This is a genomic window from Mycobacterium sp. JS623 (genome assembly GCF_000328565.1).
In the GTDB taxonomy this organism is placed as follows: Bacteria; Actinomycetota; Actinomycetes; order Mycobacteriales; family Mycobacteriaceae; genus Mycobacterium.
In genome coordinates this window covers 286,992-344,662 of the sequence record NC_019966.1, presented here as the reverse complement: position 1 = coordinate 344,662, position 57,671 = coordinate 286,992, and the positions used below count along the sequence as shown (strand labels likewise).

51 protein-coding genes, 1 tRNA gene and 2 pseudogenes (2 of these 54 cut by a window edge) are annotated in these 57,671 nt (G+C 65.1%); 30 read left to right on the top strand and 24 right to left on the bottom strand.

Annotated elements, in window-relative coordinates; all coding sequences use genetic code 11:
* The 3 genes from MYCSM_RS01585 to dcd form a co-directional block, all read right to left on the bottom strand.
* Window positions 1-1,583: the 5' portion of a DUF7159 family protein gene (locus tag MYCSM_RS01585; protein ID WP_015304368.1), read on the bottom strand. 4 nt of this gene lie to the left of the window's left edge; the window shows 1,583 of its 1,587 coding nt (coding positions 1-1,583); its start codon is at window positions 1,581-1,583; the stop codon falls past the left edge of the window.
* Window positions 1,584-1,798: 215 nt separating this feature from the next.
* The gene (locus MYCSM_RS01580; protein WP_015304367.1) at window positions 1,799-3,112 is read right to left on the bottom strand and encodes an ammonium transporter; all 1,314 of its coding nucleotides are present in this window, start codon (window positions 3,110-3,112) and stop codon (window positions 1,799-1,801) included.
* 112 nt (window positions 3,113-3,224) lie between these two features.
* On the bottom strand, window positions 3,225-3,797 hold the full coding sequence (dcd, locus tag MYCSM_RS01575) for a dCTP deaminase (protein ID WP_015304366.1): 573 nt from the start codon (window positions 3,795-3,797) through the stop codon (window positions 3,225-3,227).
* A gap of 58 nt (window positions 3,798-3,855) precedes the next feature.
* On the opposite strand from dcd, the gene MYCSM_RS01570 reads away from it, so the two are divergent.
* The 4 genes and pseudogenes from MYCSM_RS01570 to MYCSM_RS36945 all read left to right on the top strand — a co-directional run bounded on the left by MYCSM_RS01570 (window position 3,856) and on the right by MYCSM_RS36945 (window position 6,019).
* A tRNA-Gly gene (locus MYCSM_RS01570) sits at window positions 3,856-3,929 on the top strand.
* Window positions 3,930-4,145: 216 nt separating this feature from the next.
* Window positions 4,146-4,357, top strand: a pseudogene (locus tag MYCSM_RS37995) (NAD-dependent epimerase/dehydratase family protein); the annotation flags it as partial.
* Between the two features lie 100 nt (window positions 4,358-4,457).
* Complete coding sequence (locus MYCSM_RS01560) at window positions 4,458-5,804, top strand: PE-PPE domain-containing protein (RefSeq protein ID WP_015304365.1); 1,347 nt, start codon at window positions 4,458-4,460, stop codon at window positions 5,802-5,804.
* A 71-nt stretch (window positions 5,805-5,875) separates the two neighbouring features.
* Window positions 5,876-6,019, top strand: coding sequence for a hypothetical protein (locus MYCSM_RS36945; protein WP_015304364.1), 144 nt, complete (start codon window positions 5,876-5,878; stop codon window positions 6,017-6,019).
* 32 nt (window positions 6,020-6,051) lie between these two features.
* On the opposite strand, the gene MYCSM_RS01555 is transcribed toward MYCSM_RS36945, so the two are convergent.
* The 3 genes from MYCSM_RS01555 to MYCSM_RS01545 all read right to left on the bottom strand — a co-directional run bounded on the left by MYCSM_RS01555 (window position 6,052) and on the right by MYCSM_RS01545 (window position 8,523).
* Window positions 6,052-6,891 (bottom strand): class I SAM-dependent methyltransferase, encoded by an 840-nt coding sequence (locus MYCSM_RS01555; RefSeq protein ID WP_015304363.1) that lies wholly within the window; start codon window positions 6,889-6,891, stop codon window positions 6,052-6,054.
* A 73-nt stretch (window positions 6,892-6,964) separates the two neighbouring features.
* Entirely contained in the window at window positions 6,965-8,269 is a 1,305-nt protein-coding gene (locus MYCSM_RS01550) for an AurF N-oxygenase family protein (RefSeq protein ID WP_015304362.1), read from the bottom strand.
* 53 nt (window positions 8,270-8,322) lie between these two features.
* The gene (locus MYCSM_RS01545; RefSeq protein WP_041311177.1) at window positions 8,323-8,523 is read right to left on the bottom strand and encodes a hypothetical protein; all 201 of its coding nucleotides are present in this window, start codon (window positions 8,521-8,523) and stop codon (window positions 8,323-8,325) included.
* A gap of 32 nt (window positions 8,524-8,555) precedes the next feature.
* Between MYCSM_RS01545 and MYCSM_RS01540 the strand changes: the two genes are divergently transcribed.
* Window positions 8,556-8,921: an RNA-binding S4 domain-containing protein gene (locus tag MYCSM_RS01540; RefSeq protein WP_041312979.1), complete on the top strand. Its 366-nt coding sequence runs from the start codon at window positions 8,556-8,558 to the stop codon at window positions 8,919-8,921.
* A gap of 15 nt (window positions 8,922-8,936) precedes the next feature.
* Here MYCSM_RS01540 and MYCSM_RS01535 read toward each other — a convergent pair whose 3' ends face one another.
* The gene (locus MYCSM_RS01535; RefSeq protein WP_198344987.1) at window positions 8,937-9,620 is read right to left on the bottom strand and encodes a hypothetical protein; all 684 of its coding nucleotides are present in this window, start codon (window positions 9,618-9,620) and stop codon (window positions 8,937-8,939) included.
* 718 nt (window positions 9,621-10,338) lie between these two features.
* Between MYCSM_RS01535 and MYCSM_RS01530 the strand changes: the two are divergent.
* Both MYCSM_RS01530 and MYCSM_RS01525 read left to right on the top strand, forming a co-directional pair.
* Window positions 10,339-10,752, top strand: a pseudogene (locus MYCSM_RS01530) (ABC transporter ATP-binding protein); the annotation flags it as partial.
* Window positions 10,749-13,247 carry an ABC transporter permease gene (locus MYCSM_RS01525; protein ID WP_015304357.1) on the top strand — a complete coding sequence of 833 codons (2,499 nt, stop codon included), beginning with the start codon at window positions 10,749-10,751 and terminating at the stop codon, window positions 13,245-13,247. The pseudogene MYCSM_RS01530 and the gene MYCSM_RS01525, both read left to right, overlap by 4 nt.
* 3 nt (window positions 13,248-13,250) lie before the next feature.
* Here the strand turns inward: MYCSM_RS01525 and MYCSM_RS01520 are convergent, their stop codons facing one another.
* The 4 genes from MYCSM_RS01520 to MYCSM_RS01505 form a co-directional block, all read right to left on the bottom strand.
* Window positions 13,251-14,003 carry a hypothetical protein gene (locus MYCSM_RS01520; protein ID WP_041311176.1) on the bottom strand — a complete coding sequence of 251 codons (753 nt, stop codon included), beginning with the start codon at window positions 14,001-14,003 and terminating at the stop codon, window positions 13,251-13,253.
* A gap of 133 nt (window positions 14,004-14,136) precedes the next feature.
* A complete protein-coding gene (locus tag MYCSM_RS01515) occupies window positions 14,137-14,763 on the bottom strand; it encodes a class I SAM-dependent methyltransferase (protein WP_041312975.1) in 627 nt (208 codons plus the stop codon).
* The gene (locus MYCSM_RS01510) at window positions 14,760-15,329 is read right to left on the bottom strand and encodes a DUF4389 domain-containing protein (RefSeq protein WP_041312972.1); all 570 of its coding nucleotides are present in this window, start codon (window positions 15,327-15,329) and stop codon (window positions 14,760-14,762) included. Before MYCSM_RS01510 ends, MYCSM_RS01515 begins: the two co-directional genes overlap by 4 nt.
* A 26-nt stretch (window positions 15,330-15,355) precedes the next feature.
* Window positions 15,356-16,531, bottom strand: coding sequence for an FAD-dependent oxidoreductase (locus MYCSM_RS01505; protein ID WP_015304353.1), 1,176 nt, complete (start codon window positions 16,529-16,531; stop codon window positions 15,356-15,358).
* A 42-nt stretch (window positions 16,532-16,573) separates the two neighbouring features.
* Here MYCSM_RS01505 and MYCSM_RS01500 point away from each other — a divergent pair, with 42 nt between their 5' ends.
* Entirely contained in the window at window positions 16,574-18,079 is a 1,506-nt protein-coding gene (locus MYCSM_RS01500) for a glycosyltransferase family 39 protein (protein WP_041311175.1), read from the top strand.
* A gap of 3 nt (window positions 18,080-18,082) precedes the next feature.
* Here the strand turns inward: MYCSM_RS01500 and MYCSM_RS01495 are convergent, their stop codons facing one another.
* The gene (locus MYCSM_RS01495) at window positions 18,083-18,898 is read right to left on the bottom strand and encodes a glycoside hydrolase family 16 protein (RefSeq protein WP_041311173.1); all 816 of its coding nucleotides are present in this window, start codon (window positions 18,896-18,898) and stop codon (window positions 18,083-18,085) included.
* Window positions 18,899-19,022: 124 nt separating this feature from the next.
* On the opposite strand from MYCSM_RS01495, the gene MYCSM_RS01490 reads away from it, so the two are divergent.
* A complete protein-coding gene (locus MYCSM_RS01490) occupies window positions 19,023-20,126 on the top strand; it encodes a DUF7159 family protein (protein ID WP_015304350.1) in 1,104 nt (367 codons plus the stop codon).
* Here MYCSM_RS01490 and MYCSM_RS01485 read toward each other — a convergent pair.
* The 4 genes from MYCSM_RS01485 to MYCSM_RS01470 all read right to left on the bottom strand — a co-directional run bounded on the left by MYCSM_RS01485 (window position 20,123) and on the right by MYCSM_RS01470 (window position 24,163).
* A complete protein-coding gene (locus MYCSM_RS01485; protein ID WP_232425705.1) occupies window positions 20,123-21,898 on the bottom strand; it encodes a zinc ribbon domain-containing protein in 1,776 nt (591 codons plus the stop codon). The genes MYCSM_RS01490 and MYCSM_RS01485 overlap by 4 nt on opposite strands.
* Window positions 21,899-21,981: 83 nt before the next feature.
* Window positions 21,982-23,628 (bottom strand): S53 family peptidase, encoded by a 1,647-nt coding sequence (locus MYCSM_RS01480; RefSeq protein WP_015304348.1) that lies wholly within the window; start codon window positions 23,626-23,628, stop codon window positions 21,982-21,984.
* Window positions 23,585-23,857: a hypothetical protein gene (locus MYCSM_RS01475; protein ID WP_015304347.1), complete on the bottom strand. Its 273-nt coding sequence runs from the start codon at window positions 23,855-23,857 to the stop codon at window positions 23,585-23,587. The genes MYCSM_RS01480 and MYCSM_RS01475 overlap by 44 nt, the downstream gene beginning before the upstream one ends.
* A gap of 9 nt (window positions 23,858-23,866) precedes the next feature.
* Window positions 23,867-24,163: a hypothetical protein gene (locus MYCSM_RS01470; protein WP_015304346.1), complete on the bottom strand. Its 297-nt coding sequence runs from the start codon at window positions 24,161-24,163 to the stop codon at window positions 23,867-23,869.
* 287 nt (window positions 24,164-24,450) lie between these two features.
* On the opposite strand from MYCSM_RS01470, the gene MYCSM_RS01465 reads away from it, so the two are divergent.
* The 5 genes from MYCSM_RS01465 (at window position 24,451) to MYCSM_RS01445 (ending at window position 30,246) form a co-directional block, all read left to right on the top strand.
* The gene (locus MYCSM_RS01465; protein WP_015304345.1) at window positions 24,451-26,100 is read left to right on the top strand and encodes an ABC transporter substrate-binding protein; all 1,650 of its coding nucleotides are present in this window, start codon (window positions 24,451-24,453) and stop codon (window positions 26,098-26,100) included.
* A 7-nt stretch (window positions 26,101-26,107) separates the two neighbouring features.
* Complete coding sequence (locus tag MYCSM_RS01460) at window positions 26,108-27,145, top strand: ABC transporter permease (RefSeq protein WP_015304344.1); 1,038 nt, start codon at window positions 26,108-26,110, stop codon at window positions 27,143-27,145.
* The gene (locus MYCSM_RS01455; RefSeq protein WP_015304343.1) at window positions 27,145-28,107 is read left to right on the top strand and encodes an ABC transporter permease; all 963 of its coding nucleotides are present in this window, start codon (window positions 27,145-27,147) and stop codon (window positions 28,105-28,107) included. Before MYCSM_RS01460 ends, MYCSM_RS01455 begins: the two co-directional genes overlap by 1 nt.
* A 139-nt stretch (window positions 28,108-28,246) precedes the next feature.
* Complete coding sequence (locus tag MYCSM_RS01450) at window positions 28,247-29,248, top strand: ABC transporter ATP-binding protein (RefSeq protein WP_015304342.1); 1,002 nt, start codon at window positions 28,247-28,249, stop codon at window positions 29,246-29,248.
* Window positions 29,245-30,246, top strand: coding sequence for an ABC transporter ATP-binding protein (locus MYCSM_RS01445; RefSeq protein WP_015304341.1), 1,002 nt, complete (start codon window positions 29,245-29,247; stop codon window positions 30,244-30,246). The genes MYCSM_RS01450 and MYCSM_RS01445 overlap by 4 nt, the downstream gene beginning before the upstream one ends.
* Here the strand turns inward: MYCSM_RS01445 and MYCSM_RS01440 are convergent.
* Window positions 30,243-32,021 (bottom strand): Hsp70 family protein, encoded by a 1,779-nt coding sequence (locus MYCSM_RS01440; RefSeq protein ID WP_015304340.1) that lies wholly within the window; start codon window positions 32,019-32,021, stop codon window positions 30,243-30,245. The genes MYCSM_RS01445 and MYCSM_RS01440 overlap by 4 nt on opposite strands.
* A gap of 339 nt (window positions 32,022-32,360) precedes the next feature.
* Between MYCSM_RS01440 and MYCSM_RS01435 the strand changes: the two genes are divergently transcribed.
* Together MYCSM_RS01435 and MYCSM_RS01430 are read left to right on the top strand one after the other, a co-directional pair.
* A complete protein-coding gene (locus MYCSM_RS01435) occupies window positions 32,361-33,866 on the top strand; it encodes an FAD-dependent oxidoreductase (RefSeq protein WP_041311168.1) in 1,506 nt (501 codons plus the stop codon).
* A gap of 10 nt (window positions 33,867-33,876) precedes the next feature.
* A complete protein-coding gene (locus MYCSM_RS01430) occupies window positions 33,877-34,335 on the top strand; it encodes a nuclear transport factor 2 family protein (protein WP_015304338.1) in 459 nt (152 codons plus the stop codon).
* Between the two features lie 3 nt (window positions 34,336-34,338).
* On the opposite strand, the gene MYCSM_RS01425 is transcribed toward MYCSM_RS01430, so the two are convergent.
* Entirely contained in the window at window positions 34,339-34,992 is a 654-nt protein-coding gene (locus tag MYCSM_RS01425; protein WP_015304337.1) for a L,D-transpeptidase family protein, read from the bottom strand.
* 86 nt (window positions 34,993-35,078) lie between these two features.
* Here MYCSM_RS01425 and MYCSM_RS01420 point away from each other — a divergent pair, with 86 nt between their 5' ends.
* Window positions 35,079-36,572, top strand: coding sequence for a bifunctional phosphatase PAP2/diacylglycerol kinase family protein (locus MYCSM_RS01420; RefSeq protein ID WP_015304336.1), 1,494 nt, complete (start codon window positions 35,079-35,081; stop codon window positions 36,570-36,572).
* Here MYCSM_RS01420 and MYCSM_RS01415 read toward each other — a convergent pair.
* Window positions 36,526-37,197 (bottom strand): phosphatase PAP2 family protein, encoded by a 672-nt coding sequence (locus MYCSM_RS01415; protein ID WP_015304335.1) that lies wholly within the window; start codon window positions 37,195-37,197, stop codon window positions 36,526-36,528. The genes MYCSM_RS01420 and MYCSM_RS01415 overlap by 47 nt on opposite strands.
* Window positions 37,198-37,283: 86 nt before the next feature.
* Here MYCSM_RS01415 and MYCSM_RS01410 point away from each other — a divergent pair, with 86 nt between their 5' ends.
* Window positions 37,284-37,766 carry a hypothetical protein gene (locus tag MYCSM_RS01410; RefSeq protein ID WP_015304334.1) on the top strand — a complete coding sequence of 161 codons (483 nt, stop codon included), beginning with the start codon at window positions 37,284-37,286 and terminating at the stop codon, window positions 37,764-37,766.
* Window positions 37,767-37,780: 14 nt separating this feature from the next.
* Here the strand turns inward: MYCSM_RS01410 and MYCSM_RS01405 are convergent, their stop codons facing one another.
* A complete protein-coding gene (locus MYCSM_RS01405; RefSeq protein WP_041311166.1) occupies window positions 37,781-39,451 on the bottom strand; it encodes an HNH endonuclease signature motif containing protein in 1,671 nt (556 codons plus the stop codon).
* Window positions 39,452-39,620: 169 nt separating this feature from the next.
* Between MYCSM_RS01405 and MYCSM_RS01400 the strand changes: the two genes are divergently transcribed.
* Window positions 39,621-40,991, top strand: coding sequence for a sulfatase family protein (locus tag MYCSM_RS01400; protein ID WP_015304332.1), 1,371 nt, complete (start codon window positions 39,621-39,623; stop codon window positions 40,989-40,991).
* 66 nt (window positions 40,992-41,057) lie between these two features.
* Window positions 41,058-41,858, top strand: coding sequence for a trehalose 2-sulfotransferase (gene stf0 / locus MYCSM_RS01395; RefSeq protein ID WP_041312965.1), 801 nt, complete (start codon window positions 41,058-41,060; stop codon window positions 41,856-41,858).
* Here stf0 and MYCSM_RS01390 read toward each other — a convergent pair.
* Window positions 41,847-42,617 carry a trans-aconitate 2-methyltransferase gene (locus tag MYCSM_RS01390; RefSeq protein ID WP_015304330.1) on the bottom strand — a complete coding sequence of 257 codons (771 nt, stop codon included), beginning with the start codon at window positions 42,615-42,617 and terminating at the stop codon, window positions 41,847-41,849. The genes stf0 and MYCSM_RS01390 overlap by 12 nt on opposite strands.
* Window positions 42,618-42,698: 81 nt before the next feature.
* Here MYCSM_RS01390 and MYCSM_RS01385 point away from each other — a divergent pair, with 81 nt between their 5' ends.
* From MYCSM_RS01385 to MYCSM_RS01370, 3 genes are all read left to right on the top strand, one after another.
* Window positions 42,699-44,564 carry an ArnT family glycosyltransferase gene (locus MYCSM_RS01385; RefSeq protein WP_015304329.1) on the top strand — a complete coding sequence of 622 codons (1,866 nt, stop codon included), beginning with the start codon at window positions 42,699-42,701 and terminating at the stop codon, window positions 44,562-44,564.
* 16 nt (window positions 44,565-44,580) lie between these two features.
* Window positions 44,581-45,789 carry an alpha/beta hydrolase family protein gene (locus MYCSM_RS01380; RefSeq protein WP_015304328.1) on the top strand — a complete coding sequence of 403 codons (1,209 nt, stop codon included), beginning with the start codon at window positions 44,581-44,583 and terminating at the stop codon, window positions 45,787-45,789.
* 535 nt (window positions 45,790-46,324) lie between these two features.
* Window positions 46,325-47,662, top strand: coding sequence for an adenylate/guanylate cyclase domain-containing protein (locus tag MYCSM_RS01370; protein ID WP_041311163.1), 1,338 nt, complete (start codon window positions 46,325-46,327; stop codon window positions 47,660-47,662).
* Here the strand turns inward: MYCSM_RS01370 and MYCSM_RS01365 are convergent.
* Window positions 47,659-48,537 carry an oxygenase MpaB family protein gene (locus tag MYCSM_RS01365; protein WP_015304325.1) on the bottom strand — a complete coding sequence of 293 codons (879 nt, stop codon included), beginning with the start codon at window positions 48,535-48,537 and terminating at the stop codon, window positions 47,659-47,661. The two genes, MYCSM_RS01370 and MYCSM_RS01365, sit on opposite strands and share 4 nt — an antisense overlap.
* A gap of 82 nt (window positions 48,538-48,619) precedes the next feature.
* Between MYCSM_RS01365 and MYCSM_RS01360 the strand changes: the two genes are divergently transcribed.
* Entirely contained in the window at window positions 48,620-49,237 is a 618-nt protein-coding gene (locus MYCSM_RS01360; RefSeq protein ID WP_157681264.1) for a TetR/AcrR family transcriptional regulator, read from the top strand.
* Here the strand turns inward: MYCSM_RS01360 and MYCSM_RS01355 are convergent.
* Together MYCSM_RS01355 and MYCSM_RS01350 are read right to left on the bottom strand one after the other, a co-directional pair.
* Window positions 49,234-49,782 carry a hypothetical protein gene (locus MYCSM_RS01355; protein WP_015304323.1) on the bottom strand — a complete coding sequence of 183 codons (549 nt, stop codon included), beginning with the start codon at window positions 49,780-49,782 and terminating at the stop codon, window positions 49,234-49,236. The genes MYCSM_RS01360 and MYCSM_RS01355 overlap by 4 nt on opposite strands.
* Before the next feature lie 7 nt (window positions 49,783-49,789).
* Window positions 49,790-50,371: a VOC family protein gene (locus MYCSM_RS01350; protein ID WP_015304322.1), complete on the bottom strand. Its 582-nt coding sequence runs from the start codon at window positions 50,369-50,371 to the stop codon at window positions 49,790-49,792.
* A gap of 76 nt (window positions 50,372-50,447) precedes the next feature.
* Here MYCSM_RS01350 and MYCSM_RS01345 point away from each other — a divergent pair, with 76 nt between their 5' ends.
* The 6 genes from MYCSM_RS01345 to MYCSM_RS01320 form a co-directional block, all read left to right on the top strand.
* Window positions 50,448-51,080: a TetR/AcrR family transcriptional regulator gene (locus tag MYCSM_RS01345; protein WP_015304321.1), complete on the top strand. Its 633-nt coding sequence runs from the start codon at window positions 50,448-50,450 to the stop codon at window positions 51,078-51,080.
* A complete protein-coding gene (locus MYCSM_RS01340) occupies window positions 51,077-52,219 on the top strand; it encodes an alpha/beta hydrolase (RefSeq protein WP_015304320.1) in 1,143 nt (380 codons plus the stop codon). Before MYCSM_RS01345 ends, MYCSM_RS01340 begins: the two co-directional genes overlap by 4 nt.
* Before the next feature lie 29 nt (window positions 52,220-52,248).
* Window positions 52,249-53,187, top strand: coding sequence for a 2-hydroxyacid dehydrogenase (locus MYCSM_RS01335; RefSeq protein ID WP_041312962.1), 939 nt, complete (start codon window positions 52,249-52,251; stop codon window positions 53,185-53,187).
* Window positions 53,188-53,229: 42 nt separating this feature from the next.
* Complete coding sequence (locus MYCSM_RS01330; protein WP_015304318.1) at window positions 53,230-55,422, top strand: acyl-CoA dehydrogenase; 2,193 nt, start codon at window positions 53,230-53,232, stop codon at window positions 55,420-55,422.
* 33 nt (window positions 55,423-55,455) lie between these two features.
* Window positions 55,456-56,364, top strand: a complete 909-nt coding sequence (locus MYCSM_RS01325; RefSeq protein ID WP_015304317.1) for a LysR family transcriptional regulator — start codon at window positions 55,456-55,458, stop codon at window positions 56,362-56,364.
* 70 nt (window positions 56,365-56,434) lie between these two features.
* Window positions 56,435-57,671 carry the 5' portion of an APC family permease gene (locus MYCSM_RS01320; RefSeq protein WP_015304316.1) on the top strand. It continues 260 nt past the right edge of the window, so only the first 1,237 of its 1,497 coding nucleotides appear in the window; the start codon lies at window positions 56,435-56,437; the stop codon falls past the right edge of the window.

Here is a 57,671-nt window from a genome sequence, read left to right as displayed (position 1 = left end):
CCGCTACAGAAGATCAGGAAACAGTTTGGGCCGCGGCCGCCGCCCGAGTGTCCGGACCCGTAGTCACCGCGACCACCGGACCCACCTGGATAGCTTCCGGAGCCCGACCCCGGATAGCCACCGCCCGAGCCGCCCTGGCTCGGATACTGCGGATACTGCGGTGCGTCCGGCGGGTCCTGCTGCGGCGGCTCCTGCTGCGGCGGCTGCCACGGCGGTGTCCACTGCCTGGGCCGCGGCGGGTAGTACGCCGGCGGTGGCAGGTACGGGTTGTAGACCGGAGGGTTGTAGACCGGAGGGTTGTACACCGGCGGGTTGTACACCGGCGCCGGGATATAAGGAACGGGCGCAGGCGCGATCGGAGCCGGGGCCACCGGGGGTGCCTCGGGTGCGGGCGGCGGCGCGGCGGGTGGTGGCGGGGCCGCCTGCGGCGCGGGCGCCTGCTCGACGAACACCTGACGCGGCGCCTGCTGCGGCGCGGGGGCCTCCTGAACGGCCACGGGCATCGGCGGCTTGATGGTCTCCGCGGGCGGAGGCGGGGCGACGGGCTGCTGCGCCTGTTGCACGGGAGCCGGTTCGGGCGCCACCGTGCTGGGCACGATCGCGTTCGGGCGGGGGCTCGGCCGCTGGTCGACCGTCGGTCGAATGCTCACCGCTAGCGAAATGACCAGTGCCACAACACCAACCACGAAAATCGAAGTCAGCGCGCTACCAACGAGCAGGAACGGCTTGCGGCCTTCGTCGGTGGCGATCGGCTCCATGTCGGTCTGCGCCGAATACTCGTCGAGAGGTTCGGCGCCGACAGGAGCCAGCTGCGTCGCGGCCGCGGCAAGCCCGATATAAGCGTTGCCCGCCGTGGTCCCGTCGGGGTCCTGCGAGTAGGCCAGGCCGACGGTGGTGGCCTCGAAGGCCGGGGCGTTCGCGGATGCCAGCGCTGCGCCACGGGCCAGTGCCAGCTCCGCTTCGTCGGGCGCGCTGACCGGCAGGCTGACGAGGGTCTCGAGGTGTGCCTTCACGGCGGTGACGTCGACGCCGGAGCCGACCACGAACATGCCCTGCGGCGGTGAGTCCTGAGCGTCGACGGCCGCGGCCATGTCGGCGAGGACGGCCATCGCGTCGCCGCTGTGCAGCGAGCGGCTCAACACCTTGACGACGGAGCCGTCGTCGGTCTGCACCACAGACAAAGTGGCGGTGTCGCGGTCGATGAACAGCAGCGCGGTCGTGGCGTATCCCACCGCCCGGCCGACGGCCTGGGCGAGCGCGCCAGCGGCGTGGCCGTCCGACACGAGCATCACGTCATTGATGCCGCGCGCAGCCAGCGTGTCGCGCAGGGTGGACGCCTCGGCGTGGTCACTCCACGTGACGCCGATCGACTTCAAATGATGCCCGCCCGCCGCGGCGCTTTCCTTGGTGCCAAGGACTGCCTCCACGACCTGGTCCGCCGCGCTCGAAGAGGTTGCTGAGCCTTCGGCGGCGGTGACGTCGAAGACATCGTGGTCGACGATCGGGCCGTCGGCGTTCTCGCCTTCGACCAGCACCATGCGGACCGTCGTAGGTGTCATCGACACACCTAATACGATGTCCACTGACCCTCCAAAAGTGTTTGCTACGCTATCAAGATTTCCATTCAGGTCCTGCGTCACACGAGTCAACGACCCGATATTTCATCGTCGCGAGCAGCCTGGCCGTTACATTCCACGGCGTTAGCTGAAAGCAGTCGCCGGCACCGGTACTAAAACCCTACTCGGCTCAACGACAACGAGCGCCGCAGCGTTCAAATTCCCTTACCGCGGGTAAGGATTCAGGCTTCTTCGGCGGTCTCGGGACGCGGCGCCGACGCGTCCGGGTCGCCGAACGTCATGGGACGGCGCGAGGGCTGATACCCGTGCACGGCCTCCGCGTACGCAGTCTCGGCGTGCTGCGTGAAGTCGACGCCGGTGGTCTCGTCCTCGGCGCTGATGCGGAAGCCCATGATGCGGTCGATGATCGTGCCGAGCACGTACGAAACGACGAACGCGTACGCGCCGACAACGACGACGCCCAACGCCTGCTTGCCGAGTTGAGTGAAACCGCCGCCATAGAAGAGGCCTTGCGCGCCGCCGGTCATCACCGCGGTGGCCAGGAATCCGATCAGCAGCACACCGACGACACCGCCGACAAAGTGCACGCCGACGACATCCAGCGAATCGTCGTAGCCGAAGCGGAACTTCGCGCCGACGGCGAACGAGCAGACGAGGCCCGCCGCCAGCCCAACCACGGTCGCGCCCAGCGTGTTCACAGTTCCGCAGGACGGGGTGATCGCGACGAGGCCGGCGATCACGCCGGAGGCGGCGCCGAAGGTGGTCGGCTTGCCGTCGCGGATCTGCTCGACGGTGATCCATCCGAGCATGCCGAGGCATCCGGCCACCAAGGTGTTGAGGAAGACCGCGGATGCCAGCCCGTTGGCGGCCAGCGCCGAACCGGCGTTGAACCCGAACCACCCGAACCACAGCAAGCCGCAGCCGAGCAGAACGAACGGCAGGTTGTGCGGACGCATGGCGTCCTTCTTGAAGCCGATGCGAGGGCCCAGCACAAGAGCGAGCGCCAGGGCCGACATGCCGGACACGATTTCGACCACCATGCCACCGGCGTAGTCCAGCGCGCCGAGGCTGAACAGCCAGCCGCCCGGCGCCCACACCCAGTGCGCGACGACGGCGTACACCGCAACGGTCCATATCGGGACGAACACCATCCAGGCGGCGAACTTGGCACGGTCGGCGATCGCACCGCTGACCAATGCTGCGGTGACGATCGCAAAGCCCAATTGGAATGTGGCGAACAACAATTCAGGCACGGGACCGCGGGCGGTGTCCGGATTGATGCCGAGCATGCCGATGTGCTTGAGGCTGCCGACCACCCCGCCCGCGCTGTCGTCCGAGAACGCGAGGGTGTAGCCGACGAGCAGCCACGCCACGGTCACCAACGGGATCGAGATGAAGCTCATCATGATCATGTTGAGCACGCCGGTGGTGCGGACCATGCCGCCGTAGAAGATGGCGAGGCCCGGGGTCATCAGCAGGACGAGGGCGGTGCTGGCGAGCAGCCATGCGGTGGCGGCAGGATCGATCGCGTCCAATTCGGGCTCCTTTGCACGGTTCGCCCGAGAATGTCGGTCCCGCGTTTCAAGCAGGCGGCAAGAGTGTTACCGGCATGTTTCGTGTTTCGGCGGAGTTACCGAAACCTCACGCTCAGCTGGACTTGATGAAGTTCTGATACGACCGCGACGGCGTCGGTCCGCGCTGGCCCTGGTACTTGGAGCCGGCCTGCGCGCTGCCGTAGGGATGTTCGGCGGGGCTGGTCAGTCGCAGCAGGCAGAGCTGGCCGATCTTCATCCCTGGCCACAGCGTGATCGGCAGGTTCGCGACATTCGACAGCTCGAGGGTGATGTGGCCGGAGAAGCCGGGGTCGATGAAGCCCGCGGTCGAGTGGGTGAGCAGGCCGAGCCGGCCCAGCGACGACTTGCCCTCGAGGCGGCCGGCCAGGTCGGTGGGCAGCGTGCACAGCTCCAGCGTCGACCCGAGCACGAACTCGCCGGGATGCAACACGAACGGTTCGCCAGGATCCGGTGTCACGAGGCTGGTGAGTTCGTCCTGCTGTTTGGCCGGGTCGATGTGGGTGTAGCGGGTGTTGTTGAAGACGCGGAACATGTTGTCCAGGCGCACATCAACGCTCGACGGCTGCACGAGGTCCGGATCGTAGGGATCGATACCCAGCCGCTCGGCTGCGATTTCGGCACGGATGTCGCGATCGGAGAGCAGCACGCGACGAGCGTAGCCGTTGAAGTGTTAGCCTTCGTGGTCAAACCGGCCAGTCCGGAATGCCGATGTAGTTCAATGGCAGAACATCAGCTTCCCAAGCTGAATACGCGGGTTCGATTCCCGTCATCGGCTCCACGAAGAGCAGCGGCGATACGTCGATCAGCAAGCCCGAGGCGGTCGTAGGTCCGCAGTAGGTCCGCACCCTTACCGAGCGTCGCCGTACGGGCCGGGAGGCGGCGTTAGCTGCGCCCGCTTCGCCGGTCACGGCGCGGATGCGCAACTGATGTGAGTGGGTGGCGAGGGTAATCCGTGGAAGGTGGGCGTTTACTACCGCAGCCAAAAACAGCAGCTTCGAAGCAGCCAAGCTCGATCCTGGAGATGGCTACTGCGCTGTGCGAGGCGCGCGGGGAGGCATCCCCGGAGATGACGGGCCAGTACCGGAGCGGCGATGTTCGGCACATCGTGGCCGATCCAGCGGCCGCTGCGGAGTTGCTGGCTTCCGGGCTGATATCGATCCGCGCGACGGTCAACGGGAATTCGCGTATGCGACTTTGCGCGGCTGACCAGCGCGCTTGGTGAGCTTTGCGTTCGGCGGTTGGGTTACCCGCCTTCCTCCGTGTTAGCGTTTGCTCCACTGCGTTGGCATGAGTAGGGGAGGCTCCGATGAGCGGTAAGCACCGCAAGAAAATTTCGCGACCGGCGGCCGCGGTCGCAGCCGTAGTGACGCCCGCCGGCGTCCTCGCCGCTGCGCTGGCGGTGTCCGGATTCTCGCCCGGTGCTGCCCCGAGCACGACGGAAACGTCGGCCCCGTCGGCGGTGGACTTGCTGGCTTTGATTACCCCCGCAAACTCGACGGCGCAGTTCTTCGCGGGGACGACGTACTACGGCACAAATTACGCGAATACGTCGTACGCGCCGCAACAGGTAGTTCCGTTCCTGGCGGGACCCCAAGGCATTGCAAATGCGATCAGCGGTGCCAACGACGGCCCGGGGGGTGACAGAACCGTGGTTCTGGCATCTGGATGGGGCGCCGGGCAGACCGGCACTGCGCTGGGAGAACTAGCCCAGAACAATCCGGGCGCTCTGAGTGACATCGACCTCGCCATTCTCGACAACAACACCAACCGCGCCGCCGGTGGCTTCTGGACGACCTATGCGCCGTTCGCACCGCTGCTGGGGACCTCGGCCGCCCCGACGTCGAGCAACTTGGACTCCCACGTTCTGGACGTCGCATACGCCTACAACATCAACAGCGACGCCCCAACGGATCCGCTGAATCCGTTCGCCGTCGGCAACAGCCTCGCCGCCTATGCCTACGGCTACGGAGGCGAGCAAACCGCCGATGTCCCGCAAGCGGCGATCGACGAGGCAAAAGGTCCCAGCAACGTCCCGCACCATCACTACATCGTGCATCCGGACGGCACCTACACCGCGGTGGACCTGCCGGGAAGCAGCACGACATATGTGACCTTCGAATCCGAGCACTTGCCCCTGCTGCGTCCACTGCGTCTGGTTCCCGGCGGCGACATCGTGGCGAATACCTTGGAACCGACGACGACCGAACTCGTGGACGCGGGATATCAAAATGGCAAGCCGATACCATCCGATCCTCGTGTGCCACAACCGATGACGCCGGGGTCATCGCTCGGCAACCTGGGCGGAGTGCCAGGTTCGATTCCGGCCGGGCTGGCGGCCGGCGCTAGCACCGCGACGCAAGACGTGACCAGCCCGACCAACCTCATCACGAAGCCGATCGATGAGGCGGGCAAGCTCCCATCGCTGCCGGGCGTCTCGTCGCTGCCGGGGCTTTCACCGTCGACGCTGACCAATTCGTCGGTGTCGTCCAACACCCTGAAGGCCAGCTCTCCGAACAAGTTCCTTCCAGGGCTGCCTGGGACGGGTAACAACTCACCGAGCGGTTCGTCCGGCGGGGGCAACGGGCTGAAGAACGTCGCCGACACGGTCAACAACGCTGTCAAGAACGTGACTGACGGCCTGACCGGCAAGTAGGGGTAACTGACGAGCAGCTTGTCTGGCACATGCAACATAGGGGGCACCGAGAGATCGGCATCCCAGTTTAGATGTCGCGTCGTGTGATCGGGTCGACCCGCCCACCCAGCGGGACCGCATTCGCCGGCCCGGTAGCCATGAGCAACGAAGAGAAACTGATCGCCGCTGCGGACGCCGCGGCACCAGCCGTGTACTTCAAGCTCACCATCTTCTAGCCGTTCCGTGAGCATCAACAAGGCGTCAAAGCTCAAGTCACAGCAGGCTTATGGAACGTGTAGACCCGGTATTGCAGAAGGCCGGACTTGGACAGCCACTTCATCCATCGCGTTCCCACGACCATCGTCTTCTCTGCATCCGCTGAGCCTTGTTCGCGGAAGAACCTGATCAGGAACGGGTACGTCGGCATCGTGTGCTTCCGGATGTTGCGACTCGCGTCGAGTCGAAGGCCGGCACGCTTGCCCATGGTCTTGTAACGCCGAAGCGGTACGGCCCCGAGCGTCCCGTAGGACTTCGCGATCCGAGAGCGAATCGCTGTCCAAATCGGGGTCTTGCCAAAGAAAGCCATGACGGGAACGAAGTCGGACACCGCCAGGTAACCGCCCGGCCTGAGCACTCGCGCGACCTCCGCCAGGAAACGCTCGCGGGACGGGAAGTGGAAGATGCATTCGACGGCCAAAACCCGGTCAAAGGAGTTGTCGTCGAACGGAAGCTGACACGCGTCGCCTTCCACCCAGACAATCTGATTGCCGTTCGTTGACTTGGTCTGAGCCTCGGCGGCCGCAAGCTGGCGCGGATCGATGTTCAGGCCAGTGAGATGCATGTCGGCGTGCCCGCCATTGATCCGTTGGATGGTTCCGCCGAATCCGCATCCGACGTCCAGCAGGCGCTGCCCATCTGCGACCTTGCCGGCTTCCAACAGCACGCCGTCCATCGTCTCCATGGCTGCGTGGTAATCGGCTCGGGTTCCCGTCGCGGCCTTGGGGTCATCCCAATAACCCCAGTGCACTTGACGTTCCCACAGCTGCCCGGTCTCACCGCCGTCCTGCCGTTCGTCGATCAGCAAATCGAAATACGGAAGGTCAGGCATGCGCGGAACGTATCACGGTCGAGACTCCATTCGAGGTTGCCGAGCCGGTCGATTGCAGTACCGAAATCAATGGTCAGAGCGTGGGCATGAACTCGGCGAGCGCCCAGATCATGAACACCACCAGAGCAAGTCCGATCAGGCCGCCGGCGGGAATCATGGCTACGCACACCGCCACCCAGACGAAAAGCCTGGGCCATTCGAATTCTTGATTGCCCACCACGCCGCCACGACGTTCGCGGAGCAGGTGGTAGGTCGCCCATACGCCGACGCCGACCGCGGCAACAGCAATGATTCGCAATCCGTCCGGCGTCGCCCCCAGCGCCACGCCAGCCATGATCGCCACGGCCGCAAGACGTCCCCACACGGCCAGTCGATGCCCGACGACGCCGGCCACGGAGTTGTCTCGGTCCGGCTCGCCGCGATACCGCGGTACCGGCCCCTCGACTCCGAACATTCGCCATAGCCAACGCGTCCACACCGTTCGCAGGCCTAGGTCGTCGGCGATGCGGCGAACGTCGGCGGCTGAGTCCGCCATCATCCGGCATGACTGAGCGCTCCTCCAGTAAGCGGACTTGAAAACCCTTCGCGGCACGCCGAATTGGCGGGCGAAAGTGCGCGGCGGTCCCATCGACTCCCCGATCAACCACCGTAGATAGAACGGAAAGGCGATGGCATATGTCGCCCGCCTGAAGCGGCTGGACCACCGCATCCGTTGCGCCAGATAGTCGTCGGCGAATGTGATGTGACGGGCTTCTTCGGCCAGGTGGATGTAGGTGATCTTGTTGAGCAGCGGCGGTACTTTCGCCGCGCCACGATGCTGCAGGGTCTGCTGATAGTGCAGCGGCTGTTCACCGCATAGCACCCCGATGAAATGGAAGATGCTGGCGTAGCCGCCGATGAAGCCAATGATCGGACCGACGAACCGGGAGCCTCGCCGCATCCCGGGAACGTCTTCGCCGCTGCGGTTGATGAACTCTTGGAACATCAGGATGTGATTGGCTTCGTCGATCAACTCCTCCATGAGATAGCGAAAGACTGGCGAACCATTCCGCAGATTGCCGGCGTAGTGCACCACCCCGCGGATCAACATCTGTTCGAACTGAATCGTCGCCTTGAGCGTGTTCGCGGTAATCCAGCGGCCCATGTCGATTCGTCGCTGCAACGGCTGTCGGGCATACCAGTCCGTCGCCGCAAGGGGATCTGTCTTCGAGTCCAGCTGCCATCGCGGATCGTCTTTGTCCAGAGCGTTATCTGGTGCGTCCCAGTCGATGTCGACGTACGGATCGAAGCGCAGACGAGTCGTCGCCTGCGACAGAGCCTCCACCCTCTCGAAGTGGGAACCCTCAAGCGCGCGGTCCGCGTCGTTGATCGCCGTCATGTTCCCATCCGTTAGGCCAGGTTGTCGGCTGACGGTATCAACCAGTGGGTTTGCTAACCGCGCCGAACTTGTATGGACTCGGTGTCGATTTCGTCTGCAATCGGTAACGATTCGCCGGCGGCGATGTCGGCATGGAGGTCGCGATCGCCGTACGGGATCACCAGGCCGCCACGGACATGGCGGCAGCGTTCGTCGCGGATTCGTCTGCGCGCGAACACGAAATCGATGCCAGGAACCCGGTACGCGAACGCCACCGGTGAAGAGTCGGCAGGCCATGATGGATGCCATGGAGTCGACCCGCGTGGATAGGTGGTTGTGGGCCGTCCGGCTGACCAAGACCCGCACCGACGCCGCCGCAGCATGCCGGGGTGGACACGTGCGTATCAACGACCGTCCAGCGAAGCCCGCGACCACGGTGTGTCCGGGCGACAAGGTGCATGCCCGGATCGGCGACAGAACCCGCATCGTCGAGGTGACCCGGGTGATCCAGAAGCGTGTCGGCGCCGCCGACGCCGTGACGTGCTACCTCGATCACTCACCAGCCCCGCCGCCGACGCCGTATGCGCCTGTGGCCGTTCGCGATCGCGGCGCTGGCAGGCCGACGAAACGAGACCGCAGGCTGCTCGACAAGTGGCGGGCGAGCCAACGCTGAGCGCTTCACCGCCGCTCAGCGGTAGTAGGTCTCTCCGCCTGTCGGATAGCCGCCGCCGGTGGTCGTCACGTGGACGTGGTCAAAGTGGCCGTATCCGCCGCGCTGCGCCCCGCCTGGGGTGTAGTAAACGCCCCGCCAGATCGCGTCCTGGATGCCGAATACACCCGCGTTCTGCAGCACGTATGCCACGATCTGGTCGCCGAGCGCGATTCCCGCGGCACTGCTCGGGTTCGGGATCATCACGTCGAGGGCCAAGCCGTCCGGGTGCCACCGCAGCGCGTCGGGGCGAAAGCCACCGATTTCGTGGATCTCGGGGAACTCCTCGCTGATGTGACGCGCGGTCAAAATAGTTCTGACCTGCAGGCCCCTCTCCGGGGCTACTCCTGGCGGCAGCGCGCGGTCGACGACCCGATATCGTGAGGCCGAAACCAATTGAGCAGCAACAGGATTCGCATCCGACTGCGCGCCTGCCGGTTCCACCGACGGCATAGCAGGCGGCGCCGCGACGATCTCGAAACAGCACGGCGCGGCAGGGGTGGCCGCCGGCGCAACCCTGGGCAGGGCTGGCCTGGCTTCGGGTTGCGTGGCGAATGGATGGACGTCTCCGGCAACGGCGAAGAACATGGCGGCGGGGGCGATGAGCGCAGCCAGGGCAACAGGCGGCTTTCGCCGCTCCCTGGCTGATGAGTGCCGGCCCACGGCAAGCACCATACGAAATAACAGGGGCAAATGTCACGAAGTTGTCACGACGGGATCACAGAATGGGGTTCGTCCCAATTGCGCCGCGGAGCAATCCAGCCAGTGTTTCCGCAGTTCAACGGCCTTTTTGGGGGCCGAAATCGCCTCCCGGCGTCGCGTAACCGCATGTGCCCGGTCAGGGAATCGGCAGGGGGCCGCCCCCGCCCTGAGACTCCTGAAGCCCGATGCATTCGCCGGTGTTGGCCCCGGTGCATGGAATGCCATCTACTTGCGGAAGGGCGGGGGTGCCCGGCACTGCCTCCGGAACGTTTTGCTCCGCTCCTGACACGCAAGCTTCGCTCGTGGGCTCCATCACGTAACCAGCAGGACACTCCGCGACCGGCGCCGGCGCATTCAGGGCCGGTACGACCGCGGCGACGGCCGGACTGGCAGCAACAGCGACCGCAAAACCGCCTATCAGGATTGCTCGCCGCGATGAAAGTCGAAAGCTCATCGCCCGCCCCCTTTCTGGAGTTTATTAACGCAAGCGACATTAACTGTAGACAGCAATTGACCTTGTCGCGGGCCAAATTGGCAGACCTAACCCGGAGTAAGCTGCTGATGCTGCCGACAGCAACAATTCGTACTGTCGGAGCGGGGGTGAGCCGCGATGAGCGATGCTTCCGATCCGCGCCAGCGCGAGCTGACCGGCGGGCCGTCGGGCGCTGGCAAGAGCACGCTGCCGACGATGTCGGCGTGGGAGAACGTGGCGGTGCCGAAGCTCCTCGACGGCGTGCGACTGGGCAAAGTCAAGGCGGATGCGGTCAGTCTCCTCGACAGGGTCGGGCTGGGCAATCGCACCCAACACCGACCGTCGGAACTCTCCGGTGGCCAGATGCAGCGGGTAGCGGTGGCACGCGCGCTGATGATGGACCCGCCGCTGATCCTTGCCGACGAACCGACCGGAAACCTCGATACCGCAACGGGCGCTTCGATCTTGGCGCTTCTGGCCGAGGTGGTGCATGAAGAGGACAGCGGTCGCCTTGTGGTGATGGTGACTCACAATTCCGATGCAGCGGCCGCGACCGATCGCGTGATCACGTTGCAGGACGGTCGGCTCGGTTCCGACGAGATGTCGGTGGTTGGCCGGTGAGCCCCGGTTCGACGATCGGCGCCGCTGCGAGCCGGCTCCGGCTGTTCAGCCTGCGAGAGCTCGCCGTGCATCGGCGACGCACCATCGCCTCGATCGCCGTAATGTCGGTATCTGCAATGTATTTGGTCGCAGTGTTCGGCATCTTCGGGTCGATCACCGGCTCAGTCAACCGACTGGCCGACGGCATCGCAGGCATCGCCGCGCTCGAAGTCTCTGGCATCACCGACGCGGGATTTCCCGACACGATCACCGCTGACGTCGCCGCAGTGCCCGGTGTTGCGACGGCGGCGCCCATGATCCGGATGTCCGCGCCGACGGCGACGGGTGAGGTCCTGCTGTTCGGCGCCGACAAGAGCAGTGCCGAGTTGGGCGGCGCGCTGAAAGACGCCGTCGCACAACCGGTGGAGCAGCTGTCGCAGGCGCCGGACGGTGTACAGGTGGGGCCGTCTGTGGGCCGCAAGAAGGGCGACAAGTTCCAGGTTGGCTCCGGCGAGGTCACCGTCACCGACGTGCTCACCGGCAAGCAACTCACCGACCTCAACGGCGGCCACTATGTGCTTGCCCCACTTGCATTGGCGCAGAACGTCACAGATCGGCACGGTCAGCTCGACTCGATCCTGATCACCGTCAAACCCGGTGCCGACCCCGCGAACGTGCGCACCGCGGTCACCAACGCCGTCAACGGCCGCGCAATCGTCGCTCCCCCGAGCATGCGGGCGGCCCGCGCGGGCGACAGCGTCAAGATGATGAATTACATGGCCCTGATGGGCGCCGTGGTCGCGTTGATCGTCGGCGCCTTTCTCGTCTACACCACCATGACGATGGCGATCACCCAACGCAGGCCGGTCATCTCGATGCTGCGTGCGATCGGCGGCCGCCGCGCCACCATCGTTCGGGACATGCTTGCAGAGGCCGCGTTCCTCGGCCTGACCGGTGGCGCGATCGGGTCAGGCATCGGAATACTGCTGGGCCGCATCGCGATTGGTCGACTGCCACCGGCGATGACCCAAGGTCTTGAAGCGCGCATCGAATACTGGCTGCCCGGCTATGCGATACCGGCGGCGCTTGCGACGACGGTGCTCACCAGCGTCCTGGCATCGGCCATGGCCGCGCGGCAGGTATACAAGGTGTCGCCCATCGAGGCACTGGCACCAGTCGGAGTCTCCGCGGCAGACCGCGTTCCGCGGTGGCTGCGGATCGCCATCGGTGTTGGCGCTGTCACCGTGTTCGCCATGTCGATCGTGATCGTCCTCGGGCGAACCGGCACCATCGCCGTTGCCGCGATGTCGGCACTCTTCTGCGCCGAGATCGCTCTCGGTTTCGCGCTCGCCGGGCCCATGGTGAAGGCCACCGCCGCAACCGCCCGCATGTTCGGATCGGCGGGCGCGCTCGCGGCGGCGACCATCGAGCGTTCGCCACGCCGTGTGTGGGCCACCGTGATGACCGTGCTCATCGCTGTGGTCACCACCGTCGTCATCACCGGCACGAACTCGGACATGATCCGGTCGGCCCGCGACATCTTCGCCCACGTAGCGGATGTCGACGTCTTGGTGAGCGCCGACTCGCCCGACAGGTTCGCCACTGATGCTCTGCCGCAAGGCCTTTCGGAGAAGGTGGCCGCGCTGCCCGGCGTGGCGCGTGTCACCGAGGGCGCGTTCGCGTTCGCCGTTGTCGGCGGCACCCGGGTGATGCTCGACGGGTTCACCGCGGGCACCGCCGATGCGCTCTACCACGCGCTTGATCCGCGAATCCGCGACGACGTCCTCGCCGGCCGCGGAGTGGTGCTCACCAAGAACCTTGGCAAGTCGCTGGCCGTCAAGGTCGGCGACACACTGCGGATGCAGACGCCACACGGCCCGAAGCAAGTGACCGTACTGGCACTGGTGCCGTACTTCTCAACCGTGATCGGCACGGTCGGAATGAATCTCGATCAGCTCCGGCAGTGGTTCGACCGTCCGGCGTCGACCACTCTGCAAGTCAAAGCCGCCGCGGATCCCAAGCGCGTGCTGCAAGACGTACGCCGCGTCGTACCCGCCCCGAACTATGTGTACGACGGAGCGGCGGCGCTCGCGGGCATCGAAGCGCCGATGCAGCAGAGCATGTTCATCGCCAATGCCGTGTGGATCATCGTCGCATTCGTCGCTGCCGTCGCACTTCTCAACACGTTGACCCTCTCGGTGCTCGAGCGGCGGCGGGAGATCGGGGTGCTGCGAGCGATGGGATCCAGCCGCCGATTCACCCTCGCAATGGTGCTCGCCGAGGCTACGAGCATCGGCGTCGTCGGCGGTGTGTTGGGACTGTTGTTCGGCCTGGCGGATCAGTGGCTCTACAGCCTCGTCAGCGAGGACATCATGAACTTCACCGTCGACTTCCGGCCCAGCCCAATGGCGCTCGCCTTCACGGTCGGCGCGATCGCGATCAGCCTGCTCGGCTCGCTGCCGCCAGCTCGACGCGCCGCCCGACTGAACATCATCGAAGCGGTGAGTGTCGAATAGCCGTCAGAACCCCGCCCGAACCAGAGACGTAAACAGTACGGCGAACGGATCCTCGACCGGAATGGCGATTGAGAAATCCAAGAACGGACTCATGAGCGTATTCACGGTGTGCCCCGCAACCCCAATGCTCGACGCGCCGAGCCCCAAGCTGTCCTCGGGGTTCGTCCCAGACGTCAAGACGTTCGTGAATAACGGCGTGCGCAGAACAAACGCAACGTAGTGATTGTCATCGGGGTCGGCGGCCGACGTCACCGAGAACAGGCCGAAGAACCCGTGGGTCGACGTGATGAAGTCGGGGTCGGCCGCAGACGTCGTCGCCGTTGCCGCAGACGTCGTCGCCGTTGCCGCGGACGTCGTCGCCGTTGCCGCGGACGTCGTCGCCGTTGATTCGCGGCGCGCGAGACCCAGCATCGTCAGCTCCGCCGGCGCAGGCGCCGGTGCGGCAGGCGTGCGCGAAGGCTGCCCGACCGCGGTCGCCGTGAGCGCGGCCACCTTCAGGGACGTCTTCGCCACCGACGAACTCGCATCACCTTTGTGCAGATCACTTCCTGACTTCTTCGGTGTCACCGTGGTCTCGTCGGCCTGTGTCGGCGGGTGCCGACGTGGCTTAGGGGCGTCGCTCGTGGACGACGAATCAGGCGACGAAGCGCCCTTCTTGCCCGACGGCGGATCGGACGACTGTGACGACCCCCCAGCCGATGAACCCTTGCCGGAATCGCCCGGTGCCGCCGACGCCACCGCCGGCGTGTTCGCCATTGCAAGCCCTATGCCGAGCGCAACCGCCAAGGCCCAACCGACTCGCTTTGCATTTTCCATGGGTGGTTTCCCTCCGCTCACCCGCTTGGTCGCAATCCCTCTGTACGGTTCACGGCGGACACCGGCGCGGGGTTCAAATCTTGCGGGCGGTGGCGAACCCCAGCAGTTGCGGCGTGCACGGGGGCGGTACGGGGGTGCGTCGGATTTTGCGTAGTCCGCCGGTGTCGAATCCGGCCTTTGCAATGGCGTCGATGGTTCGGCGGTTCGGCTTGCAACCCGAAGCCAACCACGACCACGGCTTTGCGATCAGGTCCTGGAACCGACCCATCGCGCCATCGCCACGGACATGCTCGAGGACCACGAGTCGGCCTCCGGGCACCAGCACACGCCGGATTTCGCGAAGGCTCGCGCCCACATCGTCGACCGAGCACAACACCAGTCCGACGTGTAACGACTCGAAACTGTTGTCGGGGAAAGGAATTGACTCTGCGACCCCGTCGACGATCTCGATCGCGATGCCGCGCCGCGCGGCAAGAGTCGATGCCATCCGCCGGAACGCCGCCTCCGGCTCGACGGCGGCTACCGACGTCACAGCGGGCGGAAGAAACATCAAGTCGGTCCCCGGCCCGATGCCGATCATCAGCAGCCGGCCGGTCGCATTGCTCATCGCCTCTCGGCGATACCGGTCGAAGAACAGCTTGCCGAACACCGGCATACCGAGTCGGTACACATAAGGAAATAACGGATTGCGACGCGTTATGTTTTGCCCAAATCTAGCCGGAATGGCGGATATTCGTCCCGCATCAACGAAACATACACCGCAACTCGATAACGCCATCGGACGATTCCCATCAGCAGATCGAACATCCCCTGATGCGTCTCGCCGGTGAACAACAACCACCCCGCATTGATGACGCACAGTACTTGCAGAAATGGCTCCAACGCCCAGCAGAGAATGATCTGCGGAAAGCCCAGCAGCCACCATTTCACCAGCACCGCCCAGTTCGACAAGTGGTCTGGATAGTCGACTTCGAGGTCACCCGGATAGTCCGGTCGAGGCGCCATCGTGAACGGCGGGTACTTGTCGGTGGTGTTCATCGGGAAGCGGTAATTCATCACTCGCCACGACCAGCGCAGCACCCCGACGTTGAAATCGAAGATGGGCCGCGGATACCGGCCGGTGAACAAGATCGCCACGCCCGCAACGAAAGTCGTCAGCGGGTACACCAAGTACAGTCCTATCAAGATCGGGTAGTGCGGCGCGGCCAGCACGCACCATTTGACGAGCCACAGCCAACGCGACGGGTTGTCGATGGCGCCCCGCACCCGCACCGGTTCGGTCGACGTGACAGTCATGAGCTGGTCGTGGCCGCGAGGTCTCGGCTGACCTCCGCGCAAATCCGGCGGTGACTCACCGAACTCAGGAACGTCGTCAGCGCCCACGTCATGTACCGATCCGGGATCACCGCAGCCGGCCTCAGCACGGATTCACCATGCGATACCTGCAGCGAGGTCACCCGCGAAACGGCCGCCACACTGCGCCGCCGAGTCTTTTCGTACCAGCGCAACGCTTTCGACAAGTCGCCGTCCCGCCGATCGGCAAGTGCCTTACACAACACCATCGTGTCGAGCAGCGCCTGGTTTGTTCCTTGCGCGAGGGTCGGCGGCATCGTGTGCGCGGCATCCCCAAGCAGTGTCAGCGGACCGCGGCCCGGCGGCGGTATCGGATGCCGAAAATGCGGATATGGCGAATCGGCAAGGTCCTCGTCGGTGAGCGTCGCCAGTAGGCCGTCGACCGCCTCGCACCAACCGGTGAAGTGCTCGCGGATCACGTCGATCGGCCGTTGCGGCCGCACGAATCCGTGTGACCACGGCAAGTCGAACCACCACTGCACCTCGCAGCCACCGGCAGGCCACAGCCCCAGGTTTCCGCGCTCGCCGATGACCAACAGCGCGACGCGCTGATCGGTGAGGCCCGGAAGCGTCGCCAGCCCCTGCCAGCTGCACCACCCAGTCGGCTCGGCATCCCGCGCGCCGAGAATGTCGCGCACCTTCGAGTGCAGGCCGTCAGCTCCGACCAGCAGGTCGCCCTCGGCCGCGGTGCCGTCTTCGAACTCGACGCGCACGCCGTCGTCTCCAGTGACCACGGCGGCCGCGCGACGGTTGTAGCTGATGCGGTCAGTCGGGAAGCCGCGTAGCAGCCGGTCGAGCACGACTCGACGCGGGACCATCCGCACCGGTGCGCCCAGGCGGTCGGTGATCACGGTCAGGTCGAGTGTGACGAGCGGACGCCCCGTCGAGGTCACCACGCGCACGCGGGAAAGCTCCTGACCGGCGCCCTCCATGTCGACGCCGAGCTGCTCGAGAACCGTCGCGCCGTTGGACCAGATGGTGACTGCGCCGCCGCCCGGCTGGGCAGCGGGTCGCTGTTCGAAGACAGTGACGTCGTGTCCGTCGCGCAGCAACCCCCTGGCGACGGAGATGCCACCCACACCAGCGCCGACGACGAGGACTCGCAGCCTCCCCACGCAATCAGGCTACGACGAAGACTCTGGCAACATAGCCGTCTGATGAGACTGAGGCCGGCCGTGCGCGACCCCCTGATCGTCGGGGTGTTGGGCGCCGCAGTCAGTCTGTGTGGCGCGGGCCGCCCGTCTTTCTGGTACGACGAGGCAGCCACCATTTCCGCTTCATACAGCCGATCGCTGCCACAGCTGTGGCAGATGTTGGGCAATGTCGACGCCGTCCACGGCCTGTACTACCTAGTCATGCACGGCTGGTTCCAGTTCTTCCCGCCGACGGAGTTCGCCTCACGTGCACCAAGCGGCCTGGCTGTCGGAGTCGCGGCTGCGGGCGTCGTGGTGTTGGGCAGGCAGTTTTCGACCAGAACCGTCGCCATTAGCTCGGGGGTGCTGTGCGCGATTCTGCCCCGGGCGACGTGGGCGGGTATCGAGGCTCGGCCATATGCACTTTCGATGATGGCTGCGGTCTGGCTGACCGTGCTACTGGTCTACACCGTGCGCCGGAACAACGCATGGCTCTGGCTGTCGTATGCGGTCGCGCTGGCCGCCTCGGTATTGCTCGACGTGTATCTCGCGCTGATGTTGTTGGCGCACAGCGTGTTTATCCTCATCTACCGGCGCTCGCGCCCGGTCCTTCTCAAGTTCGCCATCGCGGCGGTTGCTGCGTGTGGCGCCGTTGCGCCGTTCGTTCTCGAAGCCATGGGCCAGGTGCATCAGATCGTCTGGATCACGCCGGTCGGCCACCGGACCATCGAAGACGTTGCGATTCAACAGTATTTCGAAAGAAGCCCACCGTTCACGATCGTGTCGGCCTTGGTGGTTGCGACGGCCATTGTGGTGTGGGTCTGCACATCGGTGCGCCTAGCCCAGGGAGACCGGCAACTGCTGACGGCGGCCGTCGCATGGCTGGCGATACCGACCGCCGCCATACTCGTATGGTCGGCGTTCGTCGTCCCGATCTACACGCCGCGATACTTGTCCTTCACCGCGCCGGCGATCGCACTGGTGCTCGGCGTCTGCATCGGTGCGCTGGCTGTCAAACCGTGGGTGGCGGCCTCGGTCCTCGGCGCCTTCACTCTTGCCGCTGCCCCGAATTACCTTCTGGTGCAACGCGGCCCGTATGCGAAGTACGGGATGGACTACAGCCAGGTGGCCGATCTGATCACCGCGAAGGCCGCGCCAGGCGATTGTCTGCTCGTCAACGACACCGTGACCTTCATGCCCGCCCCTATGCGGCCGTTGCTCGCGGCACGTCCCGACGCCTACCGGCCGCTGGCCGACCTCAGCCTCTGGCAGCGCGCGACCGACCGCAACGACGTCTTCGACACCAACCTCATTCCAGAGGCGACCGCCGGGCCGTTGAGCGACTGCCGCGTCGTGTGGATCATCACCCAAGCCGACCCGGCCCGGCCTGCTCACGAACAGGATCCGGCCTTGCCGCCCGGTCCACTGTTCGGCGGTACCCCTGCGTTTTCCGTCCCGCGCGATCTAGGCTTCCGGCTGCTCGAGCGCTGGCAGTTCAACCTGGTTCAGGTCATCAAAGCAGCGAAATAGGCGCTACCAGATGCGGATCCAGTCGATGAGCATCGATGCCGGGTAGGTGCCGCCTGCCGGATCACCGGCGCCAACCCCACCTACGGCAAGCGTGAACATGGGCGACAGCCAGTAGCCGGGGTTGTTGAACGGCCACCGCAGATCGGTCACGTTGCCGTGCACAGGGATCGGCTTCGGCGGCACGCTGAAGTACGGCTTTGCGCCGTCGACGTAATCCCGCCAGAACTTGAACCCATCTTCGTCCCAGCGCATCCGCCAGGTGTGCCACGCGCCGTCGACCATCCCTGGGATCGACTTGCCCTCCCAGGTCTTCCCGTTGGAAGCGGCGTGCACTGTGGTTCCAGGAGCCCAGTCCCCATTGCCGTACCACTCGAACATGTCGACCTCGCCGTCTGGCAGCGGGTCTTCGTTCACCGCCCAGTACGCGGGCCAGAGCCCGGGGAACAGGCAGTCGAGTTTGATGCGCGCCTCCCACGTGTGGCCAATCGGCACCCGCCAGTTGCCCCGCAGTTTGCCGGTGTAGTACTGGCCGTCGAAGTCGTGCGTGGCCATCAGGACCAGGTTGGAGTTGCCGTCGAGGAACACGTTTCGGCGATCGTCGCGGTAGATCCCGTCGACCGGCGGGAACACGTCGTCCTGCCAGGTCTGCACCGTCCAGTTCGCCGGGTTGGGTCCGGCGCCCATCGGACCGTTGAAGTCGTCCTGGAACAGGTATGTACCGGGATCGCCGCTGGGCGGCGCAGCTCCGGCCTTCGGTAGCGGGATAGCGGCGGCCAGCGCTGACAGCCCGGCCATCAACATCATGTTTCGACGATCCATCTGAGGCACGAGGTGAACCCTAAAGGCAGAAGCCGCGGCCGTGCGCGATTTGTTGATGGTTTTTGTGAATTTGATTAGAGCGGTAGTCTCGGAACCGATTTATCTCCGATCGGGGAGCAACCAGGTGGACCTCGTACTCGGCCTTTCGATGACATCGGCAGATGTTCGATGGGTGCTGGTAGAGGGCCCGACAGCCGAGGGCGCCACCGTCTGTCGCAACGCAGCCGATCTCGACACCCTCGACGACATCATCGCCGCTGTCGGGGATGACCGCCTGCACGCCGTCGGCGTCACCTGGGCAAACGAGGCCGAAGATGCCGCCTCCACCCTGCTCGACGCGCTGGCGGACCGGGGTCTGTACAACGTCATCACGGTCTCCGAGGAGGAGGCCGCCGACTCGCTGGCGGCGGGCATCGCCGATCGCGGCGGTTATGGCGATGTTGCGGTGTGCATGGTCGAACCCGACGACGCGCTGGTCACAGTGGTTGACGCTGCCGGGGTGACGACCGAGCGCGTCGCGCCGGACGCCGACGAGATGCTCGCCGTACTGGATCGCGCCGAGAGCCATCCTGATGCGATCTTCGTGCTGGGGACGGCCGACGACATCGACTCGATAGCTGCCGCCTTCCACGGTGCAGCGGTGCCGGTCATCACTGCCGCTGAGGCCGATCTGGCGCTGGCCAGGGGCGCTGCGCTCGCGTCAGCGCGTGCGGTCAACACGCTTGATGCGCGGCCCACCCGCTGGCGCATGCCCTCGAGAATCGGCGCGCTGACGTCAGTCGCGGCCGCCGCGGTCGTGGTTTTCGTCGTCGCGTTGTCCGCGGTGCTGGGACTGGCCATGACCCCAGACAGGGATTCGACTGTGGCGCAACGGGATACCGGCACCGGCCAGCCAGCGCAGCTACCGATCGCGCCGTCGGCCGCACAGGCTGCGCCACAACCGGTTCCGGCAGCACCGCCGCCACCGCCGCCCGCGGCGCCTCCCCCGGCTGCAGTCACCCCACCGGCCGCACAAACGATCGTCGAGGCCGTCGCGCCCGTGCCGGACGCCATCCCGATGATCGAGCCGCCGGCCGCGCCCGCGCCCGCGCCACCGGCCTACGTCCCACCGCCTCCGCCGCCGGCCTACGTCCCCCCGCCGCCGCAACCGCGATTGCGCGACCGGATCATCGAACGCATCCCGATCATCAACCGGTTCCACGAGCCGCAATACCCATACGGGAACTAGCGCCGCGAGTTGTCGCGCCAGATAAAGCTATTCACGTATTTGCCCATATCCAAGGCGAGTTGCATGTTCACCCCGGACGGGTGTCCGCTGCCGAAGTCGGGACTGAATTGGTGGTACGGGCCGATCGCGGCTGCCACCAACGCATAGTTGTTCTTGATCGCCACCATCACCAGCAGCCGCAGTCTCGTGAAGCTGCCCGAGGCATCCTGCGGGTATTCGTCTTTGACGACTCCGTAACCCGGCTGATAGCCCACCAAAGCGTTGGGAATCTCGTAATCCGTTGTGGCATCTGGGTATTTGTCGCCGATGAGTGTTTCGGCAATTTGCTTCGAGGTGCGCCCAGCCGCGGGTACGCCGAAGAACTGCATGGTGCCCGTGTCGCCCGCCTTGAAGTCGACGTCCACGCCATCGCCGCGCAGCGTCACCTCGTATGCCGTTCCGGCGCGGGGATATTGGACAGAAAACCTGCCGTCGCTGGACATGAACCATGGATTCGTCTCGACGGGCTTTCCGATCGGCGGCTGCCCACAGTCGGGCGGACAGACGAAGCGCGGAACGCTCGGCACTGCGAGCACAGACACCGTCACTGCTGCCGCGATCGCCACCGCCATGCCAGCGCCGACAGTCGTCAGCAATCGGGCATGCGTCGTGGTGGGCGCAGGCGCGGCGTCATACGGCCCTGGCGGCAGCGCGTATCCAGGCCGGGTGACTTCCACGCCCGTGGCTGAAAGCCGATCGCTGCGCGAGGTTCGCGACGCCGCTCGGGCTGCCACGCCGCAGTTGGGACAGAACGCGGCATTCGGCACGACGTGCTCGCAATGCGGACACAACACCTGCGCATCGGCGATCAGCTCGTCATGAGATTCGTTGAGCAGTGCGATCTGCAGGCCAATCCGCAAAGCCACCAATGTAAACGCCGCGGTGAGCAGGTGCAGGCCGACGTGCAGCCCATTCGTCGCCGAGGCCAACTCGATCACCGCAAGTCCCGCCGAAAGGCCAAGCACCACAAGACAACTCAACGCAACCAGTGGCATCCACGGCCGGCTATCTTGGCCCTTCGCGCGGTGGAACCACAGGTTGGCGCCCACCAAGCCGCCTGCGGCCGCCGCCGTCAACGGCAACGCCACCCCATGAATAGCCGCTTCGGCAAGCAGCCCACTGATGGGCCGGTCTCGGGCGGTTGGCCCGGTTGCGAATTGCGGAGCCAGCCGGGTCAGCGTCGCAGCTGCGGTAAACGCGATCGCACCCAGTGCACCGATGACGAACCCGTCCAACGACTCTCGTGTGCCTGGACGCCATAGCCGCACCACCACGGCCGGGAGCAGCATGAGCAGCGGGCCCCCTGCCGGAATGAGCAACGAGGCGAATGCCGACGTGGCCGGCGCGTTGCTGAGCCCGACGTCGTAAGAGGCGGCGACGATGTCACCGGTGAGCAGGGCCCAGCCGACACCGAGCCCGACACCCAGCAGCGCGGCCAGCGCAAGAGTGCCGAGCGGCAGATCGTCGTCGATGTCGGACTCGTGCAGATAGCAGCCGAACACCAGCGGCAGCCCCAGCGCGCTCACTGCTATCAGCGGTGCCTGCCATCGGAGCAGCCCTAACGCGACAAGCGCTAAAAACAAGAGTGCCAATACAATCCGGAACGGTGCCCGCGACGGATGCGGCAGGTGCGGGAAGAGTGAACTGGCCACAGACAACCGCAGCGCATGCTCGCCGGGCGCGGCGGCATACGCCGCCGGAGGCAGCACGCCGCGGCGCTTCCCGTCAGACATGTGCGCACCGCAGCGTGCACAGAACGCGCCCGCGGGGACATCCGTCTGGCACGCCGGACACCGCATTGGGGGAACACCGCCGGTCATCGCGGAGCACCGCCCCTCTGGATGTCCAACAGGTCGCGCACCAAGAAGTCCACGTTAGGGCTGCCGAGACCCGTCACCACGTCATAGCCGGGCTGCGAGGTATCGACCGCGTTCCCACCAAAGCTGATGTCGCGGAACGCGGGCCGATTCGCGCCTGCGGCAACGCGATACAGCAGCGGATTGATGTTGCCCAGCGGCTTTCCGCCGTGCACCAGTAAGTACTGATTCATCAGCACCGTGAGTGCGGCCCAGATCGGGGCTGCCTGCGATGTCCCCGCACCGACCGCGTCGTGCCCATTGAGCACGATCCTCACCCCGGTGAAGGGGTCGGCGACGGCCGCGACATCGGGCGCAAGCCGGCGATGCCTGACGTCGCGCGCTATCGACAGCGTGCTCTGCCAAGCGGGGCGCTCGAACAACGCCGACACTCCCCCGCTGGTGCCTTGCGACAACGGCGAGTCGACCCAGGCGCGCTCACTCATCCATCCGCCCTGGTCGTCGGTCGACAGCGTGGTGCCGCCGACCGAGGTCATCGCAGGCAGCGACGAAACCGCGTCCAGCCCAATGTCATCCGGCCCGGGCGGGGACGACCATTCGTCGCCGCCCTTACACTCCAGGCCCCCGGTGTCGCCGCTGGCATCGAACGCGGAGGTGCCGCGCTTCTGCGCCGCGGTCAGCGCCGCCTCGATCGGAGCCAGGTCGGCGGCACTCACCAAAGCGTCGCAGCCCCACCCAATCGAGAGGCTCCACACTGCACCCGGAAACTGTCGGTCCACCGATTCGAACAGTTGTCCGATCTTTTCGTAAGCGCCGTCTCCTTCGACGGTGGGCCGCGCGTTGACGACGACCTTCTGCGCATCGGGTGCAATCGCATGTGCGACTTCCAGATCCATCACGGTCTCCGCGCCGGACGGGCCCGGCTGACCACCGACCAAAACCGGTGTGAACCGCGGCAATCCCGACGAGTCAGCGAACTCGTCGAGGTCGCTCTGGTCATATCCGCTGAACTCGAAGAACACGATCGTCGTGCCTTTGCCCGTAATACCGGCGGCCGCCAGCGAATTACCGCTGTATGCCTCCAGCAGCGCCTTCGGGCCCAGTCCCCCATTGGGCACGTCGAGTGGGAGGAACCCTGGCTTCGCCTCATGGTGCGGTGTGTAACCCAGGATTCGGCCCAGCGCAGTGACGGAGACGCGAATGGGCGCCGGAACCGCGGGCTGTTGCGGCGACGCGTAGAACACCTGCCCCTTGCGGCCCTGGTAATCGTTGACCGGCACCTCGAACGCCGTTGCCACGTCCTGCGCGGCACCTTCGACGACAGCCCAGGTATCACCTGGCCGCCACCGCACCGACATGCGATGTGCGCCAGCCCATTCGATCAGCGTCTTCGGCCGTGCCGTGCCGGGCAGCGTCACCGTGATTTGCACATCACGGTCCCGGGATGGACCGAGATCCGTTGAGCTGGCGAGCAATAACGCCAGCGGACCGCCGATAACCGCGCGGTTGTCGGGCACCGACTCGGCACGCACCCCCGCGACGAGCAGGAGCGCACCCGCCGCGAGGATGGCCGGCAGCCGGTAATGCACCCGAATCTGCGGTTTACGGAACGCCGTTGATACCGGGGTGCTGGCCTGGCGGAACATTCGGCGCCGGGGTGGCCTGAACGGGCGGAGTGAACAGGTTGCCGCCGGTCGGGTTGATGCTCTTCTCGGTCGGCGCTGCCGACGGCGCGGTGGTCGTCGTCGTGGTGGTCGTCGTGGTTGCTGGCGCCTTTTCTTGCTTGGCACACGAGGCGGTCAGCGCACCCATCGCGATGATCGCTGATACGCCAGCAACGGCGGCGACGCGACGACCCAAGAGATGTGAATCCATGGTGCAGTCCTATCCGTTGTTGCGGTGAACGCCAGGAGGCTGAGTCGGGGCCGGCGGCGCATAGACCGGCGGAGTGAAGAGGTTGCCGCCGGTGGGATTGATGCTCTTCTCCGTCGGTGCCGCAGGCGGCGCGGCGGGAGACGTAGTGGTAGGCGAGGTGGTGGTCGTGGTTGTCGACGTCTCGGGCGCTTTCTGCTGTTCCTTTGCGCACGATGCCGTCACGCCGACCATCACGACGATCGCCGCACCTCCGGCAACAGCCATGACACGACGGACCAGGTGTGTTGACTCCATGTTGGTTCCCATCTATTGGCCTCGCGATTAGCCGATTTTTGGACAAGCGGAAACTGCGAGGAACGGCTGTAGCCCTGCGGCAGATAATGACACAGTTAACTTCACCCAGGCCGGAATCCCGAAAATTGACGTCAGTCTTCATATCTTGCGCCCGCAAACACAGCGACAAACCAAACACACAAGTGTGCGAAAACGGTCGAGTTGCCGTCCGGAAATTTTCCTTCAAGATGGCAACTCAACCGGGCAAAACGGCGTACAGCTTTAGGGGAGTCACCCCACAGCGAGCCACAGGGAGCGAGATGAACACACTGCGCAAGGTTGTCGCAATCTTCTGTATCACGCCGCTGGCAGCGTTCGGTGTCGCAGCGTGCGGCGGTAACAAAAGCGGCGGTGGCGGCGGTGGTGGTGGCGGCGACATCAACGTCGCGCTGACGTCTTTCCCTGATTACGTCGACCCGCAACTCTCCTACACGGTCGAGGGTTGGGAGGTGCTGTGGAACGTCTACACCCCGCTGCTGACGTACAAGCATGCCAAGGGCAAGGAAGGCACCCAGGTGGTGCCCGCGCTGGCCGAGAAGATGCCCGACATCTCGCCCGACGGCAAGACCTACAAACTCAAGCTTCGGCCGAACATGAAGTACTCGGACGGAACACCCATCAAGGCATCCGATTTCACGTACGGCATCCAGCGGCTGTTCAAAGCCGACTCCGGTGGCTCAGTGTTCTTCAAGGTCATCGTCGGCGCCACGGACTACGCGGACGGCAAGGCGAAGACGATCACCGGCATCAAGACCGACGACAACACCGGTGATATCAGCATCGAGCTGACCGAGCCGAATGGCACGTTCGAAAATGTGCTCGGGTTGATGTTCGCCGCGCCGGTGCCGCCGACCACCCCGCTGGACAAGGACGCCACCAACACCCCGCCGGCATCCAGCGGCCCGTTCATGATCAGCAAGGTGGAGGCGCCCCGCACCTTGACGTTGGAGCGCAACCCGAACTTCAAGACGGTCAAGGACGCCGGCGCCGATGAGGTGGCCGACGCGCGCGTCGACAAGATCACCATCACCGAGAACAAGAACAACAGCGCCCAGGTCACCGACATCGAGCAGAACAAGGTCGACTTCATGGTCGACCCGCCTGCATCGGACCGGTTGCAAGAGGTGAAGACGCGCTACGGCAATCGGTTCCGCATGGAGGACTCGATCAACACCTACTACTTCTTTATGAACAACCAGAAGCCGCCGTTCAACGATCTCAAGGTGCGCCAGGCGATCAACTATGCGGTCGATCCCGAGGCGCTGAACCGGATCTTCGGCGGCCGGATGCATCCCACCCAGCAGATCCTGCCGCCAGGAATGCCGGGCTACTCCGAGTACAAGCTCTACCCCGGCCCCGACATGAACAAGGCCAAACAGCTGATCGCAGAAGCGAATCCAGCGGACCGCGACATCACCGTGTGGACCGACGACGAACCGGACCGCAAGCGGATCGGCGAGTACTACCACGACTTGCTCACCCAACTCGGCTTCAATGCGACACTCAAAGTGATCGCGGGCGACGTCTACTGGACAACGATCGGCAACCAGTCGACACCCGACGTGGATACCGGATTCGCGGACTGGTTCCAGGACTTCCCGCACCCGGATGACTTCTTCCGGCCGTTACTGAACGGCAAGAACATCCTGCCGACCAACGGCAACAACTACTCCCGCGTCGACATCCCCGCCAACAACGCCAAACAGGACGAGTTGCTGACGAAGCTGATCGGCGACGGCGGCGTCGAAGAGCAGTACGCGGCCCTCGACAAGGCATACATGGAGCAAGCGGTGTGGGCACCGTACGGGAACGAGCAGTACACGACTTTCCTGTCCGAACGCATGGACTTCGACACGTCCTATCACCATCTGCTGTTCAATCAGGACTACACGTCGTTCAAGATCAAGTAGCGGCGCGATGGTCGTCCCCGTCGGCGAACTGGAGGTCCCAGGAGAACCGCCACTTCCCACCGGTGTGCCCGCATCGCAGATCCAGGGCCGTAGCCCCTGGTATCTGGCGTGGCTCCGGTTGCGGCGCAACAAAATAGCGCTGTTGTGCGCCGGTGTGTTCGTCTTCATTGTGCTGTTCTGTCTTGCGGCGCCGCTCTGGGCCGAACACATCGCACACACCGGGCCGAATGAAAACCACATCACCGAGAAGGTGGTGATCGACGGGCAACCGACGAATGTGGTTGGGCCCGACGGCACCCCGATCGGGCCGGGGTTGCACGGGCAGTACCTGCTCGGCGCGGACCAGAACGGCCGCGATGTGATGGTTCGGCTGATGTACGGCGGGCGCACGTCGATCTACATTGGCCTGGCGGCGGCCGCCGTCACCACCTTGCTCTCCGTGATCGTCGCACTGCTCGCCGGTTACTACCGCGGCTGGATCGACTCGGTGCTGTCGCGGATCATGGACGTGATCTGGGCGTTCCCGGTGCTGCTCCTCGGCATCGCGTTGGGCACCGCGCTGGCCATCGGCGGTCTCAAGATCGGACCTTTCGCGATCGCGGGCGACTCGATCTGGATTCCGATCATGATCATCGGCTTCGTTTATGTGCCGTACATGGCCAGACCGATCAGGGGCGAAATCCTGGCACTGCGGGAGAAGGAATTCATCGAGGCCGCCATCGCGCAAGGCAAGGGACCGTTGCGGATCATGTTCTCCGAGCTGCTGCCGAACATCATCTCCACGATCATCGTGTTCTTCACGCTGAACATCGCCAACAACATGCTGCTCGAATCGGCACTGTCGTTCCTCGGCGCCGGTGTCCGCCCACCCAACGCGTCGTGGGGCACCATGATCGCCGACGGCTACGAAATGATCTACACCGCACCACATCTGACGATCGTGCCCGGCCTGATGATCATCGCGACAGTGCTGTCCTTGAACGTCTTCGGTGACGGCCTGCGCGACGCACTCGACCCACGCGCGAAGATCCGGTTGGAGCACTGATGGCCAGATTCATCGTGCGGCGTCTTCTAGGCATGATCGCAGTGCTGTTCGCGATCTCGGTGATCGTGTTCTTGATCTTCAACGTCATCCCGAACTCCGACCCCGCTGCGCGGATCGCGGGCAAGAACGCCGACCCAGCGCTGATTGCCAGGGTCAGCGCGGATCTCGGGCTGGATCAGCCGCTGCCTGTGCAGTACCTGACGATGATGAAGCAGATCTTCACCGGCCAACTCATGTCGTATGCGAAGGACCGCAACGTCGTGCAGCAGATCTGGGAAGGGGTGCCCGCCACGTTCTCGTTGTGCATCGGGGCCGCGGTGATCTGGATGGCACTGGCGGTGCTGTTCGGGTACATGAGTGCGATCCACGCGGGGAAGTTCACCGACCGCGCGCTGACAATCCTTTCGCTGGTGGGTATTTCGATGCCGGTGTTCTGGCTGGCCGCGATCCTGCTGTACTTCCTCACATTCAAAATCCAGCTCTTCCCAACGGGCAGTTACGTGCCGCTCACCGAGGATCCGGTGGGTTGGGCGTCCCACCTGATCCTGCCGTGGTTCACGCTCGCTGTGCTCTTCGTCGGGTTCTACAGCCGAATGCTGCGCTCCAACATGCTCGACGCGATGAACGAAGACTACGTGCGAACCGCGCGGGCCAAGGGGCTGTCCGAACGTCAGGTGCGAATCCGCCACGTGCTTCGCAACTCGATGATCCCGATCGTCACGTTGTTCGGTCTCGACTTCGGCCAGGTGGTCGGGGGCGGCGCCATCCTCACCGAAACGGTCTACAACCTCAACGGGGTGGGACTGTATGCGGGGGAGGCGATCCGCAGCCTTGACCTGCCGCCGCTGATCGGTGTCACACTGTTCGGCGCGTTCTTCATCGTGCTGTTCAACACAATCGTTGACTTCGCGTATGCAGTGCTGGATCCACGGATCCGGCTCGGTGAGGCGGCACCGGCATGAGCACCCGAAGACGACCGCGAGTGAGGATCGCAGCGAGGAACGAGCGAGGACCGGAGCGAGCGCGAGTCGAGGCAAAGAGCGAAACTTGCGAGCGAATCATCGGCTCAGAATGTGGCGCCCTCGCCTGCGAGGTCGCCATATGAGCACCCTCCTCAAAGTCGACGACCTACGGGTCAGCTTCGCCACCGAAGACGGCGTCGTGCAGGCCGTAAGCGGAGTCTCATTCGAGCTGCGCGCCGGCGAGGTGCTAGCCATCGTTGGCGAATCCGGCTCGGGCAAAAGCGTTACCGCGCAGACGATCACCGGGCTGACCCGCGCTCCCAACGCCAGGATCACCGGGTCGGTCGGCTACCGGGATCGCGAACTCAATGGCCTCGACGACGATCAGCTGCGGAATGTCCGCGGCGAGCAGATCGCCATGGTGTTCCAAGACCCGATGTCCTCACTGAACCCCGTCTATCGCGTCGGCGATCAGATCGCGGAGATGATCCGGGCTCACCGTGACGTGTCGAAGCGCGAGGCGGCCGACCGGGCCGTCGAACTGCTCCGCTCGGTCGGCATTCCCAACCCGGAGCGACGAGTACGCCACTACCCGCACGAGTTCTCAGGCGGCATGCGGCAGCGCGTGATGATCGCGATGGCGCTCGCGCTGGAACCCGAGGTGCTGATCGCCGACGAGCCGACCACCGCGCTCGACGTCACCGTGCAGGCTCAAATCCTGCGGCTCATCGAGCAACTCAACCGCGACCGCGACCTAGCGGTCATTCTGATCACCCACGACCTGGGCGTGGTCGCCGAGGTCGCCGATCGGGTGCTTGTCATGTACGCCGGCCAGATCGTCGAGAATGCGACGCTGGACGAGATCTTTTACGACCCGCAGCACCCGTACACCTGGGGTCTGCTCGGCTCGCTGATGCGGCTCGACCAATCGCGCAGCACCCGCCTCGCGCAGATCCCCGGACAGCCGCCGTCCCTGCTGGCGCCGCCATCCGGCTGCCGGTTCGCGCCGCGTTGCCCGCATGCATTCGACAAATGCGACGAGCCACCACCGCTCGAGCCGCGCGTCGGCGGCGCGCATTTGGACCGTTGCTGGCTCGACCCAGAAGAAAAGAAATCCCGTCGGGCACAGGTGATTCCGTGAAGGGCGATCCGCTGCTGGAAGTCACCGACCTCGTAAAGCATTTCCCGATCAAGTCGGGGGTGGTGGTCGACCGCGAAGTCGCAAGGGTGCGTGCGGTGGACGGAGTAAGCCTCACGTTGCACGAAGGCGAAACATTGGGCCTCGTCGGCGAATCCGGTTGCGGCAAATCGACTTTGTGCCGTGCGATCCTGCAACTGACCCAGCCGACGTCCGGATCAGTGAAGTTCCTCGGCGAGGAGTTGGTTGGCCGCTCACACCGCGACCTGCGTCCGCTGCGCCGGCAGATGCAGATGATCTTTCAGGACCCGTTCGCGTCGCTGAATCCACGCAAGCGTGTCGGCCAGATCGTCGGCGATCCGCTGGAGCTACACGGGTTGGCCAGGGGCGGCGAACTGAAGCGTCGTGTCCAGGAGCTACTGGACCGGGTGGGCCTGTCGCCCGAGCACTACAACCGCTACCCACACGAGTTCTCCGGCGGGCAACGGCAGCGCATCGGTATCGCCAGGGCGCTGGCGCTGCAGCCGAAGTTCATCGTCGCCGACGAACCGGTGTCCGCGCTCGATGTGTCGGTGCAGGCGCAGATCATCAACCTGCTCAAGGAACTTCAGGACGAGTTCGGCCTGTCGTATCTGTTCGTGGCGCACGACCTCGGGGTAGTGCGCCACGTATCGGATCGAGTCGCGGTGATGTATCTCGGCAAGGTTGTCGAGAATTCGGACACCGAAGACCTGTACCGCAAGCCGATTCACCCTTATACGAACGCGCTGCTGTCAGCGGTGCCGATTCCCGATCCGAAACGCAACGCCGCACGGGAACGGCTGGTGTTGCAGGGCGACGTGCCGAGTCCCATCGACCCACCGCCGGGATGCAGCTTCCACACCCGATGCCCGTGGGCCACCGAGGTCTGCACCACCGACGAGCCCGCCTTGCTCGAGCACGCGGTGGCACACGAGGCCGCCTGCCATCACCCGCGAAACGTCGAGCAGGCCACCGTCTAAGGCACCTGCTGCGGCTGCGGGTACTGGTACTGCGGCTCGTATTGCGGCGCCTGATTCTGCGGCGCAGGTACCTGAATCGGAATGGGTACCGGCACGAACGGCACGTTGATGTACGTCGTGGTCATCGTCGGTGTCGTCGTGGTCGTCGTGGTCGTGGTGGTTGTCGTCGGCGTCGTGGTGGTCGTCGTTGTGGTTGTGGTCGTCGTCGTGGTGGGCTGAGTCGTGGTCGTCGTCACGATGTGGGTGGTGGTCGGCGGCGGAACGTACGTTGTCGTGGGCGGCGGTGGCGGCGCCTCGCTGGTGACAGTGACGGTCTCGACGGGAGCCGGCGTGGCCGGCGGCGGTGCTGGGCTTGTCGGTGGCAGCGGCGGTGCCGAGGTCGCCGTCTTGATCGGCTCGGTCGCCTTGGTGCTGTCGGTGGCGCTCGTGAGCGCGATCGCGACGCCGCCGACAGCGACCACCGCAACCACCGCAGCGATCCCTAATACCAACTGCGGCAACCGATTCCATGTCGAACGCGGCTCCTCGATCGGCTCCGTCGGCGGAACGTACTGCACCTGCGGGCGGGCCGACGTCACATCGGTGGCGTAGATGTCGCCGGTGTACGGCACGACGTCGTCGGTGTCGTCGTCCTGGGACCAGGCGAGGGCGCGGAACGTCGCCGAATCCGGCGAGCTGACGGGATCGACAACGGGGATCGGCTGGACTGGCGGCACCGGCACCGGTGCGAGCCCGGTCTGTGCCTCGGCTTCCGCACCGTAGGCGGCGTACAACGCCGCCCCCACCGCTGCGTCAAGCGCCGGCTGCGGCGTCGTCACCACTGGCGCCTGCGAGTGCTCGGAGAGCTGCTGAGTGATAAGCGGGATGCTGGCACCCCCGCCGATGGTGACCACCGCGGAGACATTCGACCAGCTAATCCTGTTGCGCTCCAAGGCTTTTTCCAGGGCAGCGAGCACGCCACCGAGTGGCTGCGCAATCAGGTTCTCGAGCTCGGCGCGGGTGACCCGGATTCCCGCGCGGTAGCCGGGCAGCTCGGCGATCAGCTCGGTGGTGGTCTCGGCCGACAGCCGCTCCTTGGCGTTGCGGCACTCCTCGCGCAGCCTGGTCAGTGAACCGACCGCGGTGGTGCCGGCAGGGTCAACACCACCGGCGTTGGCAATGCCGTCTAGGACGTGGTTCAGCAAGGCCTGGTCGATCAGGTCTCCGGAGAACTCGGTGTAGCGGGTGGTGTCCTCCATCGGCTCGAAGCGCGCTGCGGCGTCGGCGAGCGTGATGCTGGTGCCGCCGCCGCCGAAGTCCAGCAGCGCGACCACGCCGTGTGGATCAAGGCCGGGGTTGGCGTGCAGCGCGGTGAGTGAGGCGACGGCGTCGGAGACAAGCCGGACCGGTGTCCCATTGGGCGCGAGGCTCGACTTGGCGCGCATCGCGTTGCGCAGTGCCCACAGCGTCGATGTACCCCAGTGCGCGGGAACGGCGATTGCGGTTTGAGGCGAGGGCTGCCCGCCGGAGGCGTAGACCATCGCCTCAAGGGCGTCGGCGAGCAGGCGGTCGGCGTGATGCGATGACCCGTCGGGGGCCACCAGCGGGACCGGGTCGCCGACACGATCGACGAATCCGCTCAGCACGACGCCGTCGGTGTGCGCAGAAGGCACGCCGACGTCAGGCGCGGCGTGGCCGAACAGGGTCAACACCGAGCGCCGGATCAGCGGTTGATTGCCGACTCGCGCCGCGACCAGGTTGGTCGTCCCGATCGACAACCCCAACGGGTCGCTCATAACGGACCTCACGATAGCGGGCCGATGTAACCAATTCCGTTAGACACTCCGCTTTTTGGACACCATTGGCAGCGGGTTGGACTCAACCACATAGCTGGGACACAGATTTCAGTGTCGCGGTGTTACGCGTCACCACCTTGGCGCGCTGCGCAGCAACAACATTCATCAGGACAGCCGGACTCGGGTTGACCGACCTAGGAGCCGCGACCATCGCATCGGAGTAGGTAGGTGAATTCCCGAGCTACCACTGGTGCCCCGATATTGACGACGACGACCACGGCGGCGACTACTGGGGTCAACCAGGGTTTCGTCCGTGCCCGCCTGGGTACAGCCAAGGCCATGACATCACTGTGGCTCGCCGACCGAATCGACCGGCCGCTACCGCCGAACCCGCTGGTCGAGGCTGACCGGTCGGCAGACGTCGCGGTGGTCGGCGCCGGCCTGACCGGGTTGATCACTGCGGTACTCCTGGCCCGGGCCGGCAAGGACGTTCTCGTGCTGGAGGCACATTCGGCAGGGGCCGGGGCAACCGGCAACACGACCGCGAAGATCAGCTTGCTGCAGGGCACGAAGATGTCGAAGATCGTCGGCAAGCACGGCACGAAGACGGCCGAGCAGTACGTGCAGGGCAATCGCGAAGGCCAGGAGTGGTTGCTCCACCACTGTGAGGCGCACGGCATATCTGTACAGCGTGAGGACGCCTACACATACGCACAGTCCGACAATGGTGTTGGGACCGCGCGCGCCGAACTGGAGGCGTGTCAAGCCGCGGGGCTCGACGTCGAATGGGTGGACGACGCCGACGTCCCGTTCCCCTATCACGGTGGCGTGCGACTTGCCGATCAGGCGCAGTTCGATCCGATGCCACTGCTGGACAGTTTGATCGTCGAGCTCGACGAGCATGGCGGCCGATTGGCGCAAAGCGTTCGCGTGCAAAGTGTTTCGGGTAGCGGCGACAAGTTGGCCCTACATGTTCGCACCACGAGTGGTGACGAGTTCGACGTTCACGCCGCGCAATGCGTACTGGCGACCGGCATTCCGATCCTCGATCGAGGGGGCTTCTTCGCTCGGTTGAAGCCCAGCCGTTCCTACTGCATGGCGTACAAGGTGCCCGGCAACATCACCCGCGGCATGTACTTGTCCGCCGAATCGCCAACTCGCTCAGTGCGTTACGCGCCGACGGCCGACGGTGACCGGCTTCTGGTCGGTGGCGCCGGACACCCAGTGGGCCGCGAGAAGAGCCCGGCATGCTCGGTGCAGGAGCTAGATTCGTGGGCCAAACTGCATTACCCGGGCGCAATGCAAACCCACTACTGGTCGGCGCAGGACTACACGCCTGCCGACGAGTTGCCGTACGTCGGCCCTATCCTGCCGGGCAACGACAAGATCTTCGTCGCAACGGGTTTCGACAAATGGGGCATGACAAACGGCACCGCCGCCGCACTGGCGCTGTCGAGCCGGATCCTCGGGGGGCGGATGGATTGGGCGAACGCATTTGCCAGTTGGAGTCCGCACGAGCTGTCGGGCATCCCGAAGGCGTTGCAGGCCAACCTCGAAGTTGGGTTCAATTTGGCCAAGGGATGGATCACGCCGGTGACCCGGATCGGCAACCGCACACCGGAAAGCGGTGGCGTGGTCAGCGGCCCGCCGTGGGACTTGGAGGCCCGCAGCGTCGTCGACGGTGTCGAGCATCGGGTGTCGCCGGTGTGCCCGCACCTCGGCGGAATCGTCAACTGGAACGACGCCGACGAATCGTGGGAGTGCCCATTGCACGGCTCACGGTTCGCGCCCGACGGCACGCTGCTCGAAGGCCCGGCCACGCGAGGCCTGACTGCAGCGCAGTAGCCTGTCGCCCATGGGCGACATCGACGAGATCCAGCAAGTCAAATACCGGTACCTTCGTGCCCTCGACACCAAGCACTGGGACGACTTCGCCAACACGCTGACCGAAGATGTGGTCGGTCGGTACGGCGAATCGATCGGTGAGGAGCACCACTTCACCAACCGCGACGAGCTGGTCTCGTTCATGCGATCGTCACTCGGCCCTGAAATCCTCACAGAGCACCGCGTCACCCATCCCGAGATCATCGTCGACGGCGACGAAGCGACGGCAATCTGGTACCTGCAGGATCGGGTGATCGCACCGGACTTCAACTTCATGCTTATCGGTGCGGGCTTCTACCACGACCGCTACCGTCGCACGGCCGAGGGCTGGAAGATCAGCGAGACCGGCTACGACCGTACCTACGACGCATCGATGTCGACCGAGAACCTCAACTTCAAGGTGAAAGCCGGTCGGGCCCTTAATATTTGATGACTATTTGGTGATAGCGATCAGCGCACCCGGCTGCAGCCAGCGCATGATCTCCACCAAGGTGTCGTCATCGATGGCCACACATCCCGCGGTCGGGCCGCCGTCGGTGGTGTGAAGGAAGAACGCGCCGCCGTTGCCTGGCACCCTGACCTTGTTCACGCCCATCACGACCGCATGTGCGTACTGCGGGATGACGAGGTTCTCGGTGCCGCTGTCCGGCGACGTATCGAACGGGCATTGCGCTTTTTTGCAGACCTGCATGGTGTTGTAGGTAGGACTTTTCATATCGCCGTCCCACCAATGGTCCTGGCCTACTTGGACATACTGGAGGCCGCCGCCGGGGTTCGGGGCGGTGCCGAAGGCGAAGTCGAGGGTGTAAATGCCAAGCGGGGTCGCCATGTTGCCGTCGTGGGTCTCGGCGGCGAAGCCATTGGCGCCGACGTGAGCGGGGATGCCTGCGCGGATGGCTTCCCATCCCGCGGGCCCGCGTTGGAAGACGTCCATCTTCGCCGACGAACCACCCGCTCCCACAACGGAAACCACCTGTGTGGCATTGCCGACCTGACGGGCGAACCACGGTGTGAACTCCGCGTGCGCGACAGGCGCCACAGTCAGATAGGCGGCTGCAGCGCACAGCAGAGCTAACAGTCGGCGCACGCACTCATCGTCAGGGGTGTCACAGCTGGGGTCAAGTAAAGGTTCAGAAACGATTGAGGATCGGTGGATCGGGCAAAGTAGACGGCATGAAACTGCAGTCCCTGCTGGGGCGCCGGCGGGGCATCCGGCAGATCGGCGAAGGCCTCGGGACCCTGGACCGCGAGGTGTTCGAGGCCATCGCGGAGTCACCCAGCCCCCTGCTGGACGCCACCATGCCCCGGCTGACCTGGGCCGCTGACCATTCGAAGCTGTGGTTCGTCATCGCCGCCCTGCTCGGCGCGCTCGGCGGTCCATCCGCGCGCCGCGGGGCGACTCGCGGCGTCGCGAGCCTGGCGGTGACCAGCCTGGTCACGAATCAAGTCGCCAAGAGGGTGTGGGTGCGGCCCAGGCCGAACCGTTTGACCGTGCCGATCGCACGCCGCGGACACCGGTCACCGACATCGAACTCGCTGCCGTCCGGCCACTCGGCCAGCGCCGCAGCGTTCGCGGTCGGCGTCGGGCTGGAGAGCCCGCCGCTGGGCTTGGGACTGGCGCTGTTGGCCGGCTTGGTCGGCCTGTCGCGAGTGGCGACAGGGGCGCACTATCCCGGCGATGTGTTCGCGGGTTTCGGCATCGGTGCCGGCGTCGCGGTGCTCGGCGGGCGCGTGGTGCCACCAGTCGTGGTGACCAAGATTCCGACGGCGGATCCGCTGCGGGTGGACACCCCGGAACGGCCCGAGGGTGCGGGCGTCGTGTTGGTGGTGAACCCGGCATCGGGAGGCGGGACGGGTGCACGCGTCGTCGCCGAGACCCGAGACTCGTTGCCGCAGGCCGAGATTGTCGAACTCAGTGAGGACGACGATGTCGAGGACGTGTTGCGCAAGGCGGCCGAGCGCGCAGAAGTGCTCGCGGTCGGTGGCGGTGACGGAACCGTCTCGTGCGCGGCGAGCGTGGCATTGGAAGCCGGTATCCCGCTGGCGGTCTTCCCGGGCGGCACGTTCAATCATTTCGCGAAGGACATCGGTTGCGACACCGTCGCGAAGACCATCGACGCGGTGCAGCGCGGCAGCGTGGGCTGTGTGGACCTGGTTTGCCTCAACGAGGGGCACATGGTGATCAATACCGCCAGCATCGGCGCGTACCCGACGTTCGTGCAGACCCGCGAGCGCCTCGAGCACAAGATCGGCAAGCCGCTGGCGGGCCTGTACGCGATGTTCCACACGCTGCGTCACGACGAGCCGGTGCGGATCGCGTACGACAACAAGGACTTGCAAACCTCATTGTTCTTCGTCGGCAACTCGACATATCTGCCGTCGGGATTCGCGCCGTCGCGGCGCACGCGCATGGACGATGGCCTGCTCGACGTCCGGATTCTGGAGACGGGGCGGCGGTTCAGCAGGACTCGGATCGTTGCCGCGCTGGCGCTGGGCCGCCTGGAGCGCAGCCCGCTATATCACGAGTTGCGGGTGCCCGAGTTCAGCTTCAAAGCCGTGGACGGGCCGACGGTGCTGGCCCACGACGGCGAAATCGGCTCGGAGGTCACCGAGGCCACGTTCAGCGTGCAGTACCGAGCGCTGCCGGTTTTTCGTCCGCTACCGTGACCGGCCGCACCGGCGGGACCATCAGCAGACACGCGACGAAATACGCGTAGCCGAACGCCCATCCGGCGATCACGTCCGTTGGGTAGTGCACGTTGAGCACCACGCGGCCGGCGCCGATCGCGATCACCACCAATGCGCCCAGCGCGATCAGCCAACCCCGCAGTTGGCGGCGCACGACCGGAAGCACAACGGTCAGCAGCGCTAGCACCGCGACCATCACACCCAGCGCGTGTCCAGACGGAAACGAGCTCGATGGCGCGGTGACCAACGCGGTCACCGGACGTGGCCGACTGGCGGCGTATTTGGCGACCTCGGTGATGATTCCGGCCAGCTCGACAGTGATCACCAGAAACATCGCGACGCGCAGATTGCGGCGCACCACCGCGAAGACGATCACGACCAGGGTCAACAGACGAAACGTGGTCGGCCCGAGCACTGTGCAGAACGCGTTCCACGCGGTCACCCAGCCCGGGTGATCGACGGCGTAGCGATGCCCTACGTCCAGCAAGGACGAGTCAACCGTCGCCAGCCAGTTCCAGTTTGAGGCGTAGCCGATCCACATCAGCGCGAACACCGCGACAGCCAGTGCTGCCGACGCGATCAGCCAGGTCTTCCGCGGTGTCACGCCTTCAGTTCGGCGCCGTGTCACCCCTCCAGCTGTACCACCTGGATTTCCCTCGAAGCTGCGAGGGCCCGTTAGGGTTACTGCATATGGCCGTCTTTCTACGAAAGCTGCTAGGAATCGGCAAGCTCCCTCCCCAGTTGCGCGCCGAGGTCGAGGCGGAGGGCATCCTGCACCTCTCCGAATACGTTTCTGTCACGCGACGGTTCAGCGGGCGGGTCCCTGGCATGCGCTCTGCGGGCAGCATTTCGAGCTACGTCGGCTCGCTGGTGCTGACCAATCAGCGGGTGCTCGGCACGTTGTCGTCGGTGCCAAAGCTGGCCGGGCGCACCATCGATGCCCCGTGGGACGCGCCGCAGGACGGGACCGTCAAGGCCGAACTCTCGGCGACCGGCCTCACGCTCGACGTCAACGTCGCCGAGGTAGATCCCCGCTGCGAGGGCCAACTTTTGCTGCACTACAAAGAGACGCTGCCCGAGGATCTGCTTGTGCGGCTGCCCCGTCGAACCCTGGCGTTCGATGTGCCGCCGGAGTATGTATTCCGCGCGGTCGGTGTGCCGTACCACCCGTAGCTTGGCGAAAAGCATTAGAACGGTGGCGGTTTGTTGCGTTCGGCGACGTACTCGTCGTTGAGTCTGCGTTCGGCGTCGATGCGGCGGGCGAGCTTCTCGGCTCGGATGCGTTTCCGTTTGGGCATCATGAGCCCGCGGTTGTTTTTCGGGTTCACTGTCGGCTCGTGTCCGGGCGCCCAGAGAGTGCCGGTGGGTCGGCACAGCGTTGGAAACAGCAAGACGCTGCCGGGTTTGGTGGTGTAGGTGTGCCCGGTCGGTGAGGTCAAGATGAGGGTGCCGTCGGGCAGCTGCTGCTCGCGCCACCCGCCGACCCCGCAATAGAAGGTTTTCAGCAGATGGTGAAAGCGGCAGTAACACTTGAGGTTTGACGCGTGCGTCCGCCCTATTGGGTAGGGCACGGTGTGGTCCAAGTCGCAGCCGTCGGCGGGTTTGTCGCAGCCCGGCCAGCGGCAGGTCAAATCTCGACAGCGCACGAAATCAGCCAACGCCCGCGATGGGGTGTAGCGCGGTTCTGGTGGCGCGTCGCCCGGATGGCGGATTTCACGCACCGTGGCGCGCTCCAGCAGTGGCGCAAGAAGCTGGGTGGGCAGCACCCCGCCGCCGAGTACAAATGCTGGCCGCGTCGAGCAGGAAGCAGCGGCGGCCGGTGCCGGACAGAAAGCGGGCAGTGCCGGGCAGAAAGCGGGCGGCAGCGCGGCACGCTCGGAAAGTCGGGTGGGTCCCGCCGCGGGCACCGGATCGTCGACCTCAGGTTCCTTGGCCGATGGCAACTCGTCGCCGTCAGACGCGCCGTCGTGGATGTCAGGCTCAGCATCGGCCCTGGTGGCCAACCCTGCAGCCTCTGCGCGGGCCGCATCGACGGTGGCCGCCTCGGCGACGACGTGGATGACCGCTGTGGCCGGCGGGGTGGCGTCGCGTTGTGCGGCCTGACAGTCGGTGTTCTCGCACTGACACGCCAACTGCTGGATGCCGGCACTTATCGCGGTCAGCGCCTCGCTGCGCCGCTCACCCAGCGTGCGGGGATCGTCCTCACACACCGAGCGGGCCATCTGCTCCACCCGCTGTTTGACGACCTCACTGTCGGCCGCCGACAACAGCGCCCACATGCTGGTATATCCCGCCTCATCCGACGGCGAACCAAACCGCACATCGCGCTGGCAGGTCATCTCGCGGGAACGACGCAACGCGCCAGGATCTACCCAAGCCACGATGGCGTCGATGGCCTGCTCGGTCTTGCGTACCGACAACGGACCCCAGGTCATCACCTGATCGGCCAACAACGCATCCACTTGCTTGATCGCTTCGGCATCGGTGACCAGCAAGGTGCGGTATTCGATCGCGCGCACCAGGGGCTCACTAATCAAGCCGGCCTCAAACAATGCGGCAACTTGGGGCAGCCGATCGGCCAGCACCACGCCGCGATGGGCCTGCGCCAGCGCCATCCAGGTGCTGACGTTTTGGGCTGCAGCCAACTCCGCACCCACGGCGGCTTCCGGGTCGACCCACCAATCCTCACGCTCCCCGGCTGACAACCCGGTGCGCCGGGTGAACAACTCGGCCATCACCGCCAGCTTGCGCGCGCACGCTGCGTTCTCTGTCCTGGCCCAGCCAGCGGCAGCATCGACCAGCGCCGCGTCATCCAACGCGGACAGGTCAATAACTTCCGGCAACGAACCATCGAACATATGAGCGAAGTTACCCACCCCCAAAGACTCCGGGCCCGCGAAACCTCGCCACCAAGCCCAACCTGTGGATGAATTCGGCATTGGGGATAACTTCGTCAATGAGCCAAAGGGTTGCCGAATACCGACATGCACTGTTCGGTGGACCGACGACAGAAGGAGGACCAACCGAGTGAATGCGCGACGAGACAACGTGCTGCTGGTGCATTGGCACGACCTCGGCCGCTACCTCGGCGCCTACGGCCACACCGACGTCGAAAGCCCGCGGCTCGATCGGCTCGCCGCGGAGGGCATCGTCTTCACCCGCGCCCACGCCACCGCGCCGCTGTGCTCGCCGTCGCGCGGCTCGCTGTTCACCGGTCGCTACCCGCAGAGCAATGGCCTTGTCGGCCTTGCTCATCACGGCTGGGAGTACCACGCAGGCGTTCGTACCCTTCCCCACATCCTTGCTGAATCTGGTTGGCATACAGCGTTATTCGGCATGCAGCATGAAACGTCTTACCCTGTGAAGCTGGGCTACGACGAGTTCGACGTGTCCAACTCCTATTGCGAGTACGTCGTCGAGCACGCCACCCGCTGGCTCGCCGAGCCTCCCGAGCGGCCGTTCCTGCTCACCGCGGGGTTCTTCGAGACACATCGCCCGTATCCGCGTGACCGCTACGATCCCGCGGACGCCGATGACGTCGTAGTGCCCGATTATCTGCCGGACAACGCCGACATCCGCGAAGACCTTGCCGAGTTCTACGGCTCGATCGCCGTTGCGGACGCCGCAGTGGGCCAGCTCCTCGACATGCTGGACCACACTGGCCTCGCCGACACGACCTGGGTGGTTTTCATGACCGACCACGGTCCGGCGTTGCCACGCGCCAAGTCGACGCTGTATGACGCGGGCACCGGAATCGCGCTGATCGTGCGGCCTCCGCGGGCCACCGGCATCGAGCCCCAGGTGTATGACGAGCTGTTCAGCGGCGTCGACCTGCTGCCGACCCTGCTCGACCTCCTCGGCCTCGACATACCTCCCGACGTCGAAGGCTTGTCGCACGCAGACGGCCTGCGAACCCCGGCCAACCACCCGGTGCGGACCGAGGTCTACACCACGAAGACGTACCACGATTCCTTCGACCCGATCCGGGCCATCCGGACGAAGGAATACAGCTACATCGAGAATTACGCCACCCGCCCGCTGCTCGACCTGCCATGGGATATCGCGGACAGCGCTCCCGGCCGAGCGATGGAGCCGCTCGTGCAATCGCAGCGGCCCGCGCGCGAGCTCTACGATCTCGTCGAGGATCCGACGGAGTCACGCAATCTGTTGGCCGCCGACGTCACCGACAAGTCCGAAGCGATCGCCAACGATCTCGCGCTGCTCCTCGACGACTGGCGCCACAAGACCAACGACGTCATCCCATCCGAGTTTGCGGGCACGCGAATTGCCGAGCGCTACACCGAAACGTACCTACGCATTCATGGCCCACAGATCACCAGCCGATCGGCGATTGCGGCAGAGCGAGGCGTCGAAGAGAACCACGGTTCCGGGAAATAGATTTACTCACTGTGATCGCAATGATCGCGCGTGCCAAGCGAATTGAATGCGATTATGCTCTCGCGCATGTCACCCGCGACGGCCTACCTGGTGCTCGCTTCGCAGCGCAGTGGCAGCACGCTGCTCGTCGAATCGCTGCGCGCCACCGGTGTGGCAGGAGAGCCTGGGGAGTTCTTCCAATATCTGCCGACGACAAGCCAATCCCCGCAGCCGAGGCAATGGTTCGAGGGTGTCGACGACCACTCGATCCTCCGGCTGCTCGATCCGCTCGACGAAGGCAAGCCCGACCTAGCGCCGCCCGAGATCTGGCGTGACTACATCCGTACTGTCGGCCGCACTCCGAACGGCATCTGGGGCGGCAAGCTGATGTGGAACCAGACGCCGTTGCTCCTGCAGCGCGCGGCGGGACTACCCGACCGGTCGGGTGATGGCCTGCTTTCGGCCATCCGCGACATCATCGGCAGCGACCCGGTTCTCATCTATGTTCACCGTCCTGACGTTGTCTCCCAAGCCGTTTCGTTTTGGCGGGCGGTGCAGACCCGCGTCTGGCGCGGCAGACCCGATCCCGTACGCGACTCCCGCGCCGAGTATCACGCGGCGGCAATCGCACACATCGTCACGATGCTGCGCGAACAGGAGAAAGGCTGGCGGGCCTGGTTCGACGAGGAGAACCTCACGCCGATCGAGATCGCATATCCCGTGCTCTGGCGCAACCTCACCCAGATCGTCAGCACCGTGCTCGAGGCAATAGGACAAGATCCCCGACTCGCACCGGCGCCCGTGCTGGAACGCCAAGCCGACCAACGCTCCGACGAATGGGTGGACCGCTACCGGGCCGAGGCCGACAAGCTCGGGTTACCCACCTGACCCAACCTGTGCCACCACGAAGATCCGACGGAATGGGAAGAACGTCTTGCCATCGGCCCGTGCCGGGTAGGCCGCGTCGAGCATCGGAATCAACTCCTGCTGGAACTCCTGCCACTCTTCGTCGTTGAGCCGGCTCTTCACTGGGGTGAGCGCGGTGCCGGTGATCCACTCCAGCACCGGATTCTCACCGCTGAGTTCGTGGATGTAGGTGGTCTCCCATGCATCGACGGCACAACCCGCGTCACTGAGCAGCCCGGCATATCCCGACGGGTCGTCTACCTGGCCCTCCCGAAACGGGAAGTCCCGCAACGCTTCTGCCCACTGATCACGACGTGCGAGCTCACGCACGGCCGCATGCGACAGCGCATCGAAGTTGCCGGGCACCTGCATGGCGATCCACGAGCCGGCCGCGAGTTCACCGGCCCACCGAACCAGCAACTCAGCGTGTTCCGGCACCCAGTGCAGGGTGGCGTTGCTCACCACCACATCGGTGTCCGGCCGCGGTGTCCACTCCCGTACGTCGCCGACGTGAGCGTCGACGCCGCGCTCGCGTGCCGCCTTGACCATCTCCTGCGAGCTGTCCCACGCCTCAACGACGGCGTCCGGCCACCGCTGCGCCAGCGTCGCGGTCAGATTGCCGGGCCCGCAGCCGAGATCGACTACCCGCCTGGGAGCCTGAGCGTTGACCCGCGAGAGCAGGTCGAAGAACGGGCGGCCGCGATGGTCGGCGAATGTCAGGTAGACGTCGGGATTCCACATGCGGCCAGTGTGGCATCCACTCAACTCACAGCCGGTTGGCAGCCGTGCCACAGGAGTGCGGCTGGTAATTACCGGCACCGTATGCGTGTGACTGCCCTTGTCGACCAACCGGTCTCCACGGAGACCGTCGTGCCAGTGCGCAGGCCCAGCAAGTCGCGGTGGGCGCTGGTCGCGCTGCTGGGCGCGACGGCCGTGCTGTATCTGTGGCGCCTTTCGGCCAGCGGCTACGGCAACACCTTCTATGCCGCAGCCTCGCAGGCTGGTTCGCAGAGTTGGTCGGCGTGGTTCTTCGGCTCCGTTGACCCGCAGAACTTCATCACGGTTGACAAGCCGCCCGCCTCGCTGTGGGTCAGTGGCCTTTCGGTGCGGCTGTTCGGGATGCACAGCTGGTCGGTCATGGCGCCGCAGGCGTTGATGGGCGTGGCGGCCGTCGCCGTGCTGTATTCCGCAGTGCGACGCGCGTTTCCCGACCCCAACCAGGGGGCGGCCGCGGGATTGCTTGCCGGCGCGACGCTAGCGGCGACGCCCGCCGCCGCGTTGATGTTCCGGTTCAACAACCCCGACGCGCTGCTGGTGCTGCTGTTGACCGTCGCCGCATACTGCCTGACGCGTGCGACGTTGACCGCGTCGTGGCGCTGGCTGACGCTCGTCGGCGCCGTCATGGGTATCGCATTTCTGACGAAGATGCTGCAGGGGTTCCTCGTGCTGCCCGGCTTCGGTGTCGCGTATCTGCTTGTGGCGCCTACGACTTGGGGCAAGCGCGCGCTTCATCTCCTCGGGGCGGCGGTGGCGTTGATCGTTGCGGCCGGCTGGTGGGTGCTGGCCGTGCAGCTGACCCCGGCGAGCGCGCGGCCATACATCGGCGGTTCGACGGACAACACGGTGCTCGATCTGGCGTTGGGCTACAACGGGATCAATCGCCTGCTCGGCCACCACCCAGAGGGAAAGCCGCTCGGCGACTGGGGCAGTTCGAGCGTGCCGATGCTCGGCGGGCATACCGGAGCGCACCGGCTGTTCACGGGCGAGATGGCCAACGAGATCTCATGGCTGTTCGCGACGGCGTTGTTCGTCGTCGCACTTGGCACGTATCTAGCGGCGCGGCGGGCGTTGAGCCGTGGCGAGTTGTGTGCGTTGCTGACGTGGGGCGGCTGGTTGTTGGTCACCGGCGTGGTGTTCAGCTTCATGGGCGGAATGATCCATCCGTACTACACGGTCGCGCTGGCGCCCGCGGTTGCCGCACTGGTGAGCATGGGCGCGGTGTGGGCGTGGCAGCGAAGACTACTGAGGGACGGCCGATGCGCACTGGCCGCACTGATCGTGCTCTCCGCGGCGCCCTCCGCATTCTTACTGCACCGCAACGCCTTTGGCCCAGGATGGCTACCGTTGCTGATCGTTGCCGTCGCCGTGGTGAGCGCAGTTGGTGTACTGTTGCCGCGTCCACCAGTTCTCGCGTTGGTGGCCGGGTGTGCGGCCGGTCTGACAGGGACCGTCGCGTTTTCCATCGCGACGGCCGCCACCCCGCATCATGGAACGATGCCCACAGCGGCCAGGACGTCTCAGGTATCAGGCTCCTGGATCAACGACGAGGCCACCAATGCTCAACTCGCAGCCATGCTGGCATCGACGCACACGCAATGGTCGGCCGCAACGAACGGTTCGCAGTCGGCGGCCGCTCTCGAAATCGCCTCTGGCACATCGGTGATGGCCGTCGGAGGCTGGAGCGGCGACCCGGTACCGACGGTTCAACAGTTCATCGACGACGTCCACGCGGGCAAGATCTCGTACTACGTCGAGGCCGGCCGCGGGCCGAATTCACCAGGCGCCCACGGTGAGGTCATCCGCAGCACGCAGCACACCGTGTCGCATACCCGCGAGATTTCGGATTGGGTAGCGGCGCACTATCCCGGCACATTCATCGGCGGATCAACGGTCTACCGGTTGAACTGAGCGCTACCATGCGGAGGTGTCCAGTACGCGGGACTCCGACGCCGCTCCCGTCGATCCCCCGATTCCAGTCCCCGACGTTCCTGGCGCCGACGCCACCGTCGGCGGGCTGCCCCGCCGCATCGACCTCACGCTGCGGCAACGGCTGATCGTCGACTCGTCGGCCGTTGCCGACGTCGCGTTGCGCACCGCGATCGCATCGCTGCTGGGTGCCACCATGGTGCCGACGATGCTCACCACCGCGCTGCGCCGGTCCGAGACGCGCGCCGAGCTCGACCACCTGCGGTTCTACGCCGAGCTCGCCAGCGCCAGGGATCCGGAACTGTCGTTTCCGAAGCCCACGCAAGAACCGCGGATCTCATCGCGCCCAGCCAATCCCATCGCCGAGTGGATGGCCAAGGGCCGAGTCAACAACATCCGATTCGACAGCAGCTTCGAGGCCGTCAACCCGGCGCTGCGCGAACAATGCCGCGGCTATCTCCGCAATAACGTGGTGCGCGCACAACACTGGGTCCACGACGACGGGCCGCACCCCACATTGTGCGTGATTCACGGGTTCATGGGCTCGCCGTACTTGTTCAACGGTCTGTTCTTCTCGCTGCCGTGGTTCTACCGGTCCGGCTACGACGTGCTGTTGTATACATTGCCGTTCCACGGAGCACGCGCCGAAAAGGGCTCGCCGTTCAGTGGATACGGCTACTTCGCACACGGCTTCGCGGGTTTCGCGGAGGCAATGGCCCAGGCTGTGCACGACTTCCGGTCACTGATCGACTATCTCGAGTTCACCGGTGTTGATCGGGTCGCGTTGACCGGGATGTCGTTGGGCGGATACACCTCGGCGTTGATCGCGTGCGTCGACGACCGCATTCAGGCCGTGGTTCCCAATGTTCCCGTTGTGACCCCGGACAGGACTGTGGACGAGTGGTTTCCCGCCAATTATGTGGTGCGGTTGCGCGATCTCATCGCAGGCACCGATGACCAACTGGTGCACGAAGCGACGAAATACCCGTCACCACTTAACTATCCACCACTGGTGCCTAAAGATCGTCGGCTGATCATCACTGGGCTCGGCGATCGGCTGGCGCCACCGGAGCAGGCCGAGATGCTGTGGGAGCACTGGGACCGTTGCGCGTTTCACTGGTTCCCTGGCAACCACATTCTGCACGTGAGTCAGCCGGATTACCTGCGCCGCATGACCCGCTTCATGCGCGGCTTCATGTTCGAATGAGCCGTTCGACCGACAGCGGCTCCAGCGCGACCCCGGGCGGCCTGGCGAAACGCAAGCCAAGTGCCGAGAAGTGCGTCAGGTGGCGTCCGCCCCCGAAGCATCAGGACTGCCAGTAGCCGTCCCGTCAGTCCGTTGATAATCGTTGCGCCCGTCCACATTTCGATGATCGACCGCGTGCGGCCCACCGTGATCGGTGCGACCGCGAAGTAGAGCGCCCAAGTGACGAATGCGGTGCAGGCACCGAACAACCAATCTCTTCCACGTCGGTCGAGGGGACTTGCCCACTCACGGCCGAGTGCCCGGCAGAACACCTCGGCATACGGATCGACCGCGCCCTTGCGATCCAGTTGGGCGGCAAATGGGAACACAGCGGGCCTACGGTGTGGACGCCGCGCGACAGTATCGCGGAACTGCGCAGTCACACCCGCGCGGAACTACCCGGGGCAAAGGTGTCGCTGCTTGCATTGGGACGTGTGTTCATTCGGTGGCAAGCAAACTGGCTGTGCCGCCGTCTGCGAACTGTCACCATATTGACGTGAACGGCGGGCGGGTGCACTACGCACGCAACGGCGACGTGCGACTGGCATATCGCGTCTTCGGAGACTCCGGTCCGACGATGGTCTACGCCCCCGGTTGGGTAGTCAGCAACGTCGACACAGTCGACGAGACCGGTAGCCCTTACAAGCCTCTGATCGATCGCGTCTCACAGCGAGTGCGGTTCGTCATGTGGGATCGACGCGGCACGGGCCTATCTGATCCGGCCAGCCATCATCTGTCTTTCGACGAGCGCGTCGCCGATCTTCGCGCAGTCGTCGACGCAGTTGGCATCGAGCGCTTTCACCTGGTCGGTTCCAGCGAAGGGGGATCGATCGCCATCTTGTTCGCCGCGATGTATCCAGACAGGGTGTTGTCCCTGGGGCTGTATGGGACCGCGGCGCGGTTCTCGCAGGACCTTCCGAGTTTTCCCTGGGGTTTCACCCCGACTGAGGTGGACTCACATCTCGACGAGATCGACCGAGCCTGGGGCGAAGGCGCGCTGGCAGACGTGTTTTACGGATCTGCCGCCGCGACGCCGGGAGTGCGGGAGATGTTCGGCAGATATCAACGCACCATCGCGAGTCCGATGATGGCGAAACTTCGATGGCGGGCGTTCATGGACATCGATGTTCGCGGAGTCTTGGCCAGTGTCCGCGCTCCCACGTTGGTGATGGGACGCCCAGGCGACGGTTTCGTGCCAATCGAGGCGGTTGCCGCGTTGGCTGCGGCCATCCCGAACGCATCCTTTCACGCGCTGCCGGAAGGCTCGCACAACGGATTCGATGTGATCGAGGAACTCGGTGAGCAGATGCTGGAGTTCATCGGGGAGGAACAGCCGACGGCTGCGGCGGAGCGGGTGCTCAAAACCGTCGTCTTCACCGACATCGTCAGGTCGACCGAGCGGCTCACCGCACATGGTGACGCACACTGGCGCCACCTGTTGGACACCCATGACGAGCTTGTCGCCCTTGCGCTTTCGCGTCACGACGGTGAGCGAGCCAACCATACCGGTGACGGCATCTTCGCGTTGTTCGAAGCGCCCACGAAGGCTGCCCGCTGGGCGCTCGACGTGGTGCCCGCCCTCGCGACAAGAGGCATGCCGATACGTGCCGGCATCCATACCGGCGAGTGCGAGCGGCGCGGCACTGAGTGGAGCGGATTAGCGGTGCACATCGGTGCCCGGATCGGTGCATTGGCGGGCGCTGGCGACATACTTGCAAGTCGCACGGTGCGCGACCTCTCAGCAGGATCCGGTCTGAGCTTTGAAAGCCTTGGCGCACAACGACTCAAGGGCTTGCCTGATGAAATCGAAGTTTATCGCGTCAGCGCCCGTTAGACGAGCGGACGTCCGGTTCGGATCCGCCAGTCGAGGTCCTTCAACAGCACGTTGAACGGGAATTGTCGGATGAAGCGCGGCATCAGATGGTTGACGAAGCGCAGCACGCCGATGATGCGGTCGAAGCGGCGCTGCTTGGCAGCGTTCCACTCCAGCTTCATCTCGTCCCGGAACTGTTGCGGCAGAAAGCCGGCCGTCATCAGCAGGCCGAAATTGTCAAGCGAGCGCTGGACCCGACCTGGCAGCCTGACGCCACGTATCCGTCCTGCAGCAATCGGCCAGAGGTATTCACGCACCGCATCGTCGATGTGCACCTTCTTCAGCGATTCCTGCCAATACCTGTCGAATGCGGCGCGATCCTTGGGCCACATGTCCTCGGGTACCTGCAGCGTGGTACCGAGCGGCAACCCCTCGCGATAATGCCGCTCGGCGGTCTCCTCATTCATCTCGCCGATGAACAGGCGGTACACGTCAACCGCCCCCTTGTACAGGCAGGCTCCAACCCAGAGTTGCAGCTGCTTGTCGAACGCGTGGTACTTGACCGGGCTCTCATCGGTCGAATAGACCTGCGCGTGAGCACGATTCACTGCGCGGCGGAACGCCGCCTTCTGCTCCGGCGAGCCGTTGAGCGCAACCGCTAGATACGTGAATGTGGTGCGCGCGCGCTTGATCGGGTGCCGATCGACGCGGCCGCTTTCCACCCGGCTTTCCATCACGCCGTAGCCGACGCCAGGCAGCGCCAGCTGCATGATCACGTTGGCCGGGCCGGCCAGCAATGCGACTCCCATCAGGCCGTCTTCGAGAGTGGCCCCACGCGAACGCGTCGTCGTCGGGAGCGCAGCGACTTCGCCGACAGTCCGCTCATTGATCGTCATTGATCCACCTAACGACAAATGTGAGAACCTTTGTTTCCAGATATATTGCCTCCGCGGCGACGCCGGTGTCAAGATGGAGCCGATGGCTCAAGTGCGGCCCTACCGCGGCATCGAGGCGGCTGACCGAGTTGCCGAGCGCCGCCGCCGCTTCCTGGAGGCCGGCCTGGACATCCTCGGTTCCGACGCTGACCTGTCCGAACTGACCGTGCGTGGCATCTGCGCGCGAGCAGGGGTGGCACTGCGCTACTTCTATGAGAGCTTCACCGACAAGGACGACCTGGTGGCCGCGGTGTTCGACTGGGTGATCGCCGATATCGCAGCGACGACGCAGGCCGCTGTCGCTGCGGCGCCGCTCAACGAACAGAGCCGCGCAGGCATGGCCAATATCGTGCGGGCCATCGCGGCCGATACGCGGGTGGGGCGTCTGCTGTTCAGCTCGCAGCTGTCCAATCCCGTGGTGGTGCGCAAGCGCACGGACTCCTTCGCGTTGATGGCGCTGCTGACCTTTCAACATGCGGGCACCCTAGGCGCGCGGCACAGTGAGCGGATCAAGGCGGCTTCACATTTCGTGGTCGGCGGCGTCGCGCAGATGATCACCGCGTGGCTGGAGGGGGAGATCGCACTGAACAACGATCAGCTTGTCGATCAGCTGGCCGCGATGATCGACGGCCTAGCCGTGCCTGACCTTTATACGAGCTAGGGCAGCAACGGGATTCGCCACAGCGGCATCCCAGGGTCAAGTAGATACTGCCGGGTAGCGGTCAACCGAAGGATACGCAGCGCACCCGTGATCAGGAGCGCCGCCAGCGGCAGCTCCCCCGCGACGGCGGTCAACACCGACAGCCATCTGTCAGCGGGCGCGGCCGTCATCACGTCGAACCATGCGTCACAGACCAACAGGACGCCGGTCGTGAACGCAGTCAGGACGAGCAGCTGTCGCCGCAGCAGACCGAGCACGGCCGTCGTCGCCATGAATATCAGGATCAGGATGTCGAAGCCGACCCACGTAGTGGGCCAGTTGTGCGCGATGTACTTGTCGGGCAGCGTGATTGCGAGGTAGACGATCCACGGCAGCAGCCCGATGATCGCGCCAACAATCAACACCAGGCGCACCCGCCGCAACCTCGCGAGCTGTGCGGCCGACAGGAGCTCCCCGAGCGGACGTTCCAGCCGGTTGATCAACTCTCGACGTTCATGCGCCGACATCGCGGCGATCTGAGCGTCCGACAGCCCGCCGTCAGGCATGGCGCGGTCAGCGTCCTGCGGGCACCCGAGGTCGGCGGTCTGCTGCGGTCTTCGGTGCCGTCTGGGTGTCGTTGTCGGTGAACTCCTTTGTCCAGCAGGCGAACTCGAGAGTGATGCCGTCTGGATCAAGGAAATAGAACGACCGTACGTATACGCCGGGGTGCAACGTCGCCGAAACCTGCGCTTCGCTCTCGTCGTGGTTGAGGACGGGGCCGACGCGTACCCCCTTGTCCTTGAGTCGCTGCCGGTACTCGTCGAACTTCTCCGCAGGCACGTGAAACGCCAGATGGTTCATGGTGCTGACGGCGCTGACGATGTCACCGATCCCGGGAATCGCCTCCGGCGACGAAACGCCGGGGACGCGATCCGGCGCATCGGCGAACCAAAAGAACGCCACGCAGTCGCCACTGCCCGCGTCGAAGAAGAAGTGCTGTCCCATGCCGCCGGGCAGATCCAACGACTTGATCAATGGCATACCAAGGACATTGCTGTAGAAGTCGACGGTTCGCTCCATATCGGAACAGACCAGCGCCACGTGGTTGATGCCGCCGAGTTCGAATTCGGAATTGGGGTTGTTTGGCTTGATCACGTCGCTGCTCCTCTAGCCAAGCTCGAAATCTGAATCTAACATCAGATTCAGTTTCGATCAACGGCCGAGGAGCCCCGTGACCGTCAGTCCCCGCGAACAGTTGCCGACGCTGCGTGGCAGGCAGACACAGGCCGCGATCGACACGGCGGCGCGGGCGGTGATCGCGCGCAAGGGCATTCTGGCGACGACGATTTCGGACATCGCCGCCGAAGCAGGCAAGTCGACAGCGTCGTTCTACAACTATTACGACTCCAAGGAGGCGATGGTCCGCGAGTGGGCGGTGCGGTTCCGCGATGAGGCAAGAGAACGGTCGCGGGCGGCCGCCGAACCCGGGCTGACCAACTGGGAGCGCTCGTATGAGGCGGCGGCTGCGCACTGGAACACCTACCGCAATCGGCTCGCCGAGATCATCAGCGTCTCGCAGCTCGCGATGATCAATGACGACTTCGCCGAATACTGGGCCGATATTTGCTCGCTGCCAATCGAATTGGTCACTCGCATGGTGAAGCAGGCCCAGCGGCACGGCTTCTGCGCCCGCGAGGACGACCCGCATCTAATGGCGGTGGCGATGGTCTCGATGCTCAACCAGTTCTGCTACATACAATTGTCAGGTGACGTCGCGGACGCCGTGGACGACGCTGCATGCATCACCACGCTGGCCAACTTCTTCTACCGGACCATTTATCACAAGGAGGCCGGCCTGACATGACGAAAACCTCGGCGTCGACCGGGACACCGGGCGTCACCCGTGAATTCGTCGGAATGGACTCGCCGACGGCACGGCGCGCCGGCTCGGGTGGGCATCCGTGTCAGGGGCTGTACCACCGCGGTGTCGGGCGCAAGCCGAAGGTCGCCATGATCGCCGCGCACTACCAGATCGATTTTTCCGAGCACTACCTCGCCGACTACATGGCCACCCGGGGCATCGGCTTTCTCGGGTGGAACACCCGCTACCGAGGATACGAGAGCAGCTTCCTGCTAGACCACGCGCTGGTCGACATCGGCGTCGGAGTGCGCTGGCTGCGCGAGGTGCAGGGCGTAGAAACCATTGTTTTGCTTGGCAATTCGGGCGGTGGCTCATTGATGGCGGCCTATCAAGCCCAGGCCGTCGACGCGCACGTCACGCCGTTGCCTGGCATGCGGCCCGCTGCCGGGCTTGCCGACCTGCCCCCAGCCGACGGCTACGTGGCCAGCGCGGCCCACCCCGGTCGCCCCGATGTGTTGACCGCATGGATGGATGCCTCGGTTATCGATGAAAACGACGCCCTGGCAAGCGATCCCGACCTCGACCTGTTCGACCCACGCAACGGTCCCCCGTACTCCAAGGAGTTCATCGAGCGTTACCGCTCGGCGCAGATCGCCCGCAATCACGCGATCACCGACTGGGCCGAGACCGAACTCAAACGAGTGCATGCGGCGGGCTTCTCTGACCGCCCCTTCACGGTGCTGCGGACGTGGGCGGATCCGCGGATGGTCGATCCAACGCTGGAACCGACGAAGCGCCCGGCCAATATGTGCTACGCCGGACCACCGGTCAAGGCCAACCGCTCGGCGCACGGTATCGCCGCCGCATGCACATTGCGCAACTGGCTGGGCATGTGGAGTCTTCGGCATGCCCAGACCCGCGCCGAACCACACCTGGCGCGCGTCGACTGCCCCGCCCTGGTGATCAACGCCGAACAGGACACCGGCGTGTATCCCAGCGACGCACAGCGCATCTACGACGCGTTGGCCAGCACCGACAAATCAAAGTGCTCGATCGACACCGACCACTACTTCACCACCCCGGGGGCGCGCAGCGAGAAGGCCGATACGATCGCCAAGTGGATCGCGAAGCGGTGGCGCTGACTGTTGACTCTTCGCGCAAGCGCCCATCGCTGAGAGTTCTCGCCCACTTCATACCCGGTGCAAAGGTCACTGAATTCCTTGCGCCAGAGACGGATTGGTTGGACATCCGATATTGCGCCGAGGACGACGACGAGACCTTCTACCGTGAGCTGCCAGAGGCCGAGGTCATCTGGCACGTGCTGAGGCCGCTCTCCGAAGCAGACCTCGAGAAGGCGGCCAACCTCAAGCTCGTGCACAAGATGGGCGCCGGGGTCAACACCATCGACGTCGACACCGCGACCCGGTTGGGCGTCGCGGTGGCGAACATGCCCGGTGCGAACGCGCCGTCGGTCGCCGAGGGCGCCGTGCTTCTGATGCTGGCCGCGCTGCGACGGCTCCCGGCACTCGACCGCGCGACCCGCGATGGCAAGGGCTGGCCGTCCGACCCGAGCCTCGGCGAGACGGTGCGTGACGTCGGCGGATGCACCGTCGGCCTGGTCGGCTACGGCAACATCGCCAAGACCGTCGAAAAGATGGTGGCGGCCATGGGCGCCCGGGTCGTGCACACGAGCACCCGCGACGACGGCCATCCCGGCTGGCGACCGCTGCCGGAATTGCTCGCCGAAAGCGACATCGTCTCGCTGCACCTGCCGCTGACCGAGAAGACCGCAGGCATGCTCGACCGTGCTGCGCTGGCCCGGATGAAGCCGGACGCGGTGCTCGTCAACACCTCACGCGGTGGTGTCGTCGACGAGGGCGCGCTCGTCGAGGCATTACGCAGCGGCGGCCTCGCCGCAGCGGGCTTAGACGTGTTCGCCGTCGAGCCGATTCCGGCCGACAATCCGCTGCTCAAGCTGGACAACGTCGTGCTCACCCCGCACGTCACCTGGTACACCGCCGACACGATGCGGCGCTACCTCGAACACGCCGTCGACAACTGCCGGCGGATCAGGGACGGCCGGAAGTTGGCCAACGTCGTCAACGAGTAATCTGGCTCCCAACCGACCGGTTAATAGGGAAGGCAATGGAGCATGCCCATCGCGATCAGTCCTGAGCACAACGACCTGGCCGATTCGGTGCAGTCTCTGGTGGCGCGCGTGGCGCCGTCGGAGGTGCTGCACGAAGCGCTCGAGACCCCCGTATCGAACCCACCGCCGTATTGGAAGGCCGCCGCCGAACAGGGACTTCAGGGCGTGCACTTGTCCGAATCCGTTGGCGGACAAGGCTTCGGCATTCTCGAGCTGGCCATCGTATTGGCCGAGTTCGGCTATGGCGCGGTGCCGGGCCCGTTCGTCCCCTCGGCGATCGCCAGCGCGCTGATCTCCGCCAACGACCGCGATGCGAAGTTGCTCAACGACCTCGCATCCGGCGAGGTGATCGCCGCCTATGCGATCGACTCGGGGCTGACCGCCACCCGGCACGGTGATGGCCTGGTGATCCGGGGCGAGGTGCGGGCGGTACCCGCCGCCGCGCAGGCCGCTGTGCTGGTGCTCCCGGTGGCCATTGACAGCGGTGAAGAGTGGATGGTGCTCGACGCCGACCAACTCGAGATCGAGCCCGCCAAGAGCATCGACCCGCTGCGGCCGCTGGCGCACGTTCGGGCCAACGCTGTCGAGGTCGGCGAAGACCGCGTGCTGAGCCACCTGAGCCGGACGCTGGCGCGCGCGCTGATGTCGACGCTGTTATCCGCTGAGGCCATCGGAGTCGCGCGCTGGGCCACCGACACCGCCTCGGCGTACGCCAAGATTCGCGAGCAATTCGGCAGGCCCATCGGCCAGTTCCAGGCCATCAAGCACAAGTGCGCCGAGATGATCGCCGACACCGAGCGCGCCACCGCGGCGGTGTGGGACGCTGCCCGCGCGATCGACGAGTATTCCGAAACCGGCTCGCAGGACAGCGCTTTCGAGTTCGCCGCTGCGGTCGCTGCGACCCTGGCTCCCGCGGCCGCGCTGCACTGCACCCAGGACTGCATCCAGGTGCACGGCGGCATCGGCTTCACCTGGGAGCACGACACCAACGTCTACTATCGGCGCGCCATCATGCTCAACGCGTGCTTCGGTCGCGGCGCGGATTACCCGCAGCAGGTGGTGGACGTCGCGACGAGCACCGGCCTGCGCAAGATCGACATCGATCTCGACCCGGACACCGAGAAGCTGCGCGAAGAGATCCGCGCGGAAGTCGCTGCGCTGAAGGCGATTCCGCGTGAGGAGCGCACCGTCGCCCTCGCTGAGGGCGGTTGGGTGGTGCCTCACCTGCCCAAGCCATGGGGTCGCGGGGCGAGCCCCGTCGAGCAGATCATCATCGCCCAGGAATTCACCACGGGTAAGGTGCGCAGGCCAAACATGGGCATCGCGGCCTGGCTGATTCCCTCTGTCGTGGCGTTCGGCACCGAAGAGCAAAAGCAGCGCTTCCTGCCGCCGACGCTGCGCGGCGAAATGATTTGGTGCCAACTGTTTTCCGAGCCAGGATCCGGCTCGGATCTGGCCAGCCTGACCACCAAGGCCACCAAGGTCGACGGCGGCTGGCGGATCACCGGCCAGAAGATCTGGACCACCGGAGCGCAGCTGTCGCAGTGGGGCATGCTGCTGGCGCGTACGGATCCGAGCGCGCCGAAACACAACGGCATCACGTACTTCCTGCTCGATATGAAGAGCGAGGGCGTTGAGGTCAAGCCGCTGCGCGAGCTCACCGGCAACGCGATGTTCAACACCGTGTTCATCGACGACGTGTTCGTTCCCGACGATCTCGTCCTCGGGGAGGTGAACCGCGGCTGGGAGGTCAGTCGCACCACGCTGACGGCCGAGCGCGTGTCGATTGGCAACAGCGAGGCGCCGTTCCTGGCCAACCTCAACGGTTTTGTGGAGTTCATCCGCGACGGGCATTTCGACCAGATCGACCAAAATCGCGCCGGTCGGCTGATCGCCGAAGGGCACGCGGCCAAGCTACTCAACATGCGGTCGACGCTGTTGACGCTGGCCGGCGGCGACCCGATGCCTGCCGCGGCGATCTCCAAGCTGCTGTCGATGCGCACCGGACAGGGGTACGCGGAATTCGCGGTGTCGTCGTTCGGCACCGACGGCGCGATCGGCGATCCCGACCAGCTTCAGGGCCAGTTGGCACAAATGCTGCTGGCCAGCCGGGCCACTACGATTTACGGCGGCACCTCGGAGGTACAGCTCAACATCATCGCGGAACGACTGCTGGGGCTGCCCCGCGACCCGTAAGAGGGAGGTCAGCCCACGAGCGGTGACGTCACGCTGCGGCAGCTGCGCTACTTCGCCGTCCTTGGCGAGGAGCTGAATTACCGGCGCGCCGCGGAGAGGCTGTTCATCACGCAGCCCGCGCTGTCGACGGCGATCAAACAGCTCGAGCATCAGCTCGGCGTCATGCTCTTCACTCGAAACACCCGCGAGGTGTTGCTCACCGAAGCCGGCGCCGCCTGGTTGCCGCGGATGCAGGACGCGCTGCGCGGCCTGGACGCCGCCGTCGATCACCTCGCTGCGCTTTCAGGCAGCAATCAGCGCCGCATCCGGCTGGGCTATTTCCTCGGCACTGGAGCTGATCTGCTCTACCGGATCGTGCGCCACTTCGAGACGGCACATCCCGATATCACCGTCGAGCCAACGGAATTCGACTTCTCCGATCCGACGGCCGGCCTGGCGGCGGGCACCACGGAGGTTGCCCTCACCCGGTCACCTCTTGACCTGCCCCACCACCGGATGTTCGTCCTCGACCGCGACGATTGGGTGGCATGCCTGCCACGCGACCACCGGCTGGCGGGCAGCCGGGAGGTGGACATCGCCGAGCTGATCGACGATCCGATCGTCTGCGCGCCCGACAGCGCAGGTGGTTGGCGGGATTACTGGATCGCTGCCGAAGCCAGGAGCCGTCCCGCCACCATCGCAGCCGTCGCGGCCACCTATGAGGCCGAAATCACCTACATCGCCAGGGGTCTCGGGATCAGCTTCACCACTGAGTCCGTCTCCCGGCTCTACGAACGGCCCGGCATCGTGTACGTACCCATCCGCAACCGCACCAGCTATATCGGGCTTGTCTGGAATCCCGACGACCTGAGCCCGCAAGCGGCGACGCTGGTGCGCCATGTGGAGACGGAGTGGGAATTCGCCGAGGGCCAGGGCGTGGAGCGGCCCGCAAGCTATCACTGATAAAGGGGCTTTATAAGTAGATCAGAAACTGAAACTTCCCTGGATACGCCGCGTCGGGTTTCCTCACAGCATGACTGACACCGCCTCACCCGTTACGCCTGCGGCACCGACGAACGACGAGGACGCCAAACTCGCCCAGTTCGGCTACACGCAACGACTCGACCGCTCAGTCGGCCGGGTGGCATCCTTTGCGATCGGTTTCGCGACGATCAGTGCCACCACCGCGGTATTCACCGGATTCGGCGCCGGATATTTCACCGCGGGCGCCCCGTTTGTCTGGACGCTGTTGCTTGCCGGAGCGGTGTTCGTCGTGTGGACGTTCATCGCCGCGGACCTGACCGCCAAGATCCCGCTCGCCGGTTACGCATACCAATGGACGAGCCGGATTCACGGCTCGATGCTCGCGTGGTTCACCGGGATAATGGCGCTCGCCGGATGGGTGTGCGGCATGACAGGGGTGGGCTTCATCCTGTCCGGTTATCTGGGCAGTCTGTTCGGCTGGAACATGAGCCAGACCGCGCAGATCCTTGTCGCCATCGGCGTGATGGCGGTGTGCGTCGTGGTGAATCTCTACGGTGTGCGCTTCGCGACGATGGTCAACAACATCGGCGTCAGCCTCGAACTGATCGTCACGGTCGGCGCGACGATCGTCGTCGCAATCGTCGCGTTCTCCGCACCCGAGAACCACCAACCGATTTCGGTGTTGTTCACCGGCGGCACGTCAGATCAACACAGCGCCTATATCTTGGCCTGGCTGGCCGCCTCGCTCGGACCATTCTTCGGGCTGATCGGCGTCGAGGCCAGCGCAGACGTCGCCGAGGAGACCGTCGGCGCGCGACACGTCATCCCGCGCACCATGTTCTACGCGCTGACCACGTCGATCATCATCGAGTTCGGAATGTATGTCGTATACGTGCTGGCCATCAAGGATCAGGACGCCGTCGCCGCGGCCCAGTCGGCTCCGATCGAGGAGATCATCACCCAGCAGGTGGGTCCGGTGGTCACGAGAATCGTTGTCGCCGTTGCCCTGACGAACATCATGGCGTGCATCCTTGCCAACATCCTGGTGGCGACTCGGCTCACCTATTCGATGGCTCGCGACAACATGCTGCCCTTCTCCCACCTCTGGCGCCACGTGTCGCCGTCCAACCGCACCCCGACCTACGCGGTGCTCGGACTGTTCACCTTGTCGACGATCCTGCTGCTGTCGGCACTGGTCAGCGAGAAGGTGTTCTTCCTCATCATGGGTCTTTCATCGCTGGCGGTGTTCGCGACCTACTTCCTGCAGACGGTCGCGCTGCTGATCG

Excerpts from the sequence above, each read along its gene's own strand:
- MYCSM_RS01450 (WP_015304342.1), top strand. The coding sequence starts at position 28,247 with ATGAGCACCCTCCTCAAAGTCGACGACCTACGGGTCAGCTTCGCCACC.
- MYCSM_RS01560 (WP_015304365.1), top strand. The coding sequence starts at position 4,458 with ATGAGCGGTAAGCACCGCAAGAAAATTTCGCGACCGGCGGCCGCGGTC.
- MYCSM_RS01330 (WP_015304318.1), top strand. The coding sequence starts at position 53,230 with ATGCCCATCGCGATCAGTCCTGAGCACAACGACCTGGCCGATTCGGTG.
- MYCSM_RS01550 (WP_015304362.1), bottom strand. The coding sequence starts at position 8,269 with ATGACGGCGATCAACGACGCGGACCGCGCGCTTGAGGGTTCCCACTTC.
- MYCSM_RS01405 (WP_041311166.1), bottom strand. The coding sequence starts at position 39,451 with ATGTTCGATGGTTCGTTGCCGGAAGTTATTGACCTGTCCGCGTTGGAT.
- stf0 (WP_041312965.1), top strand. The coding sequence starts at position 41,058 with ATGTCACCCGCGACGGCCTACCTGGTGCTCGCTTCGCAGCGCAGTGGC.
- MYCSM_RS01460 (WP_015304344.1), top strand. The coding sequence starts at position 26,108 with ATGGTCGTCCCCGTCGGCGAACTGGAGGTCCCAGGAGAACCGCCACTT.
- MYCSM_RS01355 (WP_015304323.1), bottom strand. The coding sequence starts at position 49,782 with ATGCCTGACGGCGGGCTGTCGGACGCTCAGATCGCCGCGATGTCGGCG.
- MYCSM_RS01360 (WP_157681264.1), top strand. The coding sequence starts at position 48,620 with ATGGCTCAAGTGCGGCCCTACCGCGGCATCGAGGCGGCTGACCGAGTT.
- MYCSM_RS01390 (WP_015304330.1), bottom strand. The coding sequence starts at position 42,617 with ATGTGGAATCCCGACGTCTACCTGACATTCGCCGACCATCGCGGCCGC.
- MYCSM_RS01475 (WP_015304347.1), bottom strand. The coding sequence starts at position 23,857 with ATGGATTCACATCTCTTGGGTCGTCGCGTCGCCGCCGTTGCTGGCGTA.
- MYCSM_RS01420 (WP_015304336.1), top strand. The coding sequence starts at position 35,079 with ATGAAACTGCAGTCCCTGCTGGGGCGCCGGCGGGGCATCCGGCAGATC.
- MYCSM_RS01385 (WP_015304329.1), top strand. The coding sequence starts at position 42,699 with ATGCGTGTGACTGCCCTTGTCGACCAACCGGTCTCCACGGAGACCGTC.
- MYCSM_RS01365 (WP_015304325.1), bottom strand. The coding sequence starts at position 48,537 with ATGACGATCAATGAGCGGACTGTCGGCGAAGTCGCTGCGCTCCCGACG.
- MYCSM_RS36945 (WP_015304364.1), top strand. The coding sequence starts at position 5,876 with ATGTCGCGTCGTGTGATCGGGTCGACCCGCCCACCCAGCGGGACCGCA.
- MYCSM_RS01410 (WP_015304334.1), top strand. The coding sequence starts at position 37,284 with ATGGCCGTCTTTCTACGAAAGCTGCTAGGAATCGGCAAGCTCCCTCCC.
- MYCSM_RS01520 (WP_041311176.1), bottom strand. The coding sequence starts at position 14,003 with ATGGCGAACACGCCGGCGGTGGCGTCGGCGGCACCGGGCGATTCCGGC.
- MYCSM_RS01440 (WP_015304340.1), bottom strand. The coding sequence starts at position 32,021 with ATGAGCGACCCGTTGGGGTTGTCGATCGGGACGACCAACCTGGTCGCG.
- MYCSM_RS01435 (WP_041311168.1), top strand. The coding sequence starts at position 32,361 with ATGACATCACTGTGGCTCGCCGACCGAATCGACCGGCCGCTACCGCCG.
- MYCSM_RS01470 (WP_015304346.1), bottom strand. The coding sequence starts at position 24,163 with ATGGGAACCAACATGGAGTCAACACACCTGGTCCGTCGTGTCATGGCT.
- MYCSM_RS01430 (WP_015304338.1), top strand. The coding sequence starts at position 33,877 with ATGGGCGACATCGACGAGATCCAGCAAGTCAAATACCGGTACCTTCGT.
- MYCSM_RS01500 (WP_041311175.1), top strand. The coding sequence starts at position 16,574 with ATGAGACTGAGGCCGGCCGTGCGCGACCCCCTGATCGTCGGGGTGTTG.
- MYCSM_RS01555 (WP_015304363.1), bottom strand. The coding sequence starts at position 6,891 with ATGCCTGACCTTCCGTATTTCGATTTGCTGATCGACGAACGGCAGGAC.
- MYCSM_RS01485 (WP_232425705.1), bottom strand. The coding sequence starts at position 21,898 with ATGTCTGACGGGAAGCGCCGCGGCGTGCTGCCTCCGGCGGCGTATGCC.
- MYCSM_RS01455 (WP_015304343.1), top strand. The coding sequence starts at position 27,145 with ATGGCCAGATTCATCGTGCGGCGTCTTCTAGGCATGATCGCAGTGCTG.
- MYCSM_RS01465 (WP_015304345.1), top strand. The coding sequence starts at position 24,451 with ATGAACACACTGCGCAAGGTTGTCGCAATCTTCTGTATCACGCCGCTG.
- MYCSM_RS01495 (WP_041311173.1), bottom strand. The coding sequence starts at position 18,898 with ATGGATCGTCGAAACATGATGTTGATGGCCGGGCTGTCAGCGCTGGCC.
- MYCSM_RS01340 (WP_015304320.1), top strand. The coding sequence starts at position 51,077 with ATGACGAAAACCTCGGCGTCGACCGGGACACCGGGCGTCACCCGTGAA.
- MYCSM_RS01480 (WP_015304348.1), bottom strand. The coding sequence starts at position 23,628 with ATGTTCCGCCAGGCCAGCACCCCGGTATCAACGGCGTTCCGTAAACCG.
- MYCSM_RS01540 (WP_041312979.1), top strand. The coding sequence starts at position 8,556 with ATGGAGTCGACCCGCGTGGATAGGTGGTTGTGGGCCGTCCGGCTGACC.